The organism is Candidatus Phyllobacterium onerii, from assembly GCF_028331445.1.
Taxonomy (GTDB): domain Bacteria; phylum Pseudomonadota; class Alphaproteobacteria; order Rhizobiales; family Rhizobiaceae; genus Phyllobacterium; species Phyllobacterium onerii.
Map to the genome: position 1 here is coordinate 1 of NZ_JAQMHX010000008.1, position 57671 is coordinate 57671.

52 protein-coding genes and 1 pseudogene (1 of these 53 running past the window's edge) are annotated in these 57671 nt (G+C 56.7%); 31 read left to right on the forward strand and 22 right to left on the reverse strand.

What is annotated here, in order from left to right; translation table 11 throughout:
• Nucleotides 1-128 precede the first annotated feature (128 nt).
• The 3 genes from PHA01_RS18360 to PHA01_RS18370 all read right to left on the reverse strand — a co-directional run bounded on the left by PHA01_RS18360 (nucleotide 129) and on the right by PHA01_RS18370 (nucleotide 1925).
• Complete coding sequence (locus tag PHA01_RS18360; protein WP_271897828.1) at nucleotides 129-491, reverse strand: DUF2147 domain-containing protein; 363 nt, start codon at nucleotides 489-491, stop codon at nucleotides 129-131.
• Nucleotides 492-705: 214 nt separating this feature from the next.
• The gene (locus PHA01_RS18365; protein WP_271897829.1) at nucleotides 706-1347 is read right to left on the reverse strand and encodes an alpha/beta hydrolase family protein; all 642 of its coding nucleotides are present in this window, start codon (nucleotides 1345-1347) and stop codon (nucleotides 706-708) included.
• A gap of 77 nt (nucleotides 1348-1424) precedes the next feature.
• Complete coding sequence (locus PHA01_RS18370; protein WP_271897830.1) at nucleotides 1425-1925, reverse strand: hypothetical protein; 501 nt, start codon at nucleotides 1923-1925, stop codon at nucleotides 1425-1427.
• 197 nt (nucleotides 1926-2122) lie between these two features.
• Between PHA01_RS18370 and PHA01_RS18375 the strand changes: the two genes are divergently transcribed.
• Nucleotides 2123-2767 (forward strand): CDP-alcohol phosphatidyltransferase family protein, encoded by a 645-nt coding sequence (locus tag PHA01_RS18375; RefSeq protein ID WP_271897831.1) that lies wholly within the window; start codon nucleotides 2123-2125, stop codon nucleotides 2765-2767.
• A gap of 57 nt (nucleotides 2768-2824) precedes the next feature.
• On the opposite strand, the gene PHA01_RS18380 is transcribed toward PHA01_RS18375, so the two are convergent.
• From PHA01_RS18380 to PHA01_RS18400, 5 genes are all read right to left on the reverse strand, one after another.
• On the reverse strand, nucleotides 2825-3877 hold the full coding sequence (locus PHA01_RS18380; RefSeq protein WP_271897832.1) for an alpha/beta fold hydrolase: 1053 nt from the start codon (nucleotides 3875-3877) through the stop codon (nucleotides 2825-2827).
• Nucleotides 3878-3952: 75 nt separating this feature from the next.
• Nucleotides 3953-5251: an epoxide hydrolase family protein gene (locus PHA01_RS18385; RefSeq protein WP_271897833.1), complete on the reverse strand. Its 1299-nt coding sequence runs from the start codon at nucleotides 5249-5251 to the stop codon at nucleotides 3953-3955.
• A gap of 170 nt (nucleotides 5252-5421) precedes the next feature.
• Nucleotides 5422-5841 (reverse strand): organic hydroperoxide resistance protein, encoded by a 420-nt coding sequence (locus PHA01_RS18390; protein WP_271897834.1) that lies wholly within the window; start codon nucleotides 5839-5841, stop codon nucleotides 5422-5424.
• 170 nt (nucleotides 5842-6011) lie between these two features.
• Nucleotides 6012-7352 carry an ATP-binding protein gene (locus PHA01_RS18395; RefSeq protein WP_271897835.1) on the reverse strand — a complete coding sequence of 447 codons (1341 nt, stop codon included), beginning with the start codon at nucleotides 7350-7352 and terminating at the stop codon, nucleotides 6012-6014.
• Nucleotides 7349-8089 (reverse strand): response regulator, encoded by a 741-nt coding sequence (locus PHA01_RS18400; RefSeq protein WP_271897836.1) that lies wholly within the window; start codon nucleotides 8087-8089, stop codon nucleotides 7349-7351. The genes PHA01_RS18395 and PHA01_RS18400 overlap by 4 nt, the downstream gene beginning before the upstream one ends.
• A 239-nt stretch (nucleotides 8090-8328) precedes the next feature.
• Between PHA01_RS18400 and PHA01_RS18405 the strand changes: the two are divergent.
• The 5 genes and pseudogenes from PHA01_RS18405 to PHA01_RS18425 form a co-directional block, all read left to right on the forward strand.
• A pseudogene (locus PHA01_RS18405) lies at nucleotides 8329-9624 on the forward strand (cytochrome c biogenesis protein DipZ); the annotation flags it as partial.
• A gap of 69 nt (nucleotides 9625-9693) precedes the next feature.
• The gene (locus PHA01_RS18410; RefSeq protein WP_271897837.1) at nucleotides 9694-9879 is read left to right on the forward strand and encodes a hypothetical protein; all 186 of its coding nucleotides are present in this window, start codon (nucleotides 9694-9696) and stop codon (nucleotides 9877-9879) included.
• Nucleotides 9880-9941: 62 nt separating this feature from the next.
• Nucleotides 9942-10451 (forward strand): peptide-methionine (S)-S-oxide reductase MsrA, encoded by a 510-nt coding sequence (gene msrA / locus PHA01_RS18415; RefSeq protein WP_271897838.1) that lies wholly within the window; start codon nucleotides 9942-9944, stop codon nucleotides 10449-10451.
• Between the two features lie 170 nt (nucleotides 10452-10621).
• On the forward strand, nucleotides 10622-11509 hold the full coding sequence (locus PHA01_RS18420; RefSeq protein ID WP_271897839.1) for an alpha/beta hydrolase: 888 nt from the start codon (nucleotides 10622-10624) through the stop codon (nucleotides 11507-11509).
• A complete protein-coding gene (locus PHA01_RS18425; RefSeq protein WP_271897840.1) occupies nucleotides 11509-12273 on the forward strand; it encodes a 4'-phosphopantetheinyl transferase family protein in 765 nt (254 codons plus the stop codon). The genes PHA01_RS18420 and PHA01_RS18425 overlap by 1 nt, the downstream gene beginning before the upstream one ends.
• On the opposite strand, the gene PHA01_RS18430 is transcribed toward PHA01_RS18425, so the two are convergent.
• Genes PHA01_RS18430 through PHA01_RS18440 form a run of 3 tightly spaced genes read right to left on the reverse strand, consistent with a single transcriptional unit; the run spans nucleotide 12270 to nucleotide 17891 of the window.
• Nucleotides 12270-13616, reverse strand: a complete 1347-nt coding sequence (locus PHA01_RS18430) for a lysine N(6)-hydroxylase/L-ornithine N(5)-oxygenase family protein (protein WP_417020982.1) — start codon at nucleotides 13614-13616, stop codon at nucleotides 12270-12272. The two genes, PHA01_RS18425 and PHA01_RS18430, sit on opposite strands and share 4 nt — an antisense overlap.
• Before the next feature lie 26 nt (nucleotides 13617-13642).
• Nucleotides 13643-17638, reverse strand: coding sequence for a non-ribosomal peptide synthetase (locus tag PHA01_RS18435; protein WP_271897841.1), 3996 nt, complete (start codon nucleotides 17636-17638; stop codon nucleotides 13643-13645).
• A 37-nt stretch (nucleotides 17639-17675) separates the two neighbouring features.
• A complete protein-coding gene (locus PHA01_RS18440) occupies nucleotides 17676-17891 on the reverse strand; it encodes an MbtH family NRPS accessory protein (RefSeq protein ID WP_271897842.1) in 216 nt (71 codons plus the stop codon).
• Nucleotides 17892-18064: 173 nt separating this feature from the next.
• On the opposite strand from PHA01_RS18440, the gene PHA01_RS18445 reads away from it, so the two are divergent.
• From PHA01_RS18445 to fhuB, 7 genes are all read left to right on the forward strand, one after another.
• Nucleotides 18065-19087 carry a GNAT family N-acetyltransferase gene (locus PHA01_RS18445; RefSeq protein ID WP_271897843.1) on the forward strand — a complete coding sequence of 341 codons (1023 nt, stop codon included), beginning with the start codon at nucleotides 18065-18067 and terminating at the stop codon, nucleotides 19085-19087.
• Nucleotides 19084-20496, forward strand: a complete 1413-nt coding sequence (locus PHA01_RS18450) for an MATE family efflux transporter (RefSeq protein ID WP_271897844.1) — start codon at nucleotides 19084-19086, stop codon at nucleotides 20494-20496. Before PHA01_RS18445 ends, PHA01_RS18450 begins: the two co-directional genes overlap by 4 nt.
• Nucleotides 20493-21677 (forward strand): PLP-dependent transferase, encoded by a 1185-nt coding sequence (locus PHA01_RS18455; RefSeq protein ID WP_271897845.1) that lies wholly within the window; start codon nucleotides 20493-20495, stop codon nucleotides 21675-21677. Before PHA01_RS18450 ends, PHA01_RS18455 begins: the two co-directional genes overlap by 4 nt.
• 186 nt (nucleotides 21678-21863) lie before the next feature.
• Nucleotides 21864-24020, forward strand: coding sequence for a TonB-dependent siderophore receptor (locus PHA01_RS18460; protein ID WP_271897846.1), 2157 nt, complete (start codon nucleotides 21864-21866; stop codon nucleotides 24018-24020).
• Nucleotides 24021-24030: 10 nt separating this feature from the next.
• Entirely contained in the window at nucleotides 24031-24810 is a 780-nt protein-coding gene (locus PHA01_RS18465; protein WP_271897847.1) for an ATP-binding cassette domain-containing protein, read from the forward strand.
• Between the two features lie 4 nt (nucleotides 24811-24814).
• Nucleotides 24815-25678: an iron-siderophore ABC transporter substrate-binding protein gene (locus PHA01_RS18470; RefSeq protein ID WP_271897848.1), complete on the forward strand. Its 864-nt coding sequence runs from the start codon at nucleotides 24815-24817 to the stop codon at nucleotides 25676-25678.
• A complete protein-coding gene (fhuB, locus tag PHA01_RS18475; protein WP_271897849.1) occupies nucleotides 25675-27669 on the forward strand; it encodes a Fe(3+)-hydroxamate ABC transporter permease FhuB in 1995 nt (664 codons plus the stop codon). Before PHA01_RS18470 ends, fhuB begins: the two co-directional genes overlap by 4 nt.
• Here the strand turns inward: fhuB and PHA01_RS18480 are convergent.
• On the reverse strand, nucleotides 27656-28174 hold the full coding sequence (locus PHA01_RS18480; protein WP_271897850.1) for a sigma-70 family RNA polymerase sigma factor: 519 nt from the start codon (nucleotides 28172-28174) through the stop codon (nucleotides 27656-27658). The two genes, fhuB and PHA01_RS18480, sit on opposite strands and share 14 nt — an antisense overlap.
• A gap of 283 nt (nucleotides 28175-28457) precedes the next feature.
• Here PHA01_RS18480 and PHA01_RS18485 point away from each other — a divergent pair, with 283 nt between their 5' ends.
• Complete coding sequence (locus tag PHA01_RS18485) at nucleotides 28458-29021, forward strand: methylated-DNA--[protein]-cysteine S-methyltransferase (protein ID WP_271897851.1); 564 nt, start codon at nucleotides 28458-28460, stop codon at nucleotides 29019-29021.
• Nucleotides 29022-29074: 53 nt separating this feature from the next.
• Here PHA01_RS18485 and fae read toward each other — a convergent pair whose 3' ends face one another.
• Complete coding sequence (gene fae / locus PHA01_RS18490) at nucleotides 29075-29614, reverse strand: formaldehyde-activating enzyme (RefSeq protein ID WP_271897852.1); 540 nt, start codon at nucleotides 29612-29614, stop codon at nucleotides 29075-29077.
• A 386-nt stretch (nucleotides 29615-30000) separates the two neighbouring features.
• On the opposite strand from fae, the gene PHA01_RS18495 reads away from it, so the two are divergent.
• On the forward strand, nucleotides 30001-30654 hold the full coding sequence (locus tag PHA01_RS18495; protein ID WP_271897853.1) for a TerC family protein: 654 nt from the start codon (nucleotides 30001-30003) through the stop codon (nucleotides 30652-30654).
• A 116-nt stretch (nucleotides 30655-30770) separates the two neighbouring features.
• Nucleotides 30771-31718, forward strand: a complete 948-nt coding sequence (locus tag PHA01_RS18500) for a DUF930 domain-containing protein (protein ID WP_271897854.1) — start codon at nucleotides 30771-30773, stop codon at nucleotides 31716-31718.
• A gap of 35 nt (nucleotides 31719-31753) precedes the next feature.
• Here PHA01_RS18500 and PHA01_RS29430 read toward each other — a convergent pair whose 3' ends face one another.
• The 3 genes from PHA01_RS29430 to PHA01_RS18510 form a co-directional block, all read right to left on the reverse strand.
• On the reverse strand, nucleotides 31754-32434 hold the full coding sequence (locus PHA01_RS29430) for an adenylate/guanylate cyclase domain-containing protein (RefSeq protein ID WP_417020983.1): 681 nt from the start codon (nucleotides 32432-32434) through the stop codon (nucleotides 31754-31756).
• A gap of 115 nt (nucleotides 32435-32549) precedes the next feature.
• A complete protein-coding gene (locus PHA01_RS18505) occupies nucleotides 32550-33992 on the reverse strand; it encodes a sensor histidine kinase (protein ID WP_271897855.1) in 1443 nt (480 codons plus the stop codon).
• Nucleotides 33989-34708: a response regulator gene (locus tag PHA01_RS18510; protein ID WP_271897856.1), complete on the reverse strand. Its 720-nt coding sequence runs from the start codon at nucleotides 34706-34708 to the stop codon at nucleotides 33989-33991. The genes PHA01_RS18505 and PHA01_RS18510 overlap by 4 nt, the downstream gene beginning before the upstream one ends.
• Nucleotides 34709-34986: 278 nt before the next feature.
• Here PHA01_RS18510 and PHA01_RS18515 point away from each other — a divergent pair, with 278 nt between their 5' ends.
• From PHA01_RS18515 to PHA01_RS18535, 5 genes are all read left to right on the forward strand, one after another.
• Nucleotides 34987-35142 (forward strand): hypothetical protein, encoded by a 156-nt coding sequence (locus PHA01_RS18515; protein WP_262290408.1) that lies wholly within the window; start codon nucleotides 34987-34989, stop codon nucleotides 35140-35142.
• A 100-nt stretch (nucleotides 35143-35242) separates the two neighbouring features.
• Entirely contained in the window at nucleotides 35243-35905 is a 663-nt protein-coding gene (locus PHA01_RS18520; protein ID WP_271897857.1) for a 2Fe-2S iron-sulfur cluster-binding protein, read from the forward strand.
• Nucleotides 35906-35907: 2 nt separating this feature from the next.
• Complete coding sequence (locus PHA01_RS18525) at nucleotides 35908-36894, forward strand: FAD binding domain-containing protein (RefSeq protein WP_271897858.1); 987 nt, start codon at nucleotides 35908-35910, stop codon at nucleotides 36892-36894.
• Nucleotides 36895-36902: 8 nt separating this feature from the next.
• On the forward strand, nucleotides 36903-39191 hold the full coding sequence (locus PHA01_RS18530; RefSeq protein WP_271897859.1) for a xanthine dehydrogenase family protein molybdopterin-binding subunit: 2289 nt from the start codon (nucleotides 36903-36905) through the stop codon (nucleotides 39189-39191).
• 2 nt (nucleotides 39192-39193) lie between these two features.
• Nucleotides 39194-39463 carry a hypothetical protein gene (locus PHA01_RS18535; protein WP_271897860.1) on the forward strand — a complete coding sequence of 90 codons (270 nt, stop codon included), beginning with the start codon at nucleotides 39194-39196 and terminating at the stop codon, nucleotides 39461-39463.
• 25 nt (nucleotides 39464-39488) lie between these two features.
• Here PHA01_RS18535 and eglC read toward each other — a convergent pair whose 3' ends face one another.
• The 3 genes from eglC to PHA01_RS18550 all read right to left on the reverse strand — a co-directional run bounded on the left by eglC (nucleotide 39489) and on the right by PHA01_RS18550 (nucleotide 42867).
• A complete protein-coding gene (gene eglC, locus PHA01_RS18540) occupies nucleotides 39489-40931 on the reverse strand; it encodes an endo-1,3-1,4-beta-glycanase EglC (protein ID WP_271897861.1) in 1443 nt (480 codons plus the stop codon).
• A gap of 164 nt (nucleotides 40932-41095) precedes the next feature.
• On the reverse strand, nucleotides 41096-42010 hold the full coding sequence (kdgD, locus tag PHA01_RS18545; protein WP_271897862.1) for a 5-dehydro-4-deoxyglucarate dehydratase: 915 nt from the start codon (nucleotides 42008-42010) through the stop codon (nucleotides 41096-41098).
• 113 nt (nucleotides 42011-42123) lie between these two features.
• Entirely contained in the window at nucleotides 42124-42867 is a 744-nt protein-coding gene (locus PHA01_RS18550; RefSeq protein ID WP_334312038.1) for a FadR/GntR family transcriptional regulator, read from the reverse strand.
• Nucleotides 42868-43102: 235 nt separating this feature from the next.
• Here PHA01_RS18550 and PHA01_RS18555 point away from each other — a divergent pair, with 235 nt between their 5' ends.
• The 7 genes from PHA01_RS18555 to PHA01_RS18585 are packed head-to-tail and all read left to right on the forward strand — an operon-like array spanning nucleotide 43103 to nucleotide 50173.
• Nucleotides 43103-44707 (forward strand): ABC transporter substrate-binding protein, encoded by a 1605-nt coding sequence (locus tag PHA01_RS18555; protein WP_271897864.1) that lies wholly within the window; start codon nucleotides 43103-43105, stop codon nucleotides 44705-44707.
• Nucleotides 44708-44732: 25 nt separating this feature from the next.
• Nucleotides 44733-45794, forward strand: coding sequence for an ABC transporter permease (locus PHA01_RS18560; protein WP_271897865.1), 1062 nt, complete (start codon nucleotides 44733-44735; stop codon nucleotides 45792-45794).
• Nucleotides 45791-46699, forward strand: coding sequence for an ABC transporter permease (locus PHA01_RS18565; protein ID WP_271897866.1), 909 nt, complete (start codon nucleotides 45791-45793; stop codon nucleotides 46697-46699). Before PHA01_RS18560 ends, PHA01_RS18565 begins: the two co-directional genes overlap by 4 nt.
• 5 nt (nucleotides 46700-46704) lie before the next feature.
• Nucleotides 46705-47535, forward strand: a complete 831-nt coding sequence (locus PHA01_RS18570) for an ABC transporter ATP-binding protein (RefSeq protein WP_271897867.1) — start codon at nucleotides 46705-46707, stop codon at nucleotides 47533-47535.
• Between the two features lie 5 nt (nucleotides 47536-47540).
• Nucleotides 47541-48344, forward strand: coding sequence for an ABC transporter ATP-binding protein (locus tag PHA01_RS18575; protein WP_271897868.1), 804 nt, complete (start codon nucleotides 47541-47543; stop codon nucleotides 48342-48344).
• Between the two features lie 12 nt (nucleotides 48345-48356).
• On the forward strand, nucleotides 48357-49337 hold the full coding sequence (locus PHA01_RS18580) for a mannonate dehydratase (protein ID WP_271897869.1): 981 nt from the start codon (nucleotides 48357-48359) through the stop codon (nucleotides 49335-49337).
• 2 nt (nucleotides 49338-49339) lie between these two features.
• Complete coding sequence (locus tag PHA01_RS18585) at nucleotides 49340-50173, forward strand: 5-deoxy-glucuronate isomerase (protein WP_271897870.1); 834 nt, start codon at nucleotides 49340-49342, stop codon at nucleotides 50171-50173.
• Nucleotides 50174-50277: 104 nt separating this feature from the next.
• Here the strand turns inward: PHA01_RS18585 and PHA01_RS18590 are convergent, their stop codons facing one another.
• Nucleotides 50278-51861, reverse strand: coding sequence for a DHA2 family efflux MFS transporter permease subunit (locus PHA01_RS18590; RefSeq protein WP_271897871.1), 1584 nt, complete (start codon nucleotides 51859-51861; stop codon nucleotides 50278-50280).
• Between the two features lie 25 nt (nucleotides 51862-51886).
• A complete protein-coding gene (locus PHA01_RS18595; protein WP_271897872.1) occupies nucleotides 51887-53071 on the reverse strand; it encodes an HlyD family secretion protein in 1185 nt (394 codons plus the stop codon).
• Nucleotides 53072-53203: 132 nt separating this feature from the next.
• Between PHA01_RS18595 and PHA01_RS18600 the strand changes: the two genes are divergently transcribed.
• The 3 genes from PHA01_RS18600 (at nucleotide 53204) to PHA01_RS18610 (ending at nucleotide 56781) form a co-directional block, all read left to right on the forward strand.
• Nucleotides 53204-53851 carry a TetR/AcrR family transcriptional regulator gene (locus PHA01_RS18600; RefSeq protein ID WP_271897873.1) on the forward strand — a complete coding sequence of 216 codons (648 nt, stop codon included), beginning with the start codon at nucleotides 53204-53206 and terminating at the stop codon, nucleotides 53849-53851.
• Between the two features lie 316 nt (nucleotides 53852-54167).
• Nucleotides 54168-54977 (forward strand): DUF427 domain-containing protein, encoded by an 810-nt coding sequence (locus PHA01_RS18605; RefSeq protein WP_271897874.1) that lies wholly within the window; start codon nucleotides 54168-54170, stop codon nucleotides 54975-54977.
• Between the two features lie 40 nt (nucleotides 54978-55017).
• Entirely contained in the window at nucleotides 55018-56781 is a 1764-nt protein-coding gene (locus PHA01_RS18610; protein ID WP_271897875.1) for an MOSC and FAD-binding oxidoreductase domain-containing protein, read from the forward strand.
• Between the two features lie 91 nt (nucleotides 56782-56872).
• Here PHA01_RS18610 and PHA01_RS18615 read toward each other — a convergent pair whose 3' ends face one another.
• On the reverse strand, nucleotides 56873-57671 hold the 3' portion of the coding sequence (locus tag PHA01_RS18615; protein ID WP_271897876.1) for a M20 aminoacylase family protein. It continues 386 nt past the right edge of the window; the window shows 799 of its 1185 coding nt (coding positions 387-1185); its start codon lies beyond the right edge, outside the window; the stop codon is at nucleotides 56873-56875.

Sequence of the window (57671 nt, forward strand, 5' to 3'; positions counted from 1 at the left end):
CACCATTCATACTCCCCCACAATTTTCTAAAACACCTACCCCTCGTACCACATATAATTCACCAGGTGGGGGTGTCAAACACTCAATAAATGTGCGTAATTTATCTTTTTTTTTGCCCCCACCTGACCCTACTCGCGCCGCCAGGTCTGGGTTTTGCAGAGAAGGCCGCCAAGCACGCAACCGGAGAGTTGAACGCTCGCCTCGGAAAATTTTGCCTTGCCCGCATAAGTCTTGCCGCTCTCGGTATCGTAAAGAGAACCCGTATATGCTCCAGACCCGGTTGACTTCAAGGTGACTGCCTGAAGTCCCACCACCGGACGGTCATGTTTGGAAGCATCGGGATTGTTGACGTCATTGACCGGATTCTTCATCCATACGATCGTGCCGCAAACGCCGGCATCACACTCGCTCAGTTTGACCTTCGTGCCGCCGGACTCGTTGACATATGTTCCAACAATCTTTGGTTCTTGCGCCATTACGGCAGTTGTCATGCTGCCTGCCAAGACGAGAGAGAGAATAGCTTTCTGAGTACCGAACAAATCGTGGCTCCGTGTTAAAGTATGATGGAAAATCGATGCGCTCTTTGCGCGGATGGCTATAGTTCGCGGCCGTTAATACAGGTGGAATGGGACAGGAATAGGGACAAAGCAAGTTTCGTGACTAATGATCAAGGGTGAATCTGGAGCGCCGGTGTGACAAGCGCGGTCATAGCGCCAGGCGACCCCTCCATTCCGTGACTGCCGAGGCCAGAGTCTTCAAATGATCGGCGGCCGTGAAGCCGGATACGCTCTTGCGAGGCTTGAGATCGTGGTCACCGTCCTCTAGCCAGAGAAGTTCGATCTTGTGTGAGAGAGAATAATTTTGAACCTCCTCGCGCGTGCCGAACTCGTCGCGTGTGCCTTGGCAAATCAATGCGGGCGTCATCAACCCGGCGAGATGCTTCGTTCGAAGTTGGTCCGGCTTGCCCGGCGGATGAAACGGATAGCCAAGACAGAGGAGACCGGCAACTTTTCCGACAGAATGGAGATCGTCAGCGATCATGCTGGCGACCCGTCCACCCATCGACTTGCCGCCAATGATGAGCGGACCTGTTGCGCCAAGTTCGTCAACCGCCGCAATGTACTCCGGGTTGAGTTTTTCGGCGCGAGGCGGAGGCTTTCGCACGCCTGACGTACGACGAGATGCCATATAGCCGAACTCGAAACGCGCAACGCGAAAGCCCGCCGCGGCAAGAGCCTTGGCTACGGCTTCCATCGAAGCTGAATCCATCGGTGCTCCTGCGCCATGGGCAAGCAGAATGGTGACTGGCGTATCGTCCGGTCCGTCGAACAGAAATTTATCGTGCATTTCAGCCTGCCGTTTTTGACCTGCGATTATTGTGACACGGTACGCTGCAGTCGTGGAATGGAGAATCTTTCGCCCGGCTAATTTCGCACGAGATTTATTTCACTGGTGACAACGGACGTGCGTGATCGAGGATCCATGTCAGTTGTCGTCAGCACCATGCCGTTGTTGCCGACTTTCCGCATGGTTAACTGCGCTTTGCGGTCGCCATTGACATTTTTGGCCCAGAGAATACCGAGGTTGATCGCGTTTCCGCGCCGTGTTCCAGAAAGGCGAGCTACGCCGGTGGCTGATCCAGTGTAGGAGCCGGTGTATCTGCCGCCGTTCGATGTCAAGTTGACGGCAAGAGCGCGGGACATGGCCATCAAGCCGGTGCAACTACCCTCCAGAGCCAGCGATGAAGGCGTGGTCGACGAGTCGAAGGTACAAGAAACCGTCATCGACGGTACGTTCGTGCGGATGCGCACCGCGCCATTGCCCGCCCATTTGCCTTCGAGGGATTGGAGAAACGCCGCTTCGTCGGCACGTGCAGCTTCCGCTACCGTAAAAGCCAAAATCAGTCCCGCTAGAATCTGTATCATGGCGGCATCTTTCAAAGCTTGAGCAAAGCCAAGGTTCAACGCGCATCTCAAGGGTGAGTTCCGCTTGGGAAAACGGCCCACATCCGGATACTGGACAACTGGCAACGCATTGGCGCAGTAGAAATACCGGCATCCACTTTCAATTTCGATTGCGGAAGGGCAATCTCGGCGAGGGTGGTCGTCTGGTGGGGGAGTGAATGAGTAAACTGCAAGAGGAAGTCGCGCGCCGCCCTATTGCCAGCCGATCGTCCCCCTGGGCCATCAGGCTCAGCAAATACCTGGCGCAAGCGGGCGTCACTGCCAATAGTATTTCGCTGCTGTCGATAGTGTTTGCGGTCGTCGGGGGCGCACTCATCGCGTTCATGGTTCATCCGATCGCATGGCTTTGCGCGGCTGCCTGCGTGCAAATGAGACTGATCTGCAACCTTCTCGACGGAATGGTCGCGATCGAAGGCGGCAAGAAAACACCGAGCGGGCCTCTCTACAACGAATTTCCCGACCGGATCTGCGATACGCTGTTTCTTGTTCCGGTTGGATATGCTGTGGGCTACCCTTGGCTTGGCTGGCTATGCGCGCTGCTCGCCGCCCTGACCGCCTACATCAGGGTTTTCGGTGGATCGTTGGGATTGGCTCAGGATTTCAGCGGCATCATGGCGAAACAGCGTCGCATGGCAGTTCTCACGGCGGGTCTCGTTGTCCAGTGCGTGGAAACGTGGCTCTTCGGGAGCCACTGGTCGCTGCTTGCGGCATTGGTCATCATAACGATCGGCAGTCTTGTGACCTGTGTCACGCGAACAGTCAGCATTTCCCGCGGATTAGCAGTCCGTTCTGGCTCCGACTGACTTGGTGTCGTGGTGAAACTACTGCGGACCCGCGTCTCTGCGAGTCCGCAGTATCGCCTAAAAGGTATCGACGTCGAGGACGGCTTGAGCGAAGTCGCGCGGTGCTTCCTGTGGCAGATTGTGGCCAATACCGCCGCTGCTTGTCCGGTGCTCGTATTTTCCCGAGAACTTGTTGCGATAGGCTGCGGGATCGGGGTGCGGCGCGCCATTGGCGTCACCTTCAAGCGTTATCGTGGGGACTGCAATCACCGGGAATGTTGCCAGCGGTTTTTCCAGGTCGTCATATTGCGGCTCCCCTTCCACGAGGCTCAAGCGCCAGCGATAGTTATGGATGACGATCGCGACATGATCCGGGTTGTTGAAGGCTTCGGCCGACCGGTCAAACGTTGCGTCGTCGAAGTTCCATTTCGGCGATGCGAGCTGCCAGATGAGCTTGGAGAAATCGTGCCGGTTGCTATCGTAGCCTTGGCGGCCGCGTTCGGTGGCAAAGTAGTACTGGTACCACCAGGCGAGCTCGGCTTTCGGTGGCAATGGTTTCTTGTTCGCCTCCTGACTGCCGATCAAATAGCCGCTTACGGAGACCAGAGCTTTGCAGCGCTCTGGCCATAGGGCCGCAATGACGTTGGCCGTGCGCGCTCCCCAGTCAAAGCCGGCAATGATTGCCTTTTGTATCTTCAGTGCATCCATCAACGCGATGATGTCGACAGCAACAACGGCCTGCTGGCCATTTCGGACCGTATCGCCCGAAAGGAATTTCGTGGTGCCGTAGCCGCGCAGATACGGCATGATCACGCGGTAGCCTGCGCCGGCAAGCAAAGGAGCGACGTCGGCGAAACTATAGATATCGTACGGCCATCCGTGCAGAAGAATAACCGGGTAGCCATCGGCAGGGCCTGCTTCGGCATATCCGACGTTAAGGACGCCGGCGTCGATCTGTTTGATTGGACCCATGGAGGTATTCGTCCCCGGCTTGGTGGTAGGCAGCGCGGCCGGTTTTGCCGTGCCGGTCTGCGCGTTTGCCCTGACGGACTGGATGAGTGTTGCGGCAGCAACAGTCGCGGCCGCTATGCCGAGAAGCCCCCGGCGACGATGGTTGATTTCTTGCGACATTTTCGTATCCATTGCTGAAGTTCATTGGTTCTAACTGCTGGAAGGACTTGCCAAAAAATGGGCACGTTATTCCGTTCAGCGCAGCGATCTGAACGCGGCGCGCAGCTCGGCGCTGAAGAGTTCCGGCTCTTCCCATGCCGCGAAGTGACCGCCCTTGTCCACCTCGTTGAAGTAGATGAGTTTATGGTAGCTCTGTTCAACCCAGGTTTTCGGCGCACGATAGATCTCTCCTGGAAATACAGTTACCGCAGCAGGAATGGATATGTCGACCGCATTGAAATTGTTGGCGTTGTTTTCCCAGTAGAGTTGTGCGGACGAGATCGCACTGTTCGTGAGCCAATAGAGCGTGATGTCGTCGAGCATCTCATCCTTGGTAAGCGAACGTTCTGCGTCGCCACCACTGTATGTCCATTGGTTGAACTTGTCGTACATCCAGGCCGCGAGGCCGACAGGTGAGTCAGACAATCCATAGCCCACCGTTTGTGGGCGGGTCGTCATCATGCTGCCATAGGCACCATTCTTGGCAAAGAACGTGCTGAGTGAATCGTATGCTGCCTTCTCTACATTGGTAAGTCCGGCCGGTGCAGGAGCGCCAGCGCTCATGGCGCTCGCTACGTCGGCGGGTACCGTCGCCGGCATGTTCACATGGATGCCGAGCAGACCCTCGGGCGCCTGACGGGCCATCTTGTCGGAAACGACGGAACCCCAGTCACCGCCTTGCGAAACGTATTCCTTGTATACGAGACGCTTCATCAAAACATCCCAGGCAAGCCCGATGCGATCGGCATTCCAACCGGGCTCGGTCGGCTGATCGGAGAAGCCATAGCCGGGCATCGACGGGATAACGACATCGAATGCGTCTTCCGCGGTACCGCCGTGGGCGGTTGGATCGGTGAGAGGGTCGATGACTTTCAGGAGTTCAAGCACCGAGCCGGGCCAGCCATGGGTGATGATTATTGGCAGTGCATTCGGGTGCTTCGAACGGACGTGTATGAACTGAATGTTGAGGCCATCAATCTTCGTCACAAACATCGGCAGGGCGTTCAGCTGCTTTTCCACCTTGCGCCAGTCATAGTCCGTGCCCCAATAGGAAACGAGATCCTTGAGCTTGGCCAATTGTACGCCTTGGGATTGATCGGCGACGGTTTCCTTGGCTGGCCAGCGTGTCGCCAGAACGCGCCGACGTAAATCATCGAGGTCCGCTTGCGGTACATTGACTTTGAAAGGACGAATTTCGCTGTCCTCGGCGGCCGCAGCCAATTGCGTACCAAGTAGGCTGAAAGCGCCCGTTGCAGCCGCCGATGTCACAAGAAGCGCGGTGGCGGATGTCGTTAGAAAACTGCGCCGTGTAGGCGCGGACAGGATGTTGGACATGGTCGTTCTCCGTTGTTGATATGAGCTTGGAAAAGGCAAAAAGCTTCACAACCGGCCGTGACAGGCGACGAGGCACCTGGTCCCGGTACGTCATTGACGCAGGAATATGATTTCCCTGGAAATATCCTGCCCGGGAATAACGGGCAGGTCGGGTTCAGGACCGGCGCGATCTAGACGACGTTGAGCACTACATCGACGTTGCCGCGTGTTGCCTTGGAGTAGGGCCATGTCTGGTGTGCACCGTCGACTATCGCCTGCGCAACATCGCGCTCAAGACCTGGGAGGCTGACGTTGAGTCGGGCCTGAAGGAAATAGGCGCCATCGACATTGCACAAGTCCACTTCGGCATCGACGGCCGTGTCTGCCGGCAAGGTCACCTTCATCTTGCGTGCAGCAAGGCCCATGGCACCGATGAAACATGCCGACCAGCCGGCAGCAAACATCTGTTCCGGATTGGTGCCGCTACCAGCGCTGCCGGGGGTCGAGAATTTGACGTCGAGATGGCCATCATCACTTTTGCCCGAGCCACCATCCCGGCCGCCGGTGGTGTGGGTCTTGGCTGTGTAGAGCACTTTTTCGACTTGGGTCATTGTACTTTTCCTTTGAACGGTTGATTTGCTTCAAGCAATGACTGCAGCCAGTCATTGCCCGCATAAGGCGCTAGAGACGTATCCCGCATGTGTCAGGGTTGGCGGGAATTGAAACGAATTGTGTAAGGAAGCAAGGCCGGTACATTGAGATACAAATGGGCGGTCTGCCTCTAGTGCGGCTTGAACGGTTGAGCCAATATTATCTCGGCGGAAAGACCTCCACCGGGTCTGTTTGCCAGGTTAAGCATCCCGTCAATGGCGAGCGCCAGTTCCTGCGCGATTGCCAATCCCAGCCCTGTGCCGCCGGTTCCCCTATTCCGCGACTGTTCCAGCCTGAAAAATGGCTGGAGGACTGCCTGAAGTTGATCTTCCGGAATGCCTGGGCCACGATCGAGCACCTTTATGATGACTGTCCCTTGAGGGTCTTTCTCAAGGGTAACCTCGGCGCTTCCGCCGAATTTCAAGGCATTGTCGATCAGGTTGGTGAAGATGCGGCGCAGGGCGTGCGGCCGGGTGACGATCGCAGTTTCGATCTTTCCGCTCAGGGTCACAGCCTTGCCGGTATCCTGATAGTCATAGACGAGGCTTTCCATGAAAGAGTCCATGTCCAGACGGGAGGCTTTTTCTGTATTTCCATGAGCGCTGCGCGCATAGGCAACGCCTTCGTGGACCAGGCGCTCGATCTCCGCCAAATCCTGAACGAGCTTGTCCTTTTCAATGGACTCTTCGGCAAACTCCGCACGAAGCTTCATGCGGGTTATCGGCGTTTGAAGATCGTGCGAGATTGCTGCAAGGATTTGTACGCGCTCTTCAAGGTAGTGTGCGATACGATCTCGCATGGCGTTGAATGCCGTTGCGGCATAGGCGACCTCGCTCGGTCCAGTCTCGCTCAACCGCGGCGTTTTCTTGTTCGGATCGAGCGCGTCAGCTGCATTTGCAAGATTTACGAGAGGGCGGATCGCCAGCCGAACGGCAAGCCATGCGCAAAGAATGAGGAGAAGCAGCTGCGCGATGAGAACATATGGCAGCCACTGTGCCAGCGGCATGATTGGTGCCGGGTTCACATCGATTGTCAGCGGATTCCCATCGCTCAGGGTCAGATGAGCCTGCAGGCGTTTGCCACCGCCCGGGATCGACTGAAATGTTATCGGGAAGCGCGGATCGACGGCTTGCCTGATCTTCGCCGCGATACCAGCACCCTGTTCGGTCAGGGTGTCGATGCCGGGAAGTCCGGTGCCCAACTCAAATCGATAGGTTCCCCGGTTGAGGCGCTGAAGCCAATCCGCTCGCTCGGACGCCGGCAAGCGATCGAAAATAGCGACCGACGTCGCGACATCGTTCTCGAGCGTATTGAGCATCACCGCCTTGGCGGCCATGTAACGTTCGATAAACTGGACACTGAAGGTGAGCCCTTGCGCGAGCAGCAGACCAGCAAGCAGGATAAGGAAAAGCCTCGATCCCAGAGTGCGGGGCCATAGCCGCAATGGGCGAAGCACGGCACCGATGCTCATTGGCGAAGCTCGGAAATCTCGACCGGCATTGCCAGAACGTAGCCCTCGCTGCGAACGGTCTTGATGTAGGCAGGTTCGCGCGCATCATCACCAAGGCGCTGGCGAAGCCGGCTTACCAGAAGGTCGATGGACCGGTCGAACAATTCGGCCTCGCGCCCTTGGGTGAGGTTCAACAGTTGATCCCGATTGAGCACGCGCTGCGGATGGTCGACGAACACGCGAAGCAGGCGGTATTCGGCACCGCTAAGTGCTATAGCCGTTCCCTCGCGGTCGAGCAGATGCCGGCCGGTAGTGTCGAGTTGCCAATCACCAAAGGTCAACAACTGGCCGACCTCGGTAATCTGGAGATTGGGCGGGAGCATGCGCGTGCGACGCAAAATCGCCTTGATGCGGGCAAGCAACTCCCGCGCGGCAAAGGGTTTTGCGAGATAGTCATCTGCGCCCATCTCCAGGCCGACGATGCGGTCGGTTTCGTCGGTCCGGGCGGTCAGCATCAGAATTGGTGTTGCCTTGTGCTTACCCGCGCGAAGTTCGCGGCACAGGACCAGACCATCATCGCCAGGCATCATTATATCGAGAACGATAAGATCGACGGAGTCTGTCTCAAGAAATGACCGCATATGCCGTCCGTCTGCCGCCACGGTGACGCGCAGGCCATTCTTCTTGAGATAACCCGAAACAAGTTCGCTTATTTCGCGATCGTCATCGACGATCAGAATGTGGTCGATGTGATCCATCGCGCAATGCCTTCCATTGATATCGTGGCGGTACTTTAGCAGGCATTTTTCGCGCGCGGGCGAGGGCGTTGCGGAAAAATTGTAAGCCAATGTATCCGCGTTGCACCTGGATACATTGGCCGACAATTTTGGCTGGTTGAGACACATGCGCGATACTTCGCCGGCGCCTTGTCTCCGGCAACGGCTGAACTTCGGCCGCTGCGCTTCGGCGCTCCTTTAACTATCCAAAGGATACGATGATGACCCTTCCGGTTATTGCTTACCTTGCTGGTGTGCTGACGATCCTCAGCCCATGCATCCTGCCCGTCCTGCCATTCGTTTTTGCGCGTGCCGAACAGCCATTCGTCAAGAGTACGCTGCCGATGCTCGCAGGCATGGCGATCACTTTCGCTCTCGTCGCAACACTGGCGGCGGTCGGCGGCAGCTGGGCGGTTCATGCCAATGAATATGGCCGCTACGCTGCAATCGGGCTGCTTGCGATCTTCGGATTGACGCTTGTCTCGCCGCAGCTAGCAACAATTCTGACACGGCCCGTCGTTGCGTTGGCCAACAGGCTATTGAACGCGACGGGTGGACCACGCTCGGTGCCGACGGCTGGCAGTTCGCTGGTTCTGGGTGTTGCCACGGGTCTGCTGTGGGCGCCCTGCGCGGGACCGATCCTTGGTCTGGTTCTGACGGGAGCCGCGCTCCAGGGTGCGAATGTCCAGACAACCTTGCTTCTGCTTGCCTATTCGACGGGTGCAGCAACTTCACTGGGCTTGGCACTGCTCATCGGTGGCCGCGTGTTCACGGCCATGAAACAATCGCTGGGTGCCGGTGAGTGGGTGCGCCGCGGACTCGGCGTTGCCGTACTTGCAGGTGTAGTCGCCATTGGTCTTGGCGCCGATACGGGTTTGCTTGCGCGGCTTTCAACCGTCGGAACAAGCAAGATAGAACAGGCGCTGCTCGACGGATTGCATAGCAAGAAGCAGGCATCAACTAGTGCAGCGATCACAGCTGACGGTCCTCAGCTTGCGCTCAACGCCAGCGAAAAATTCCGAAGCGATCTGCCAGTTGAGGGCCAGTTTCCTTCGCTCGATGGAGCCGTCGAGTGGCTGAACTCGCCGCCGCTCACGACAGAGCAGCTTCGCGGCAAGGTCGTGCTGGTCGATTTCTGGACGTTCGCTTGTATCAACTGCATTCACACCGTTCCCTATGTTCGGGCTTGGGCTGAAAAGTACAAGGATCAGGGCTTGGTGGTGATTGGCGTGCACGCGCCGGAATTTGCCTTCGAACGCAAGATTGAAAACGTCAAAAAAGCCATAGACGAATTCAAGATCGGCTATCCGGTTGCGATCGACAACAATTTTGCCATCTGGAAGGCATTCGACAACAGCTATTGGCCAGCCCACTACTTCATCGATGGAAAGGGCCAGATCAGGTATCACCATTTCGGTGAAGGCGACTATGAGGAATCCGAGAAGGTCATCCAGGATCTGCTCGCCGAGGCGAAAGGCCAACAGACGGCCAAGACTGTGCCGGCTCCGATTGCAAAGCAGGGCTGACCGAAGATGGAAATGCCTCGGGCGCCAGGCCCGAGGCCAAAACCTTTAAGGAGACATATCATGCGATTTGCCATTTTATCCCTGATCGGCATGGCAGTGCTGATTTCGCCATGCGTCTACGACACCGACCCTCGAGAACCGTCGCCTCTGGCCGCATTGATTACGCAGGGCGATCCCCAACTTGCGGCTGCCGGGATTGACTTCTCGAGCCGCAATCCCGACATCTCTACCGAAACAATGCAGTGACAGAGTGTGCCCCAAAGGCATAAGGTGCTGCAAATTCCATCACAACGAATGGAGGACATCCAATGACACAAGAACGGGCAGTGTTGGCCGGCGGTTGTTTCTGGGGGATGCAAGACCTCTTCCGGCGCTACGACGGTGTGATCTCGACACGTGTCGGCTACTCGGGCGGCGACGTGCCGAATGCGACCTACCGCAACCACGGAACACACGCGGAGGCCATCGAGATCGTCTTTGATCCCGACCGGATCAGCTACCGGCAAATTCTCGAGTTCTTTTTTCAGATCCACGATCCAAGCACGCGTAACCGCCAAGGTAACGACGTTGGAGTGAGCTATCGTTCGGCGATCTTCTATACGTCCGAAGAGCAGGAGCGGATTGCAAAAGACACCATTGAGGATGTCGACGCTTCCGGCCTGTGGCCTGCCAAGGTGGTGACGGAAGTTGCGCCTGCCGGAGATTTCTGGGAAGCCGAGCCCGAGCATCAGGATTATCTCGAGCGCATTCCAAACGGCTATACGTGCCACTTCATCCGGCCTGGCTGGAAACTTCCGGTTCGAGAAAAGATAGCCTGAACCATTGCGAGCAACAAACAAAGGCCGGTGTTCGCACCGGCCTTTTTCATGAGCCGACGCTTCGACGACGAAATTAAATATTGACTGAGTTAGTCATGTTTTATAACTCACACGGTGAGGGCTGCAAGTACCAGAGCAGACCTGCACCGAAATCCCACAGCGATGGATCTATGCAAGCATTTCCGAATTCATCGCCCGCCCTGGTCGGGCACACAACATTTCACGATGTGATTTCCGATCGAAATGGCGCGGTCTACCGGATATTTGTCTATCGCCCGCCCGGCGATGCACCTGAGCAGGGCTGGCCGGTGCTTTACATGACGGACGGCAATGCGGTGATCGGCACGGCAGTCGACGTCATGCGGGCGCAGGCGAGCTATCCGAGCGGTACCAATGTCGGATATGGGGTCGTCGTGACCATCGGTTACCCCCTCGACGCTGCATATGATCCCCTGCGTCGCTCCTGGGATCTGAGCCCGCCACCCGGTCAGACCTATCCGCCATTCTACGAAAACAGCCCGGTGGTGAAAACCGGCGGCGCCGATGGATTCCTGGAGTTTATCGAGGAACAGATAAAGCCGGTCGTCGAGGCAACGCATCCGATTGACCGGAGCCGTCAAGCGCTATTCGGCCATTCCTTTGGCGGCCTCTTCGTGCTCTACAGCCTGTTCACCCGGCCTTCGGCCTTTACGACCTGGATCGCCGCCAGTCCGTCGATCTATTGGGAAGGTCGTGCCATCGATCAATTTTATCCATCGTTTGCCGCCGCTCCGAAGACGAGGGAGAACGCAAGGCTCTTCCTCTCCTGCGGCGAGTATGAAACCGACAAACTGGCGCCGTTTCAGCTTGGTGCGGCCGACGAGGCGGAGAGGCTTGAGCAGAAGAAAGTCACGCTGAACGATGTGAGTGCCATGGAACTGATGGAGCGGCTGAACAGCCTGCCAGGTCGGCCAATACGGGCGCAATTTGAAATCCATCCCGGTGAGAATCACATGTCGCTGCTGCCGGTTGCCGTCAATCGTGCGATCCAGAATGCATTCACCGTCAGAACACTGTGATGATGACGCTGCCGTGCGATCCGCTGTCGGACTTGCCAGGTGTTCCAATCCCGCAGGTCGACCAAGGGGGATCCGGCGTCGATATCTGGTGGTGGTCCTACGGACCCGGCACGGACTGGAATACAATAAGTCTTGCATTGGTCACCGACGAACGGGCGCGAGCTGCGAACTTCCATTTTGAAAAAGATGCGCGAGCGTTTATGGCGGGGCGCTACTTGCAGCGGTCGGTCCTCTCGTTTTATACGGCCGTGCCAATTGCCGATCTGGACATCGTCGCCGGACTGCACGGCAAGCCAGCTCTCGCCGGACAGTCCGACGGAATTGCCTTCAATCTGTCCAACACGGAAGGGTTCGCGGCCTTCGCGATTAGCCGGGACGCTAAGGTTCTGGGTATCGACGTCGAAGCCCTCACCACGGCGATTGAACCCGAGACAGCTTCATTGTTCTGCTCGGCGGCAGAGTCCGAGATGCTCTCGGTGCTGCGCGGCCCGGCGCGTCAAGCGCGCCTTCTGAGCTATTGGACCTTGAAAGAGAGTTACCTCAAGGCGACGGGCACCGGCCTGACTGCAACGCCGGTACGACTGAACATCCGGCTGGATCGCAGGATGAACGCTATTCGCATGGATAAGGTGCCGAGCGGCGATGACGTCTTGTGGCATCACCGCCTTTTTCTCGCACCTTCCGGTCATTTGATTGCTGTTTCAGCACAGTCGGGGGGAGAGGAATTGCTCTTTCGTCAACGGGAATTGGCCAATCTTGTCTAATAGTCAACGGCGATGTTCTGATCCAAAGCGCCGTGTGCGCTGGACAGCCAGTTCACCTGCGAGTCGTGCGGTTCCAGATCGAAGTGCGACCGGCCCAAAAGCGAGTTTATGATGTGCGCGCTGCGCCATGCCATGAGGCTCAACTGCGAGTCGGCAATCCCGTGACTGTACCGCCCGGCATTCTGAGCAAAAATCCGGCTCTGTTTCGGGCCGTTCCAGTTGAGACAGTATTTGTCGTCCAAAACGGGGCGATTGTGACGGTCGAACTGAATGCGATCCAACAAACCGGCAAACGCGTCGGAAAGCCTGAATTGATATCCCGTTGCCAGGACAATGGCGTCGGCATGGGCAACCTCTACGCCACCATCGAAACGATTGCGCACGATCAAGCGATAGCCATCCTTGTCGCTTTCCGCCTGGATGACATCGCGGTTGGGCGAAAGTCTTGCCTCGACGTTCCGATTTTCCAAATAACGCATGCTGTAAAGTCGCCGGTAAATGGCGTTGATCGTCGAAATGGACAGCCCGTCACTCGTCAGGATCGAAGCTTTCAGTGCGTCCAGTTTCTGGTCGCTGTTGAGATTGAGATAGGCGTAGACATATTCCGGCGAGAAGACCTGATTGGAAAACGCCGTATCGTTGATCGGCTCGAAGTTGTGGCGGCGGCTGAACCAGTTGAGTTCCTTCAGCGTCGACTTCGAGTTCAGCAACGCTTCCACGACTTCCCCGCCGCTCTGCCCACCCCCAATGACTGCGATGCGCGATGCATTGAGGCCAGGCAGGCGGTGCCTTGCCTCCGAATTGTGGAAGCATCTTTCACCGAGGAACGGCGTCGCCCAGGACGGTACGGATGGTGTAGTACCTGTACCGAGCACGAGATTTCTGGCGGTTACTGCACCGCTATCCAACCGGACGAGAAATTTGTCGTTGTCGAATTTAACTTCGCGTACGGTGGAGTTAAAACTGAGGCTCTTTAGCTGGCTAGCTACCCACTCGAGATACCGGGCAAACTCGCGACGCGGCACCGCATCGTAGTGGGCGTTGAGGAAGGCATAGAGCCGCTTATGCGCGACAAGGTAGGAAATGAACGACCATGGGCTGGTCGGCATGACTGGCGTGACGAGGTCTTTCAGATAGGAAGATTGCAGTTCGACATCCGGCAGCATCATGCCCGGATGCCAATCGAAGCTTGCCCGGCTTTCGTAAAAATGCGCCCTGACATTCCCGACGCCATCGAGCAGCGATGCCAGGCTGAGATTCGAAGGTCCGATACCGATACCGGCCACATCCAGGGTATCGCTTGCGGGACTGGTCCGATCATTGTTTGCAAACATCGCAGTCATCAGAATTCCTTTCGGTGACGCGTTGGTCAAAGAGCTTCATTCAGCCGGTGTGCCAGCCGGCTGTGAAACGCCTGCGAGCCGATCACGTGCAGATGGTTGGTGCCGGAGATGATTTCCGCGGGGTTGGCTCGAGGGGAATAGCGGCGCCAGTCGATGAGGTTGAGGCCCCGGTTCAGACTGTCGTCGGCCGCCCAGGAGTGGATGGGTACATTGTAAGGCTGCAAATGATGACGCCGGAAAATCAGTGCGTTGTCGATCAGGATCCAGAACGTGTGCTCCCGACTGCTGATATCGGGACCATCGGTTGGCAGTTCATCCTTTTCGTCGCCGACAAAACGCAGGAACTGGTCATAGGTATCGGCGTCCATGACACCAAGGAGCCGGTCCCATTCCGCGCGCATCGCGGTCTGTGCTAGCCACGCCTGCACCATCTGGTGCAACTGGTCGCGCTCACCCGGCTTGAATCGGGGCGTCGAGCCAATGGCGAATTCAGTTCCAAGGTCGCAAACGTCAACCATGGTGATCAGACGCAGATCGATCTCGTCGCCGAGCCTGCGCGCCGCCTCATAGGCCAGCAATCCGCCCCACGACCAGCCGAGGAAATAGCAGGGCTGGCCTTTGCTGTGGGTCCTGATGTAGTCGACATAGCTCTCGATGATCTCATCGACCGAGGCACCGATCTGCTTCTGCTCGGAGAGCGAATAGCAGATGAAGCCGGTCGCCGGCTGGTCCGCTCCGAGATAGTCGACCAGCTTGACATATTCGCGCGTGCTGACCAGCAGACCGGGGAAGCAATAGAGCATGGGCTTTGTGCCCGAGGCTCGCAGCACAATCACCTCGCTTCCGGCCTGATCGTTGCCCGCTTCAATAACTTTGGCGAAGGAGCGGATTGTCGGATTGTTGAAGAGATCGGCTATTGTGGTGCGGTTCTGCGGCTTGCGCTGACGCAACGCGGAAAGAATCCGGATGGCGCCCAGCGAATTGCCACCGATGGCAAAGAAATTGTCCTCGACGCTGATTGGGCTGATATTCAGGATCTGTTGCCAGATATCGAGAACTTCTGCTTCCACTGCGTTTTGAGGCTCGATGATCGTTCGCTTTAGGGGTGTCGGCGCGGGCAGTGCGAAGCGATCGAGTTTGCTGTTCGGATTGATCGGCATGCTCGTGAGCGGAACGATCGCAGAGGGAACCATATAGGCGGGAAGGGCACGCTCGAGCGCCGAATGAATATCGGCGATATTCAGTTCGCGACCCTGTTTTGGCACCACATAGGCGACGAGCATCTTCTGCTTGGTCGCATCGTCATCGCGCAGAACGACGAGCGCTTCGCCAACGCCATCCTGTTGTAGCAGTGCAGCTTCGATCTCGCCGAGTTCGATGCGATAGCCCCGCAATTTCACCTGATGATCGACGCGGCCAACAAATTCCACCGTACCATCCTCACGCCAGCGAGTAAGATCGCCGGAACGATAAAGGCGCCCGCCTTCCTTCGAAAACGGGTCGGGAATGAAGCGGTCGGCGGTAATGTCGGGCTTGCCGATGTAACCACGGGCCATGCCTTCGCCCGCGATATAAAGTTCACCGGTCACTCCGATAGGGCAGGGGTTCAAATCGGGATCAAGCACATAGACGCGGCGATTGCCAACCGCGCGACCAATCGGCGCGTAAGTCCCTTCGAACTTCTGACCAGCCCGCACTTTCCAGACCATCGGCGTCATGATGGTTTCGGTGGGGCCATAGCCGTTGATCAGCCATTCCGACTTCAACGCTTTCGACAAAAGATCGAAAGTCTGCTGGGCGAGACCCTCGCCGCCGAATGAATAGAGCCGCATCGGGGGCGCGCTGTCGGTGAGATCAGCCCATTCGGCCAGCTGCTGGAGGTAGGTCGTCGGAATGCTGGCATTGTTGGCGCCGTGCTTGCGCATAGCTGTCAACGTTTCTTCCGGTGTCCAGAGTGGCTGATCGGGAAGGATAATACTGCCGCCCTCCATAAGCGGATTCATCCATCGTTCGTGCCCGCCATCGGAACTGAAGGGCAGAAATGGCAATTCGCGCGATACCTCGCTCATGCCATAAACACGGGACGTATTCTGCATGTGGTGGGTCAGGGGACCGTGTTCGACGGCCACTCCCTTTGGAAGTCCGGTCGAACCGGACGTATACATGATATAGGCGAGCTGGTTCTTGTGAACATGCACATCAGGGGCTGTGTCGGGTTCCTGGCCGAGGTCAAGTTTGTCCAGCTCCAGAATGATGGCATCAAGTCCATCAGGAATGCGATCGATCAGCCAGCTATTGGTCAGGATTACCTTTACCCTACCATCGTGCAGGATATGGTGATTGCGTGTTGTCGGGTGATCAGGTTCGACCGGAATATACGCACCGCCTGCCTTCAGTGTCGCGAGTATGCCGACAATGGCCTCCGGCGAGCGCTTTACGGCGATCGCAACGCTTATGTCAGCACCAACACCGAGCTTGATCAAACGATGTGCAAGTCGATTTGCGCTCTGGTCTAATCTGGCGTGACTCCAGACTTCGTGGGCATAGATGATGGCTGTCTTGTCCGGCGTGCGTGCCGCATGCGCGGAGATGTGTTCATGCACGGGGCGATCGTCATTGACGCCCTCATCCTCAGAGGGAGCGGACAGAATGTCGAGTTCGTCCTCGCCGATGAACTGGATATCCTTGATCCGGAGGTCCGTCCCACCGATGGCTTGGGCCAGGATTCGGCCGAAATGGGCAGAGGCCCGCTCGATCAAGCCCGGTTCGTAGATATCCTCCGCATAGTCGAACAGCGCATCCAGCCCACCTGATTCATTAGGTGAAATGAGGAGCGCAAGCTCGATGTCGGAACGAGGGGCGAGGGTGGCCGATGTCCCCGGCGCGAGATCGGAGCGTATGCGGGGTTCACGGAACTCGAACAGCGATTTGACTATCGCATCCTGCTCCCGCTCCTCGTGTGTCTGGATTTCCTGCACCAACCGCTCAAACGGAATTAGATTGCGCGTGCCAGTTAAAATGGCGGAATCCACCGCACGGCAAACATCAAGCACGCGTGCCCTGGAAGTGAGTTCGAGCTTGAGCGGCAAAATCTGTTCAACGCGGCAGACGATTGGCCCGCGTCCATCTGCGTCACGGTTCGATAAAAGGACGCCGTGCTGCAAGCTGTAGTTGCCGCTGTAGCGGGCGAGGAGAATTGCAAATGCAGCGGATAGCACGATATCTGCCTTCAACTTGTGCTGCTTCGCGTAAAGCTTGACGCTGGTCCATAGCGTTGAATCGAGTTGGAACGGGCGGTGGTGGCGCTTGGCACCCGCGTAGCCGATCGCGTTGAAACGTGTCGGCAAAGTCGTCGCGGTGTATTCCTCGCCGATCAGATTGCGCCAATGCGCGAGCGCGGTGGTGAAATCGGTCGTCTCAAGCCACTCTTCTTCGCGGGCACCGCGCAACAGGTTGTCGTCAATAACCGGTGCCAGTGCCTCGTTATTGATGAGCGCAATCAGATCCCGTTGCAGGATCGAAAGAGCGGCATCGTCGCAGACAATCGGATGCAGGACGATGGTCGATTTGAGCATGCCTTGCGCCGTCACGATCAACTGGCAGCGGGATGACACGCCGTTGAGCAAATCGAAGGGACGGGAGATAAACTCGGCCTCGTGTTCTTCGGCTTCAACTTCTGTCAGAGGATTACTGTCGCTTCCGAGGGTCTCTACAGGAGGAACCTCACGCGGGTCTGAAAATTGTTCGATACGCCCGCCGGCGAAACGGCAGAAACGTGTGCGCAGGGCGCTCTGAAGTTTTGCCAGCTTCGCAAGGGCGTGCTGCAGCTGATCCAGTGTAACGGTGGAATGCCAGCGCAGGGTGAGAACCTGCAAAGGGAAAACAGTGCTGTTGCCGATCTGCTCAAGCGACCAGATGCGCTTTTGCGCAAGGCTTAAAGGAAAGCTGTCAGAGACACTGCGAGAAACGTCGTCCAACACGACGGTATCGTTCGCCTGATCTGGTGCGAATAGCTTGTTCATGTTTTCACCGGTCCATTATCTGAATTGAGAGCGAAGCTCAGGCCATGGCCTGCCGCAGGCCGAGCGGCCTTGGATCAATCCAGATTTGCTTGATCTTTTGCAGGCACTCGTCACGTGTGCCGCTGATCGGTTCCTTGCTCCAACCGACAGGCAGCGCCTTGTCGTCAGCCCAGACGGAATAGCGATCTTCCTGGTCGCGGACGACACTCCAGGTCTCGGGCAAGGTCTCTGGCAATAGCTCTCCTGCAGACATCGTGCAGACTCCTAAACAGATAAACATGATCAAGAGACGGACGAGGTCGCCTGCAATTTAAGCGAGAATGGAGAAAAATTTTTCAAAGATTGGGCTAAATCGATGCCGGCTCGTTACGTCTCTGTAGCAAAAGCCGCGGGTAACAGCCGCGGCGTGATGCTGCGGAGTGTGCCATGACCCTCATATCCAACCTTGCCAAAGAAACACGCGTTGAGCGGGTTCCCTTCTCATTCCGCTTCCTGAAAACGGCCGCACAGCCAATGCCGGAGACGTTGCGGGTTTCTACAGCCAGTGGCGCTTATACCATCTCGGTCCAGACGACGCCGGACGGCTTGAAACTTGGTTTGCCGGATCTCAAGGAGTGCGACGCAATCCCGGTCGTGTCGTCCGCCATCGAATTCATGACCGCGCAGTCACGCGACATCGGGATGATCGAGATCGGCAATATGCCGGCATCCGACTTCCCGCTTGGTACATTTGACGGCGATCGCTTGTTGATCGATCCGAGAGCGTTCTGGCAATGGCCGGCGCCATGGATTGCAAAGCCGGCTTATCCAAACCCGCAAGTGCATGTCTTGAGCAATCGACAATATCATCCGAAACGGCCGCGAAAGCCGGCAGGCGTTGTCTATGACCGTTATATTCCATGGCTCGACCAGAGCCTGTCTTTTCGGGTTGCGGACCCCAAGGCCGATCTCGAGCATTTCCATCGGTGGATGAATGACGAACAGGTCAATGTGATCTGGGAGGATGGCGGTGACAGGCAGAAGCACGCGGCTATCCTCGAAGAGCGCTTGAGCGATCCGCATATGCTGGCGCTGACTGGCTGTTTCGACGGTGTGCCATTCGGTTATTTTGAGGTCTACTGGGCCAAGGAAAACCGCCTCGGGCCCTATTATGATGCGCAGGACTATGATCGCGGCTGGCATGTCGCTATTGGCGAACCGGCTTATCGCGGCAAGCAGTGGATCGCGGCCTGGCTCCCGTCATTGATGCATTTCATCTTTCTCGATGATCCGCGTACGCAGCGCATTGTCGGCGAGCCGCGCGCCAGCCACGAGCAGCAGATCCGCAATCTTGACCGCTCGGGATTTGCCAAGATCAAGCACTTTGACTTCCCGCACAAGCGGGCATTGCTGGTGATGTTGACGCGGGAACGTTTCTTCGGCGATCGTTTCTGGGTTCCGGCACCATGACCTTGAAGCCGAAGCGGGCCTATTTTGCCCCTGATGATCTGAACGATCCGGCACTCACTCGTCTGATCTTTCGGCTTGGCATGCCTGCGGTTGCAGGCCTGTCGATCAATGCCGTCCATCACACGATCAATATGGTTTTCGTCGGCATGATCGGTAGCCATGAGATCGCGGCGATCACCGTTGTCCTGCCAATCCTGATGATGGTCGGAGCGATCGGCGAGGGGCTTGGCGTTGGCGTTGCTACAGCCGTCGGTCGGGCCCTCGGTGCGGGCGATCCGCAGCGGGCCAGCATCACGGCGTCAACGCTCGTCATGCTGGCGATACCACTCGGGCTCGCGCTGACGGGTGCAATTCTCCTCTTCAAGCGTGAGTTGCTTGTCCTCTTTGGCGCCAGCGAAGCCATCCTGCCATTGGCCGAACACTATCTTGCGATCGTCGCCTTTTCGGTGACGCTGACCATGCTTCAGATCCTTTCGGATTTTATCGCCATTTCAGAGGGCAACACGCGTTTCAGCATGTGGACGCTGATGGGCTGTTTCGCCCTCAACATCGTCCTCGATCCAGTCATGATCTTCTGGTTCGATTTTGGATTGGCGGGAGCAGCAGTCGCCACCATCATATCGCAGATTGCGGCGCTTGGTGCCTATTTCATCTACTTCCGCAGGCGGATCGGGACCTTGCACGTAGCTGCGAGGTTCATGGCACGGCGCATCGATGTTCTCAAGCCGGTCCTTCTCATCGGATTGCCGGTAACGCTCACAAGCATGTTGAGCAGCATCAGCTTCGCTGTGCTGTTCACTTTCGCCGGATTCTATCGCGGGGACGACGGCGTTGCCGGGGTCGGCATTGCAATGCGCGTCCTGACCCTCGGCATGCTGCCGATTGTTGGCCTCTCGCTCGGCGGGCAGGCGGTGTTGAGCTTCGCCAGCGGATCGAAAAACCCCTCTCGGTTGCTCGCGGCATCGAGAACGCTGCTGGTGCTAACGTCCATGTTTGCCGTCATATACAGTCTAGGTGCCATTCTGCAGCGCTATCCCGTCGCCGCGATTTTCACGAATGACGTCGAAATCGCAAATATTGCGGCACAAACGCTGGTCGTCACACACATTCCGTTCGTCTTCTTCGGTGCAAGGCAGATCCTGCTGGTACTCCTGCAGGCGCAGGGCCGGGCGCGTCTGGCGGGATTTATCAGCGTTGCGCAGAACGGCTATTTCCTGCTGCCGCTGCTCTTCATCCTGCCACACTGGTTTGAATTCGAGGGAGTCCTGGCCAGCCTCTTTCTTGCACCCGCTCTAACTGCGCTCATGTCATTGGGTATCCTTGTCATGATCCTGCGCCAGCTCCGTGACCATTCGTCATCCAATCCAATCACCAGTTTCAACAGCATCGTGTCTGAGAGGGCCTCATGAACAAAGCCATGCCACCGCAAGAATTCAATGCCGAAATGCCGGACGATCTGTTTTCGCCAGTCGACAATGCTGCTTTCAATGCGGTTTCGCCGCCGATATTTCAGACGTCGCTTTTCACCTATGACACCTATGAGGCCATGGAGGATGTCTTTGCCGGGCGGTCCCGCAACTATATCTATTCGCGCGGGGATAATCCTACGGTGCGAGAGTTCGAATTGCTGACGGCCCGGCTGGAGGGTGCCGAGGACGGACGTGGTTTCTCGAGTGGCACCGCGGCGATAACAGCAACGATCTTGAGCCTTGTCGAAGCTGGCGACCGGGTTGTCGCGGTGCAACATCTCTACAACGATATCTACCGGCTTTTCGTCAAGCTGCTCGCCCGTTTTGGCGTCACGGTAGACTTTGTCGATCCGTCCAATCATGACGAGGTCCGTGCTGCCTTGCCCGGCGCGAAGCTACTCTACCTCGAAAACCCGACATCCATGGTTTTCGAATTGCAGGACATCGAAGCCTTGACGACAATGGCGAAGGAATATGGCGTTACGACTGTGATCGACAATTCCTGGGCGACCCCGCTGTTCCAAAAGCCGATCCAGCATGGCGTCGATATCGTCATTCATGCTGCGTCGAAATATCTTGGTGGCCACAGCGATACGGTTGCCGGCGTGGTTGTGGGTCCGCGTGATTTGATCGCCAAGATCAACAGCTCGACCTACCCGTACATCGGCGCAAAGCTCTCACCCTTCGAAGCCTGGCTGCTCCTGCGCGGTATGCGGACATTGAAGGTGCGGCTGAAGGAACATATGCATAACGGGCTTGTGCTCGCCAAGCATCTTCAGCAACATCCGGACATTGCGCTCGTCCGTCATCCCGCCTTTTCCGATCATCCGGGCAAGAAGACGCTGACCGGCTTTTCCGGCCTGTTCGCCTTCGATCTAAGTCCCGATATTGATGTTGCACGTTTTGTAAACGCGCTGCGCCATATCCGGCTTGGTGTCAGCTGGGGCGGGCCGGAAACGCTTGTGGTTCCTGCGAAGGCTGCTCTGCAAATTCCCGATCGCATGACCTCGTTCGTTCGTTTCGGCGTCAATCCGCAAACCATACGTTTTGCGGTTGGTCTCGAGGAGCCGGAAGTGATCTGGAGCGATATCCAGCAAGCGCTGCATGGTGCGCATCTGTAGCATCGAGGCCACAGCCTCTTGCCGATTGGGCGGGGCGCGTCAAAAAAGTCGGCATTTTACCGATCGCGCCTTGACTCACATAAGATGACAAATGTAGTCATCTTTAAACATGAGTACAAAACTCATGTAAATTATCAAGCAGAGTCAAGCTTTTACAAGGGGTGTGTCATGCGGGGATGCAGGGCAGTGATTTGGACCGAAGCCAATTCATCAAGGCGGCAGCGTCGTGCCCGATTGCTGGTGACGACGTCGATCGCCGGGTTGATGATGGCAAATATCGCGGTTGCCCAGGAAGCGCCCTCAATCCAGCTGAACACTATCGTCATCGATGGCGATACCAACCCTGTTGGACCTGACAAAGGTTATATCGCCAAGAATACGCTGACCGGCGCCAAGACTGACACGCCGATCCGTGAAATCCCCCAATCCATTTCCGTAGTTACCCGCGAGCAGATGGATGACCGGTTTTCAGATCAAATCGAGGATACGATTGCCTACACTTCCGGCGTGACGGCCTCACCTTGGGGCGTTGATGATCGCTTCGATCAGTTCCTGATCCGCGGCTTCGACATTGGCCCCTATGCCGTTTATCGCGACGGCCTGCCGCAAAAGGCCATCGACTTCTCTGGTTTCAAAGCCGAGCCATACGGCCTGGAACGGGTAGAGGTGCTCAAGGGGCCGGCATCCGTACTTTACGGCTCGAACGAGGTTGGCGGCATTGTCAACCTCGTGACCAAGCGGCCGACCCAGGACCCGCTTTACAGCGCATACGCCAGCTACGGATCTTTCAACACCTATGAGACGGGGATTGATTTGGGCGGTCCGCTCGACAAGGAAGGCGTTTGGACCTATCGCCTGACGGGTCTTTTCCGCGATGGGCAGACGCAAACGGATTTTTCCAAGAACAACCGGGTGTTCATCGCACCCGCAATCACCTGGTCACCCAGCGACGACACGTCGCTGACAATTCTCGCCAACTACCAGTGGGATGAACTGACGCCAAACACGTTCCTGCCTGTCGCCAATCCGGCCTTCCCGAACATTCCAAAATTCTCGCGCAGTTTCACCGCATCCGATCCGAATTTCGATCGGTTCGATGCAGACCATGGGTCCATCGGCTATGAATTCGAGCACAGCTTTAACGACGAGTGGAAAGTCTGGCAGAACCTCCGCTACTCGCAGCAGAAAACCGATTACAGGCATCTTTATTATTCCAGCATGATCGACGACGAAACGATGAACCGCACGGCGTTCACGGTTGACGAAACGGCAACGCTTTTCAGCGTCGATACCGGTGTTCAGTACGACTATGAGGGCAAACGCATCAAGAATACCCTGTTAATGGGCCTTTCATACGACCGCCAGACTGTTGATGGGCAGAATGGCTTCGATACCGGACCGAGCCTCGATATCACTGACCCCGTCTACGGCATCGATGTTCCCTCTCCTCCAATTTATCTTGATCGACGGGAGACCGTCGATCAGGTCGGACTCTACGCACAGACGCAGACCAAATTCGACGATCACTGGTTGCTTACTCTAGGTGGACGCCAGTCCTGGGTCGAAGACAAGACCTTTGACCGCTTGAGCAATTCAACCAGCGAGCAATCGGACAGTGCCTTCTCTGGAAAGGTAGGTCTCGGCTACTTGTTCGATAATGGCCTGACGCCTTACATCAGCTATTCCGAATCCTTCACGCCAACCATCGGTCAAAGCTTTGACGGACAGGCATTCTCGCCTTCCGAGGGCCAGCAATATGAAGCAGGCGTGAAATATGAACCGGATTATTTCCCGGGAACGGTTACCGGCTCGGTTTTCGAGATCACCAAATCCAATGTGCTGACGCCGGATCCGGACGATCCCAACTTCCAGGTCCAGACCGGGGAAGTCCGGCACCGCGGTTTCGAGCTCGAAACCGTCGTGAACCTCTTCCACGGCGTCAGCGTGACGGGCAGCTACACCTATCTTGATACCGAAATCACCTCGAGCAACGTCGAAGGTGAACTGGGTAACCGGCCGGCACTCGTACCGGAGCATCAGGCATCAATCTGGGCCAAATACACCTTCGAGAGCGGGACCCTCGAAGGCCTGAATATCGGTTCCGGTGTCCGCTACGTTGGCAGTTCCTTCGGTGACAACGCCAATCAGATCGAGGTCGGGTCCTATACTCTGGTGGATGCAGCTATCAGCTACGAGAAGAATGGCTGGAAGGGTTCACTCAAGGCGAGCAACGTTTTCGACAAGGAGTACTACGCGACGTGCGCTGGTGACGACAATGGCTCACCCATGTGCATCTACGGCGAGGGACGCGCCGTCAAAGCCATCCTTTCGGCCAAGTTCTAGCGAGTATGTGATGAACGGATCCGCCTTTTCGCTGAATGGTATCGGTTACGACGTTGATGGACGGACACTGCTCCATCCATTGACGCTGGACATTCCACGGGGCGAGGTGGTCGGTATCCTTGGCCACAACGGGTCCGGAAAATCCACGCTGCTGAAGATATTGGCGCGTTTTCAGTCGCCAACGCACGGCCGCGTCGAATGTCTGGGGCAGGCGCTGGGATCGTTCCGGTCCAAGGAATACGCCAGGAAGGTTGCCTATCTGCCGCAACAGACTCCCGACACCGACGGCATGACCGTAAGGGAAGTCGTTGCTCTTGGCCGCTATCCCTGGCACGGAGCGCTTGGACGTTTCTCCAGTAACGACAGGGCCAAGGTTGGCGAAGCACTGGAGCTGACATCCATGACAGCGATGGCCGATCGCATTGTCGATACTCTGTCCGGCGGTGAACGCCAACGTGCCTTCCTGGCGATGCTGGTTGCCCAGGACACCGAGTGCCTGCTTCTTGACGAGCCGATCTCGGCTCTCGACATCAATCATCAGATCGAAGTTATGCGCCTCATCCAGAAGCTGGCGCACGATCACGGTCGCTCCGTGCTTATCGTTCTGCATGACATCAACATGGCAGCGCGCTATTGCGACCGGTTGATTGCGCTTTCCAGCGGCAAGCTCGTGGCGCACGACGAGACCGAGACGCTGATCACTGTGGACAGGCTCGATGCGATCTATGGCGTGCGCATGGGGATATTCCGGCATCCGGAAACGCAAGCGCCCATCAGTTACGTCCTCTAAGCCAATGTCCTCAATACGCAGACGCGACTTTCTGTTTGGTGTGGCAGCAACTCTTGGTTGTTTGCCGGCAAAGGCACAGGGTGGAAGTGCTGCTCCGAGAGTCGTTTCGCTGGACTATGGTCTTGCGCAGACATTGATTGAACTTGGCGTGCCACCGATCGGGCTGATTGATACGACGGGATGGGCGAACTGGACAGTGGAACCAGCTTTGCCGCCAAACGTCGCCAATCTCGGTTCCTCTCATGAGATCAACATGGAGCTGCTACAGCTGTTGAGACCCGATGTGATTGTGTCGACACCGTATCTCGAATGGGTCAGGCCACAGCTGGAGCAGATCGCGCCGGTCAAATCGTTCCCCGTTCATGCACTCGGGACATCACCGTTTCCCCACATCATTGACGCGACCCAGGAACTCGGCCGTGTGCTCGGACGCGCGACAGAGGCGCAAGCGCTGATTGAGCGCTCGGAGATGGAATTGCGTGCAGCACGGGCGGCGACGAGCTATCTCGGCAAGGTCGCAGTGATTACCTTCATCGACGAACGCAATATCCGGATATACGGGCCCGGCGGCATTTTTCAGGATGTGTTCGACCGTCTTGGACTGGAAAATGCCTGGACGCGGCCAACCAACGAATGGGGATTCGGCGATATCGGTATGGCCGATCTGTTTGATATTGGCGACGCGCGGCTCTTTTACATGGATCCGGTACCACCGGATGTGCTCGCAAACTTGCCGGGTAGTCCCCTTTGGCAAAGCATGCCGTTCGTTCAGTCGGGACATGCCCAGCACATGGCAAGCGTGCTGATGTTTGGCACACTGCCTGCGGCAACCCGTTTTGCCCGATTGCTCGTCGAAGGCACCGCATGAGACATATTGCTGCCCGTCCATGGCTCACCACCGGCTTATTGTGGTGCATCGCCGCCGCCATCGCTGCGTTCAACCTCGGTCCTTTGATCAGCAGCACCGGAGTACGTGCTGTCTTTTCGCTGCCGTCAGCCGGTGACAGCCAGGCAGTCCTTCTGCACTATAGTGTTTTGCCACGGCTGGTGATGTCTTGCGTCTGCGGCTTGGCACTAGGATTATCCGGTGTTCTTTTCCAGCATGTGCTGCGCAATCCGCTCGCTTCACCTTCGACGTTGGGCGTGGAAGCAGGGGCCCAACTCGCGCTCGGCGTCGCGATGCTTTGGTTTCCGGCACTTCTCGGCTGGAGCCGGGATACGGCAACGGCTTTCGGTGGCTTTGCCGCGATGGCCGTCGTCTTTGCCGTCGCATGGCGATTCAAGTTCCAGCCGATTGCTGTCATCCTGACGGGCCTGGTTACCGGCCTCTACTGTACGGCAATCGTTACGCTGCTGACGTTGATGAACGACCACTATCTGTCAGGTCTATTCGTCTGGGGTGGCGGATCGTTGAACCAGAACGACTGGCGCTCCGTTGGGGAACTTTTCCCGAAAGTTGTCGGCTGTACTGTACTCGCGCTGCTGCTCATTCGGCAGCTGAGTGTCCTGACGCTTGGTGAGGCAGCGCAAGGACTTGGAGTCAAACTGCAATTTGTCAGGGCCGCTGCGCTGTTTGTCGCCGTGGCCCTGACGACGTTCACGGTCAGCGCTGTAGGTGTGATCGGCTTTCTCGGCCTTGCTGCGCCAGCGATCGCGAGGGCTATTGGCGCCCGGCGGATCAATACAAGGCTCATTGTTGCTCCGCTCATCGGCGCTGCGTTGCTGATCATCGTTGATCAGATCATGCAAATCTATACCGCAAAAACAGGAAGCTATGTTCCGACCGGTGCGGCGACTGCGCTGATCGGAGTGCCGGTACTTCTGTTCGTGATGTTGAAGCGTGGCGGTTCGCTGCAAACGGCGGTTCAAAGCGGATCGTCCCCCGCCGCGAGCAGCCGGGCCCTGGTCCTGATAGCGACGCTTGCGGGTCTCGTCTTGGCCGTAGCAATGGCCGCGATATTTGTCGGCAGGGGCGTCGACGGATCGTGGATAAGCAGCACAGGCGCGACACTGAAATCCCTGCTGCCATGGCGGCTGCCTCGACTCGTAGCTGCAACTTCCGCGGGCATCATGCTGGCGCTTGCCGGCAGCCTGTTGCAGCGACTGACTGGCAATGCCATGGCGAGTCCGGAGGTTCTGGGCGTCAGCGCCGGAACAGCGTTCGGATTGCTTTGTATCTTGTTTGTCGTATCAGAACCGACCATTAGCCATCGACTTGCCGGCGGGTTTTTGGGTGCCGGGACAGTTCTCGCTATCCTCTTCGCGATGAGCCGCGCGGCGCATTCCGGTAACCAGTTCCTTATGTTCGGTGTATCGCTGGGAGCATTTCTGACGGCGCTGATCTCTGTTGTGCTCGCCTCCGGCGACCCGCGAGCCCTGTCACTGATCAGCTGGATGGCCGGCTCTACCTATGGGGTCAGTAGTGCCATGTCATTGATAATATTGGCACTGGCCGTAGTCGGTGTCATCACGGTTATGCTCCTCGTTCGTCCGCTACAGCAATTCGCTTTGGGTGATCTATCGGCGCATTCACACGGCGTTGATGTGAAGAAGCTGCAGGTCCTGATCCTTGCCGTAGCCGCGCTGCTGACAGCCATGGCCACATTGATCGTGGGTCCGTTGAGCTTCGTCGGCCTGATGGCTCCGCATCTCGCCCAGCGGCTTGGGCTGACGCGCGGCCTGCCGCATTTGATGGGCTCGGCACTGTGCGGAGCCCTGCTCATGGCAACAGCCGACTTCATCGGTCGCACTGCCTATTTCCCGTGGCAACTGCCGACAGGGCTTGTCGCTACGCTGCTGGGCGGACCGGTGTTTGCGTTGCTACTTGTCCGCGGTCGCCCCTTGTCTAAGCTGCCCTAAGGGTCCGCTGACAGGCGCGGTGCGCGTCTTTGATCATGAAGTTGACGAGCGTTCTGGACACCCCCAGTTCTTCCGCAATATCCTTCTGTGGAATACCGTCTACGCGATGACGGACAAATGCGTCCTGGGTGCGCTTCGGCAGAGTGTTCAATGAGTTCAGTACTTCCCACAGAGTTTCAGTGCTCACCAGACAGTCGAGCGCGCTGACACTCGGGGCAGGGATGGAATCCATACCGTCGACGGGTGTCATGTTGAGCTTTTCATAGGACCGTTTGCGGGCTTCGTCCAAAGCCAGATTATAAACCATGCGGCAAGCATAGCCGACCGGACAACGGACGCAGCTTGACTGCATAGTGCATGCCTTAAGAACAGCATCATGAAATATATCTTCAGATTGCGTGGGGGAATGCAGAACGCCTTCGGCAATTTTCAGGAGCTTTGGCCTATATCGTATCAATATATCGACAAGGATATTGTCGTCATGTAGATTTATTTCTTTTCTCATTTTGGTATCTTCTTGATAGACGATTGCAATGAGGGATAAAATGGCTTTTGTCCGCGCATTTTAATTTAAAATGCTCGAGTAAAATTGCCAGCGATGTCGCGGGACAGCTATAAAATAATATGATAAAACGAGTCAAGTTATTAAGTCAAAATAGTTACATGCTGCTCCTACGCATCTTCTCGACGACCTCCAACAACCGGGCGCTCGCATGAAGCAAGAATCGGGTTGAATTCGCGCGCCGATTGCACGATTTTTATGGCAGTTGAAACGCGAGGGCCGTGCGATGGGCCATACAGTGCAGCATTATCTTATCTTCGAAACCGCGGGTGGCTTCTGCGGTATCGCCTGGAGCGATATCGGGATCACACGCTTTCAGTTACCGACAAAAAGCGCTGATGCAGCAGAACGGTTGCTGCTCCGCCGGATACCTGGCGCTGAACCTGGCCAGCCCTCTGAGCAGGTACTTCAAGCTGTGGCCGCGGCAAAACGCTATTTCGAGGGCGAAGAGATTGATTTTTTTGGGTTCAAGCTCGATTTGGGCGAGCAGGATGTTTTCTTCGAGCAGATATACGCTGCGGCACGGCAGTTGAGTTGGGGCCATACGACCACCTACGGTGCCTTGGCCAAGCAGCTTGGCGCAGGACCGGAAGCTGCACGTGATGTTGGTCAGGCCATGGCCAAGAACCCGGTGCCGTTGATTATTCCCTGCCATCGCGTATTGGCAGCCGGGGGCAAAGTCGGTGGTTTTTCCGCGCCTGGAGGCTCTGTCGCCAAAGCGCGCATGCTCGAGCTGGAAGGTGTTCATTTCGAATCACCGCAACCAGCGCAAAAGTCGTTTGGGTTCTAAATAGCGGGACGGGGCAGTCAGGCCCGACAGGGCGCTTGTCACATCCCTGCCGTTCAATAATCGATGATGCCTTCCAGCGCGTAATGTTTGACCGTCTTGCGGTTGGCGATGAGTTCTTCGACCGTGGGCCTGCCGGTCATTGCCCGGGAAATTGCGAGCTTTGTCGCTTCGTAATTGGTACGGTAAAGATCCTTGTGGTCAAGATTTTCGTCGTCGACGCAGCGGGGATCGAGCCAGACGGTAATGATCATGCAGAGTTCATCGGCTTGATCGCGGGGAAGAATATCTTCGATCAGACAGTCGACGATCGCATCGCCCATCGCCGCCTGTACGACCCCGCCAAGCAGTTCCGCATATGCCATGTTCTTGATTGTGACCTTGGTGGTCATCATCGTGGCAGGACGCACTGCCTGGTTGAGATCCCGCACCACGAACATACGGGTGTGACCCTTGACCTGTCCCATCATCGACGCAAACGCCTGTCCGACCGGACCCCTGACCGAGCCGATGACAACCTCGGGCATGGCGTCGGTCACCTGACCCTCCGCAGCCAAAACCGTTGCTTCACCCGTACGAAACCAAATACCAGTCATGTGCTTCCCTCTCGATTGCAGGCAGAACCTATCGGCATCGCCCATGCCGGTCCAGCGGACGAAAAGTCGCTCTTCGCGCCACGACAATACTGCGTGTGAATTGGATCAAACCACAGCCTCATTTCGAATCCACATATTGCCCCCTTGAGTTCGCGGCGCGATTCGAATAGGAATGACGCATCAGGCCGGGCCCCTCTGGCAGTTCTTGGAACTGCGATGTCGGACTGAGTGTTCAACTGGATGGCCTGGTTTCCTGGAATACAATCGACCGTAATTTTTTCACAGTTCAGTCCGCATTCCAAACGAAAGTGCAGATTGCCGTTGCTTTGTGATTTCGGATATTTCATGGAATTTGGGCGCCCCCAATTATGGAAAACGGGTACCACATGAGCGAACTTCTCAGTGCCAGCGCACTTTCAGCCCTACTCCAGGTCATCATGATGGATCTGGTCCTGGCCGGCGACAATGCAATCGTCATCGGCCTGGCCGCCGCTGGCCTGCCAAAGGATCAGCGCGCCAAAGCCATTCTTCTCGGTATTATCGCAGCCACGGTGCTGCGCATCATTTTTGCGATCGCCACCACCCAACTGTTGCAGATCATTGGTCTGTTGCTTGCGGGCGGTATCCTCCTGCTTTGGGTTTGCTGGAAAATGTGGCGGGAGCTTCGCACCAGCCATGCTGAAGAGACCGAAGCCAATGAGGCGCTTTTACGGGGGGATATCGATGGTGATGGGCAAATTGCTGCGGGTGCTCCGCGCAAGACTTTCGCGCAAGCTGCATGGCAGATCGTCATCGCGGATGTTTCGATGTCACTCGACAATGTGCTGGCTGTAGCCGGCGCTGCGCGTGATCATATTGAAATACTTGTCTTTGGCTTGATCCTGTCGATCGCCCTTATGGGTATTGCCGCAAGCTTCATTGCGCGCTTGCTTCAGCGTCACCGCTGGATCGCCTATGTTGGTCTTCTGATCATTCTCTACGTGTCGCTGGAAATGATTTATCGCGGAGCCAATGAGGTCTTCGCATACGCCAGTGTCTGATTGATTTGCCGGCGGGGCATTGCGCCGCCGGCAATTCGACTATCGGATTACGGCCCTTGTTGCCGACCCTGCTAAAGCCTAGGTTTCAAGGATGCGGGTCCGGTATCGTCTGAACAATGCAACACTATAAAAAGCCGTGGAGTGGATGGGGCGCACTAGCGTCTGTTGCCCTGCATCTATCGGTGGCATTTCTGTTGCTGTTCCGCTTGACCGAGGCGCTGCCAAAGCCACCGGAAGAAGCTATCAAGGTAGAGGTCGTGCCTCCGGCGCCGCCCAAGCCGCCGGAGAAGACGCAAAACAAGCCAGCCGAGAGCAAGCCACAACCGGCGGCACCACTATCTCCGCCGCCGCCACAGGCGTTCGAGTCCGCCCTGGCCAAAACCGACGAGAAGGTGATCGAACCGCAGCTGCCTCCCGAAGAGCAAGAGGCGCCTCAAAGTGCCGATTCAACACCGCAGGATGCGTCTCCGGCAAAGCCAGAGACGGAGACGGAACCGCTCGCAGAAAAGGCGCCGTCCGCCACCAAGCCTGACTTGCCAAAGCTTGATCTTCCCGTGACGGACAGAGGCGACGTACCGCGCAAGGACGAAGCTCCGACGGCGGAACAGGTAGCGGATGCAAAAGCACTCGCGCAAAGTGAGAAGGCACTTGCACCGAAGAAGCCGGCGGAGGCGAAAAGCGGCAAGCAGAAGCCACTCAAACTTACCCGAGCGAAGAAACTGTTTTCACCCGACGCATTGTCCGATCCGAGGGTGAGACAGGCCATAGGCAACCTCCCGATAAACCGGAGGATCACGCAGTTGTGCGGGATTGAAGCAATGGAACAGGTCCGCAACCAAAGGCCTGATGCCGACTTGCTGGCATATAGCCCGTCCGGCCGAACCATCGCGAGCGGTACATTGAGTTCCCGGGAGGGGGCATTTCGAAACAGGTCCAACTGGTACAATCTGGACTTCAAATGCCAGGTCGATGCGGCAGCGATGAAAGTCGTTTCCTTCAGTTTCGGGATCGGCAACCCGGTACCAAGAAACGATTGGCCAGCGCGCAAGCTGCCAGTAGACTAGGTTCCGGCGACTGTGGCGTGAGGCGACTTGGAACCTCACGCAGAGATGCGGATTGAAAGCAATCCAGCCCGATCACGGACCTTTGCGGTTATCGCTGAATGAAGCCGATTGGATCCCCTTTCCGCTGTTGTGATTGCGGATGCCATCCGCACCAATTCGTCGGAAGCGATCAGATCAGTTGAATATGCTCTCGTCATCTGCTCAAGGCGGCTGGCAGTATTTACCGTATCGCCGAACACGCTCATTCGACTTTCGGACAAACCGGGGATCTGACCCAGAACAACTGGTCCGGCATGAAGGCCCACACCAATATTCAAACCCGGTCTCCTGGAACTATCTTCGCGGTTCCAGGCTTCCACTGACTCAAGCATTGCAAACCCGCATCGGAGCGCTTTCGACGCTACAGCGGACGGAGTGCCGCACCACGCCGCCATGACCTCGTCGCCGGTGTTCGTGATCACAGTCGCAGAGAATCCTGAGACGACCTGTGCCATCCGCCGGTGAAATGTTGAAAGAGCGTGGAATGCCGAGGGTAAATCTACGGCCTGGCAAAAACGTGTGAAGCCTTTGATATCCGCAAAAAGCGCAGAGGCGAAAACCAATTTCGCATCGCGGCTATCCATTTCGAAAGGGGTAGGACAATGGCTGCGGCCAGCGTGATTTTCAACGCGTAACATTTTGACATCCTCATTTGTGAATCTGCAAGAGATCTGCATATCCAGTTATGAGGGTATATTGCTCGCGAGATGTCGCAGAGGTTTGTCGGAAGACACGCGTTTTTGACCCCACCCGTAACGATTGGGTACCTTGCTACATTTCGATACATATATTTCAGGAAATTCGTTGAGCAGCGGGAAGCGCAACAACCACCTTTAATCCGCTACCGCTGTTGTGAAGAGCGATCTCCCCTCCGTGATGATGAATGATTGCCCGCGCAATTGACAGGCCGAGGCCGACCCCGCCGGTTTCCCGGTTGCGGGATTGCTCCAGCCGGAAAAACGGAGCGAATACGTCCTCGAATGCGGTTTCCGGTATGCCTGGTCCATCATCCTCGACAATGATGTCGATGCCCTCGTGCCGCTTCCCGACGCTGACGCGCGCCCTTTCGCCATAGCGGACAGCATTTTCGATTAGATTGCGGAAGGCACGTCGCAAAGCATCGGGTCGGCATCGGTAGACTATCTTTTCGCCTTCAAGAAACTTGACGTCCTGACCGAGCTCCGCCATGTCGTCGCAAATGCTCTCGACTAGCGCAGAGATATTCATGGCACGTGTGTTCTCAACCGTGCCTTCCTCGCGCGCAAACGCCAAGGCCGCTTCCGTCATCGTCTGTATCTCGTCTATGGTCGCGAGCATTCGCTGTTGCACGTCCGGTTCTGTGACAAATTCCGCCCTCAGGCGAAGCGATGTAAGTGGCGTTCGCAGATCATGACCAATGGCGGCCAGCATCCGGGTTCGGTCCTCGACAAAACGATGCAAACGACATTGCATGCGATTGAATGCTTCGGCAGTCTGGCGGATATCGTCAGGTCCTCCTTCCGGAAGCGGTTGTACACTTTCACCGCGCCCCAAGGCTTCAGCTGCCATGGCGAGGCGACGCATCGGACTTGCGATCTGCCTGGCCACGATGACACCGATCAGCGAAAGAATTGCAGCTGTTATACCAAGGGACGACAGAGACTGGACGTTCCAAATGGAATTTGGAACCGATTTGGCATAGGCCGTGTTCAACCAGGTACCATCGCTTAGTTCAACGGCCAGCCCCATTCCGTTTGAATGGCCGAGATAGAGAAATTTTGCTGGCTGCGGTATCGTCCAGACATGCGGACCAAGTGTAGTCCATGAATCAAATTGTGCAGCCAGCGCCTGGAAGGGCGAAGGTTCAGGCCGCGCAGTTTCTGCGGCGGTTGATGTAGCTGCTCCAGGCATCTTGAACTTCAAGGCTTTTAGATTTGGCATGGGTTTTGACAATTGCGCCCATGCCTCGCGACGCCACGCGTCCGCGTCCGCCGGAGCTTGAGAGGATAGCCAGAACCGGCTGTAGGCGGTGCCAGTTGCATCCAGGACATCGTTGCGAAACGCCGTTGGTATGGTTTCGAGCAGCGTTGCAAGGGAAGCCGTTCGGCTGAAAAACTCTGCCTTCGCGGCCGCCTGCAGTGCTTTACCCCGCTCATCCCACGAGACGAAGAAACTGAGTGCCTGGGAGAGCGCGAGCGCGAGCAGCATCAAGCCTATGAATTGTGCGGCCAGACTGCGCTTCCACCACCGTTTCATGCCCGCTCCACCTCTGCGCAAAGACTGTAGCCACCGCCCCAGTGTGTCTTGATAATTGAAGGATTCTTGGGATCGACCTCGACTTTTTTACGTAACCGGCTGACCTGGTTGTCTATGCTCCGGTCGAATGAATCGGCGCTGCGACCAACGGTCAGATCCATAAGCTGATCGCGGCTGAGCACCATTCCGGGATGTTCGAGAAAGGCCTTGAGTAACCGAAATTCTGCCGTACTGAGCGGGACGCCAACGCCGTCCCCCCCAAGTAGTTCCCGGCGTCCGACATCCAGACTCCAGCGCTCGAAACTGATCGTCTTTGCCTTGGGCATTTCGCGCTGTGGCGGCAGGCTATTGACCCGCCGTAAGACGGCCCTGATCCGTGCGAGCAGCTCACGTGGATTAAAGGGTTTGATAAGATAGTCGTCGGCTCCAAGCTCCAGACCAATAATGCGGTCCGTATCATCGGCCATGGCAGTCAGGAAAATGATCGGCAACTCCGTCGAACGCCGCAAGTGCCGGCAAACGGACAAGCCGTCTTCCCCCGGCATCATGATATCAAGAATGATAAGGTCCAGAGCGTTGCGTTCGAGCAGTCGTCTCAGTGCAGACCCGCTTTCAGCCACGCTGATGCGATATCCCTGCTGAGTGAGATATTTGCCAACAAGGTCGCGGATATCCCGGTGATCGTCGACTACTGCGATATGGGGTACGGATTCCATCGGCCACGTCCCTGACTTTGATGCACACGCGTGAAATATCACCCGAAGTAGTTTTCCGGTATCCGGAAAATTGTATCAAAGTTTGTCAAGCAATATCGAGTTGGCTACCTGGCCGTCGCGTTGATGCTGCTAATTTGTAGCGAAATGTCCCGTCACGCAATCCTGCGATACTTTGCGACAACTCTGCCCTTGGTACGGCACAACTCTGCGACAAACCGCAAATACGCTGTCTGATGTCAATGAAACAGTCCATCGACTAATCAGAAAGCGAGATCGTCATGAACAAATATCTGATCGCCGCCATCGCAACAGTGGGTATTGCGTTCTCAGCCGGAACTGCGCTTGCGTGCCAGAAGCTCAACTCCGCCAATACGCAAACAGAGCAGGCTCCGCAAACACCATCAAGCTCCGATACGAAGCAGCAGCCAGGCTGATGATTTAGTCCTGAACTCCCATATCGAAAAGCTCGTGCCGGCGGGGCATCGGTCTGCCGGTACGTCCCTTGATCGTTGGCATCTCCCAGGAGTGGAAGCAATGAATGAAGAGTCTCAAAAAACGGGTCCGACACGCCGAACCGTTCTGGAATCCGGTGCCGCGGCTGGATTCTTCCTCGCAACTGGATTGCCAGCGACGGGCCAAAAAATACCTACCACTGGGGATGACGATGCCGGCATAAGGGTCGTTGATCCGGTGGAATTGACGCTGAACATCAATTTGCGCAACTATTCTGTTGGCGTCGATCCCCGTACGACAATACTCGATGTGCTGCGAAATCATCTTGGTCTGACCGGTTCCAAGAAAGGTTGCGATCATGGACAGTGTGGAGCGTGCACCGTGCTGGTCAACGGCCAACGGATCAATTCCTGCCTCACGCTGGCAGTAATGCATGACGGTGACGTTATCACGACCATCGAGGGCCTTGCGAAGGGCACTGATCTCCATCCCATGCAGGCTGCATTCATTGCACATGATGGATTTCAATGCGGATACTGCACGCCCGGCCAGATTTGCTCGGCCGTCGGCATGCTGCAAGAAGCGGCAGCTGGCTGGCCAAGCCATGTCAGCGAAACGCTTTCCAAACCGAACGTCTCCTTGACTGATGCGGAGATACGCGAGCGCATGAGTGGAAATATCTGTCGGTGCTCCGCATACCCCAATATTGTCGCTGCGATCCGCGACGTAGCCGGAGAGGTTTGAACATGAAACCTTTCACCTATCAAAGGGCAGGCGAACTGCGCGACGCATTGGCAGGTGCCGCTGGTACAGCAAACGCCAAATTCATCAGTGGCGGCACAAATTTGCTCGATCTCATGAAGCTGGAAATCGAACGGCCAGCCCATCTCGTCGACATCAACCATCTGCCCTTTAATGGAATTGAAGAGACGGCAGAGGGTGGCCTACGTATCGGTGCACAAGTGCGTAACAGCACGCTCGCCGCCGATTCACGCATAAGATCGGATTACCCGGTCCTGGCACAAGCACTGCTCGCGGGTGCTTCCGCGCAAATCCGCAACAAGGCGTCGACAGGTGGCAACCTGCTGCAGAGGACGCGTTGTTACTACTTCTATGATCGCAATATGCCTTGCAACAAGCGCAAGCCTGGTTCCGGGTGTGCGGCACTCCATGGCTTCAACCGTATGCACGCGGTGCTTGGATCAAGCGACACCTGTATTGCCGTGCATCCGTCGGATATGGCGGTTGCCATGACGCTGCTCGATGCATCTGTGGAGACCATGGACACCGAAGGCGTTACACGACAAATCCCTATCGGCGATCTACACCGACTGCCCGGAACAACGCCCGATATCGAAACACAGCTCAAGCCTGGGGAAATGATAACGGCGGTTATCCTGCCGCCGGTCCAGCCCGGGAGGCATATCTACCGCAAGGTTCGTGACCGGGCATCCTATGCCTTCGCACTCGTATCGGTCGCAGCAATTGTCGACGTTGCAGGCGAGACAATTACAGGCGCGCGGTTTGCACTGGGCGGCGTTGCCGCCAAACCATGGCGCACTCCCGAAGCCGAGGCAATCCTGCTCGGCGAGAAGGTTTCGACCGAAGTTTTTCAACGGGCGGCAGAGATCGCTTTGGCAAATGCCATCGGTCGTGGCGGGAACGACTTCAAAATCCCCTTGGCAAAGCGGACGGTACAACACGCGCTTGCTGCTGCTTCACAACGTGGATGAGGAAGACCATGTCCAATTCAACACCAATGGCGAACACCGGAAAAACCTGGATTGGCCAGCCGATCGATCGTGTCGATGGCGCGCTGAAGGTGACGGGGGAAGCCGTCTACGCTTATGAGCATAGGGCAGATGATCCGGTTACTTATGGTTATATTCTTGGGGCCGGCATCGCGCGCGGACGCATCTCTGCGATCGATACTGCGCAGGCCGAGGCAATGCCGGGTGTCCTCTGTGTGATGACGCATAAGAACGCACCGGCACAACCTGCATTTGGTCCGGCTGTCACGCCCGCGGTGCGTGAAGTCTTTGCCCGTCCGCGACCCGTCCTCTCGACAGATCGCGTTCGCTACTATGACGAGCCTGTTGCCTTGGTCGTGGCAGAAACGTTTGAGGCGGCACGAGGTGCTGCCGGACTTATTGCGATCGAATACGAAGACGAGCGCGGTGCGTATGATCTCAGCAGGCACCTTGCGGATGCCTATGCGCCGCAGCGCACCAATGCCGGTTTTCAAACGGATTCACTTGTCGGCGACTTTGAGGCAGCGTTTGCTGATAGCGACGTCAAGGTCGATGCAATCTATACGACACCCTATGAACATCACAATCCGATGGAACCGCACGCCACACTCGCAGCCTGGTCTGGCGATGAAGTGACAATTTACACGAGTGCCCAGACCCTTGCGAATTTCCAGGCCGGTATTGCCAATACGTTGCAAATCCCGCCTGACAAAGTGCATCTCGTCAGTCGCTTTATCGGAGGCGGATTTGGCTCGAAATTGATCGTGCATGCCGATACCATTCTTGCCGCGCTCGCCGCTAGGGAACTCCAACGCCCGGTCAAGATTGCGCTGACGCGGCAACAGATGTTTGCAAATGCGGGTCACCGCGCAAAAATGATCCAGTCGGTCCGGCTGAGCGCCGACCGTGATGGCAAGCTGACCGGCATCGCCCATGATGTCTGTTCGGCGACCTCCCGGTTCGAAGAATTCTGCGAACAGACGGCCGTGTTTGCGCGATCCCTCTATGCGGCTCCAAATCGGATCACGAGGCATCGTTTGGTTGGTCTGGACACAAACCGCGGCGAGTGGATGCGGTCGCCGGGCGAAGCGCCAGGCATGCTCGCATTTGAATGTGCCATGGACGAGTTGGCTGATCAGATCGGTATTGATCCGATCGAATTGCGTATCCTCAATGAGCCTGAGGTAGATCCAGAGCGGAACGTTCCGTTTTCCACACGCAACCTCGTCGCCTGTATGCAAGAGGGCGCGCGTCGCTTTGGATGGGAGCAAAGACAGGCGGGGCCGGGTACGGTTCGGGACGGACGCAAGCTGATCGGCCTTGGCATGGCGGCTGCGATCCGGCCCAACTACCTTGGCGCATCGGCGGCCCGGATAGGCATCGACGGGAACGGACGGGTGAAAGTTGAGCTCGATATGACCGATATCGGCACGGGCACCTACACCATTCTGGCACAGATCGCTGCCACCAGCCTCGGTCTTCCCCTTTCTGCAATTGACGTCCAACTCGGCGACAGCCATTTTCCGCGTACTGCGGGATCCGGCGGGTCGTGGGGAGCGGCAAGTGCGGGCTCCGCCGTCCACAATGCTTGTGAAGCGTTGAAGCAAAAAATAGCAAAGGTTGCAAAAGAGGTGCCGGGATCACCGTTTTATGGTTCGAATCTCGATCGAACCGAGTTCGCGAACGGAGAAATCAGAATAGGAGATCGTTCGGCGAATCTTGCGACCCTCATCAAACGTGTGGCGCCGCAAGGACTGGACGCTCAAGGGGCCGTAGAGGCAGCCGGTGAGAACTACCGAAACTATTCCCAGCACGCCTATGGCGCACATTTCGTCGAGATAGAAGTCGATCTGGATACAGCCGAGATGCGGGTCAGCCGTATGCTCAGTGTCATTGGTGCAGGTCGCATCCTCAATCCCAAAACCGCGCGCTCGCAAATTATCGGAGGCATGGTTTGGGGGATCGGTGCTGCGCTCATGGAAGAGAGTGTTCTTGACCCGAGATACGGTCACTTCGTCAATCACGATCTCGCCGAGTACCATGTTCCGGTAAATGCGGATGTCCCGGACCTTGATGTCTTTTTTCTGGAGGAGCCCGATAACAATGCAAATGTCTTTGGAAGCAAGGGAATAGGAGAATTGGGCGTTTGCGGCGCAGGCGCTGCTGTTGCCAACGCGGTCTTCAATGCGACCGGAGTGCGCGTTCGCGAGTTTCCGATCACCTTGGACAAAATATTGCCCGGCATGCCAGTTGAGACATCCAGAGCAAACAGGAGTTGACCATGCGAGAGGTTGATGGTGTTCCTGAATATGTCCACGACCGAATTGAGAGGACGAACAATCTCGGGCTTAAATATTTGGTCAGTGTCGGGCTTTGCGCCGTCCTCATTGCAACGATACAAGGAGGTTATGGCAATTCCGATTTGTTTGCAGAATCGGTGTCAGCTTCACGTCACGCGGTCACCGAAACATCATCACAACTAACGGACGCCACGATGTGCAGCACCGAGAATCACGAACGACATCCGCTGAAGTATGAAATCGATGCATAAAGCCTAGAGCGGATCAACACATCTCTTAAGTATGCCAGTCGGAAGTTTGCGAGGACAGCACGTCGGTGCCCGCGTCAACACCCAGGTCGTCGAGAGAATAGGCCCTGATGTAGTCGATCTTCATTTCAGAACCATCCCCCAGGCCGTCCGTTGGCGTGCCTGCTATACCGCCGACGGCGAGGTTGACGAGCATGTACATCGGGTCATGCATGTCCGACGGGGTATCCGCATGCGCGACGGCAACATCGTCAAAATACCAGACAACCTCATCTTCCTGCCATAACACGCCGTAGCTGTGAAATCCGTCGGTATCGCCGACGTGGACGGCGGTTGTCTCCGAGGTCTGCTGTCCAGTCTCGTTCGAATGGACGGTGACGTTGACTGTGTTCGGATTCTGTCCGGTCATTTCCACGACGTCGAGTTCAGGCGGCCAGGAACCGTCTTCGGGAAGCAGCCAGAAAGCAGGCCATGCACCTGCATCGTCCGGCATGTCGGCGCGAATTTCGAAATAGCCGTAGGTCTGGGCAAAGGAGGGATGAGTCGTTAGCATGCCAGATGTATAGTCGTAATCTTCGACTTCGGATTTGATCGCGTCCGGCGTCTGTTCCGCGGTGATAGTCAAGACACCATCGTTTACGGAAAATGGATTGACCGTGGCTGTAGGCTGGTAGGCAGGGTTGACATACCATTGAAGCTCACCATTGCCTGACAAGGTTCCTCCCTTTTCGGGCGCCCACCAATATTTAGCCTCCCATGTACCGATATCGCCGTCATGAAGCTGGAGCGAATTGAAATCGTCGGAAAAGGTCCGGGTCAAAGTGGAGCGGTCAAGGCTCAGTTCGAACTGGTCAGCCCGGAGTTCGTCTGCGGTCGTATCGGTAAAGACCAGACTTTCGCCTGTTCCGAGAGAGAGCCTGAGATCGGTCCCTTCCTGGGTAAGATTACTGCGAACTTGCTCGAAAGAGGCCAGCCCGTAACCATCCAGGCGCACCACATCGTCGGAGCCGAAATCGGTGAGGAGATCGCTCCCGTTGCCCCTCGTTATGATGAAAGTATCGGCACCACCGGCGCCGGTCAGAACGTCGTTTCCCTCGCCGCCATCGATGGTTTGACTGCCGGAACCACCTGTAATGATGTTATCGGCATTGTTGCCAAAGGCGTAACGCCCATCGCCTGTGACGGTCAGGTTTTCGAAATTTTCCCGCAGGGTGGAACTCATCCATGTATTTACGGTATCAACGCCTTGATCCGCTGCCTCATAGACGCGATTGATGCTTGAATAGCGATAGTAGATGTCGTTGCCCATCCCGCCGCGCATGGTGACTTCGACGGCGGTGTCTCCCCACAGGGAATCATTGCCATTCGTCCCCTGAAGTTCGGTACCGGATCCGGGTGCGGAAAACCATGCCGTCGAGCTCCCGCTATAATACAACGGTACACCCACGGCGTTCAGGACAGTTCTGCTCATCGAATTCTCTCCAACTTGCGTATCCGACCTCCTCATCGGATGCGGACTGTCCTCCCACGACGAAACGTAACATTCAGATTTCTAACGGTCCACCGCCTTGCAAAGGAATAATATTCTAAAACGCCATCGCCATAGTCTCTGTTAGAAAGTCATAAGTTGGCTAATCAACCCTGAGAACCTAACCTTTCGATAAGCTCCCCAAGGTCCTTCATAACGCCGGCAGTGCAGTCGACCAGCGGCGCGCGGACTGGCCCGGCAGAACGACCGACGATCGTTGCACCCGCCTTGACGATACCTACCGCATAGCCGGCAACACGGTTGCGAATGGCGATATAAGGCAGGAAGAATTCGTTCAAAAGCCTTGCCGTCGTGTCGTGGTCATTTTCGGAGACGGCTCTGTAAAAGGTGAGGGCGGTACGAGGAATGAAGTTAAACACGGCCGACGAGTAGACAGCGACGCCCATCGCCTTATAGGCCTCCGCATACACTTCTGCCGTTGGTAAACCACCAAGGTAAGCGAAGCGATCGCCGAGCCGGCGGCGAATTGAAACCATATTCTCGATTTCACCAACGCCGTCCTTGAACCCGATCAGGTTCGGACATCTATCGGCGAGGCGCTCCAGTGCATCTGCGTTCAGCTTGCAGACATTGCGATTGTAAACGATAACGCCAAGGCTCGTTGCAGCGCAGACAGCTTCGACGTGACGGCAGATTCCTTCAACGCTTGTCTCCGTGAGATAGTGGGGGAGCAGAAGCAGACCGGCAGCACCATTCTTCTCGGCATTGCGCGCCATCTCCGCGGCAATACGCGTCCCATAGGCGGCTGCCGCCAGGATCGGCACCTCCCTGCCGCAAGCCCCTACTGCGGTGCGCACGACATTCTCATGCTCGGCTGGTGTCAGTGAGAAACCTTCGCCAGTGCCCCCGCCGACAAACAGCGCCGACGCGCCGTAGGGAGCAAGCCACTCCAGGCGTTTTGCATAATTCACCGGGGCGAAATCGCCGTTCTCGTTGAAATCTGTCACCGGGAAAGACAGGAGACCGGAGCTTATCGTTTGCTTGAGTGTCTGCGGATGCATGGGAGCCTCGTATGAAATCGGAATTCACCCACGACTAGCATCATGTATGTCATCATACAACTCAATTAATCATGGCACTGAATTTCTATGCCAGATATGCGGCAAACGAGAGTTTAGTCCGAGTTGTTGTTTGCCTGCGGCGTGTTGTTTCGCAAGCGATCACGGCTGCTCCCGAGATGAAGGCGCATGGCAGCCCGGGCACCTTCGACATCCTGCATTTTTATGGATTGGTAAATCTGGTTGTGCTCGCGGTTAACTCGCTCCAGATATTCACGCTGCGGAAGGCCGCCGATCTTGTGGGTCTGCAAGCGTGTCCTGGGAATCAACACTTCACCCAAGTAGTTGAACATGCTGAGAAAATGGCGGTTCTTTGTCGCGGCTGCGATCGCGCGGTGAAACTCGAGATCTGCTTGAATAGAGTTTTCTCCCCGTTCGATCGCTTCATTCATCATGTCCAGTGCGTGCTTGATTCTGGCAAGTTCGCTCTCGTCCCGCCGCACCGCCGCGAGCGCTGCAGCTTCAAGTTCAATGCTGATTCGCAACTCCATGACACTGAGGATTTCTTCGACGATTTCGAGATTGTCCTCCTCGATTCGGAAGGGAGCTGAGGGGATATCTTTTAGAACAAAGGCGCCAATACCCTGTTGCGTGTGGACCAAGCCTTTTGCTTTCAGATTGGCAATTGCCTCTCGTACGACAGTGCGGCTTACATTGAACTCGCCGATCATATCCTGTTCCGTTGGCAGCCGCTCGCCCCGCTTGTATTGCCCCGACGTTATACGGTCTGCAACAGCCTTAACCAGTTGACCTGTAAGCGTTTCTCGTTTGCCAATGCTCGACATGATATCCTTTCGCATCGAATTCAGATCGCCGTAAGCCAGCGGTTAAGCGTAGAATGAACAGTAGGATATCATATATTTTGTTGCGGAAAACCGTTATTCCCAGGAATCGATTTTTGATTGTTTCCTATTGAATCGGATGATTTCTGCTTTGAGTTTGGGGTCTCGATCAAATTTGCCCTTGCTTGCAACGAGGATCAATACTACGATGTCATACAACATAAGAATAAATCGGCTCGTAGGGAGGAAATCTATGACGCATTTTCGTGCTTTTCTAGCGGGGACGACAGCCATCGTTGCTGCCATGACAATGAATGTGGCCGAGGCAAAGACACCGCAGGACCAGCTGGTCATCGGCATGAATATGGTGAATCTCACCAGCCTTGATCCGCACAACGTCAATTCCTACGAATCCTATCATGTTATCGCCAATCTCTATGACACGCTTGTTCGCACCGATCCGCAGACGCCTGGCAAGGTTCTGCCCATGCTGGCAAAATCCTGGAACGTATTGCCGGACGGCACGATCGAATTCACATTAGATGACAGGGCGACTTTCCAGAGCGGTCGCAAGATCACAGCTGCAGACGTTGCTTATTCCTTACAGCGTGCTGTCAAGCTTGGCCTGCTCGCCAAGGCCTACTATGCAAATTGGGGCTATACGGCGGACAATGTAGACCAGAAATTCCATGCGAAAGACGACAATACCTTCGTCATGGAAGTTGCTACCCCCGTTGCGCCGTCACTCAAGCTTAACGCACTCACCCGCGCTTATGGTGTCGTTCTCGACAAGGAAGTTCTCGCCAAGCACGAGAAAGATGGCGATATGGGCAGAGGCTGGCTCGCATCGAATGCTGCTGGGTCCGGTCCGTTCACCCTCAATCGTTGGAACCCCAATGACATTGTCGTGCTCAATCGCGTCGACGACTACTGGGGCGGCGAACCGAAGATGAAACGCGTACTTGTGCGCCATCTTCCGGAATCGCAGACAGAGCGTCTTCAGCTGGAGAAGGGCGATCTCGATGTCGGCTTCCAGCTCGTCTCTGCCGACATCGATGGCCTCGCCAAAAATCCAGACATCGTCATTGACCGGCTTGTCGGGTCCGGTTTTTACTACATGATCATGAGCACGAAAGATCCGGAATTTGCCAAGCCGGAAGTACGCAAAGCATTGCGCTACTGCATCAATTACAAGGACATCAACGATGTCGTGATGAAGAATTACGGCAAGAGCGCAACCACATTCATTCCGTCCGACATTCCCGGCTACATCCCGGACATTGGCAACCAATATGATCCGGAAAAGTGCAAACAGGATCTGGCCGCTGCCGGTTATCCTGAGGGTTTCAACAAACAGCTGCTCTCGCTCAACTCGACGCCCTATGCAGACCTCGCAACGGCCATTCAGCAAAATCTCGCTGTTGCCGGCGTCAAAGTCGACATCCAGACCGGCAACGGCGATCAGACTTATGGACCCATGCGTGACCGCAAATTCGAACTTGGTGTAGGCCGCACGGCTTCTTCCGCACAGACCGACGCGGACGGCTGGATCCGCACCCACGCCTATAATCCCGATAACACTGATGGCGCCAATCTCGCCAATCTGCAAGCATGGCGCGCATCGTTCCAGTTGCCTGAGGTCAACAAACTGATCGACGAAGCCGCGGCCATCACCGACAATGAAGAAAAACGTGTCGAACTTTACAAGCAGGCGTTGAAGCTGTTTGAAGAGTCCGGCCCACCCGTGATCCCGATTTCGCAGCGTGTCGATCCCTATGCTAAAAGCGCCCGGCTGAAAAATTATGTCGGTGATATCGGCTGGATGACCCGCTGGGATCAGGTCGAGAAGCAGGACTAGAAAAGCAAAGTCAGGTCACCAGCGCATGGTCAATCAGGTTGAAACGGTGGCCCGGACACCAAGGCGGCGTTCGGGTCTGCGAAAATATCGCCGTTTCGGCGGCTCTCTGCTCAGTGTCCTGACGACACTTTTCCTGCTGGTGCTCCTGACCTTCGTTATCGGGCGACTGATGCCAGTCGATCCAGTTATTGCCGTCGTCGGTCCCGATGCCGACCGCGCCACCTATCTCAAGGTCAAGCAGGAGCTCGGCCTTGACCTGCCGGTGCTGCAGCAGTTCTGGATATTCTTCAAGAATCTACTTCACGGTGATTTCGGCACCACGTTGTTGACCGGTCGTCCGGTGATGGAAGATATTGCCCGTGTCTTGCCGGCGACGGTGGAGCTTGCAACGGTAACGATCATTCTCGGCGCAGGCATCGGAATTCCCCTCGGCGTCTATGCGGCCGTCAATCGCGGGCGTTTCGCCGATCATGCGGTGCGGCTCATCGCGCTGCTCGGTCATTCAACCCCTATCTTCTGGATAGGCATGGTCGGCCTGATGTTGTTCTATGCCAAGCTCGGCTGGGTTGGCGGATCTGGTCGGATCGATCTCTTTTACGAGGACATTGTCCCGAACGTCACCGGTTTCCTGCTGATCGATGCACTGCTTGCCTGGGACACGGATGTTTTCTGGAGTGCAGTATCGCACATTATCCTGCCGGCGTCGGTGCTGGCCTATGCCTCGATCGCCTATATCAGCCGGATCACCCGCAGCTTCATGCTGGAACAGCTAAGCCAGGAATATGTGATCACAGCACGCGCCAAGGGCGTGCCCCGAAACAGCGTCATCTGGCATCATGCCTTCAAGAATATTCGCGTTCAGCTGGTTACGGTCGTTGCGCTGTCCTATGGCGGCATGCTGGAAGGCGCAGTGCTGATCGAGACGGTGTTCGGCTGGCCGGGCTTCGGCCAGTACCTGACTAACGCTCTGGTGATTGGCGATATGAATGTGGTGGTTGCCTGCACGCTCATCATCGGCTGTGTCTTTATCGCGCTTAACGTGATCTCGGACCTGCTCTACAAGTTTTTCGACCCGAGGATTCAATGAACAGCGATAGCAAGCGGCTGACAGCCTGGCTTACCACGCAAGAGCCGACGAGTGCTACTCACGCGGCATTCCAGAATGTTTGGCATGTCTGGAGCCGGTTTGCTTCCAATCCGCTCGGTATCGCCGGTCTTGTGATTATCCTGGTGCTGGTTTTCGTCGCGATCTTCGTGCCATGGCTTGCTCCATATTCGCCCTTCGAGCAGAACCTGCGCGAAACTTTGCTCGCGCCAAATGCCCAGCACCTCTTCGGCACCGACGAACTTGGCCGGGATATCCTGAGCCGCATCCTGTGGGGTAGCCGTATCACGCTCTCCATCGTCTTGATCGTCAGTGTCATCGTTGCGCCAATCGGCCTCATCGTCGGCTGTCTCGCCGGTTATTTTGGCGGGTGGCTCGATACAATCCTGATGCGCGTTACGGAATTGTTCCTGTCCTTTCCGAGCCTTATTCTGGCGTTGGCTTTCGTGGCGGCGCTTGGCCCGAGCTTGAACAACGCCATCATCGCGATTGCCCTGACGCAGTGGCCGCCCATAGCCCGTCTGGCGCGAGCCGAATCTCTGAGCCTGCGTGGCAGGGATCATATTTCTGCGGTCCGGCTCATGGGCGCGTCTAGCCTGCGCATCGTGCTCGGCCACATCGCGCCCCTGTGCATTCCGTCGGTGATCGTGCGCATCACTCTCAACATGGCGGGCATCATCCTGACGGCAGCCGGTCTCGGTTTCCTCGGTCTTGGCGCACAGCCGCCAAGCCCGGAATGGGGTGCGATGGTTTCCACCGGACGGCGGTTCATGCTGGACAGCTGGTGGGTAGGTACGATGCCCGGCCTTTCGATTCTTGTCGTCAGCCTGGCTTTCAATCTGGTTGGCGACGCATTGCGCGATGCGCTTGATCCGAGGCAGGAATGAACGAGATGGACAACCCTTTACTTTCTGTCCGCGATCTCCGGATCAGCTTCCACGGCGCTTCGGGCATTTTTGATGCAGTACGTGGTGTGTCTTTCGACCTTGGGCGGGAGAAACTCGGCATCGTCGGCGAATCCGGCTCGGGCAAGAGCATGACCGGCCGCGCCATCATGCGTCTGTCTCCGCCGGCAGCACTTGTCAAAGCCGAGCGCTTACAGCTCGGCGAAATCGATCTTCTCCTAGCATCGGAGAAGACCATGAACAGCATTCGTGGCCGCCGGATCGGGCTGATCATGCAGGACCCGAAATATTCGCTCAATCCCGTCGTCACCGTTGGCGAGCAGGTCGCAGAGGCCTATCGCATCCATACGCGCTCTTCGTCATTGGAGGCGCGTCAGAAGGCTGTTGCAATGCTTGGTGCCGTGCAGATGCGCGATCCAGAGCGTGTCTACCGCATGTATCCGCATGAGATGTCCGGGGGCATGGGACAACGCATCATGATTGCCATGATGCTGGTTTCAGAACCGGAAATCCTCATCGCTGACGAAGCAACGTCGGCTCTGGACGTGACGGTGCGTCTTGAAATTCTCAGCCTCCTCAATGATCTCGTGCTGAAACGCGGGCTCGGACTGATTTTCATCAGCCACGATCTCAATCTTGTCCGCCGCTTCTGTGACCGCGTGCTGATTATGTACCAAGGAAGGGTGGTCGAAGCCTTGAAGGCGAATGAACTGGACGAGGCCACACATCCCTATACGAGAGGCTTGCTCGGTGCGATGCCACGCATCCATGCGCCGCGCAAACGATTGCCGGTCCTGAAGCGTGACGCAGCATGGTAGGTATTATGAGGAGTACACCGCCGATCATCGAAGTAGAGAACCTTTCCGTCACGTTCGGTGAAGGTGCCGACGAAAGGCGGGCCGTCGATGGTGTCAGCTTCTCGGTCGATCGCGGCGAGACCTTTGGCCTCGTCGGCGAATCCGGTTCGGGCAAGTCGACAATCCTGCGGGCGATTACAGGTCTCGTAGGAAATGAAGCCACTGTCCTGTGCGTTGCCGGTGAAGATATACGCAACAAGCGTGGCAAAAACTTTTACCGCAAGGTGCAGATGGTTTTTCAGGATCCCTATGAAGCCCTGCACCCGCGACACACGGTTTGGCGCCATTTGATGGAACCCGCACGCATCCAGAATATTCCCGATGCGGAGGCTCGGGGTAATGCTGCGCTCGATTCCGTTGGACTTCCCCGAGCACTGCTGTGGCGCTACCCGCACCAGCTCTCGGGTGGTCAGCGGCAGCGCGTGGCGATCGCCCGGGCGCTGATGTCCGAGCCGGACATATTGCTGCTTGATGAGCCCACGTCTGCACTCGATGTTTCGGTGCAGGCCGAAATTCTCAATCTTCTGTCTGACCTGCAGGACGAGCGAGGCCTGACCTACGTCATGGTCAGCCATGATCTCGGAGTCGTCGCCCATATGTGTAAGCGCACCGCTGTTATGCAGGCCGGGGTGATCGTCGAGACGCTGGATGTTGATGCGCTCGTTAATGGCGGCGCGAGAGAAAATTACACGAAACAATTGATCGCAGCGAGCGAAGCATACGGAGAAGATCCGCGCGACATCGTTCAACCGCGAGCTTCCAGCAAATAACAGGAGTTGGACATGTTTCTAGGCACTCAATTTCGAGCGCGCGACGATGATGACTATCGCGTGATGGCACAACTGGGGATCGAGCATGTTTGCGCCGACCCCGCTGGCAATCCGCACGATTGGTCGTTGGACATTCTGGAGAAGCATCGCGACCACCTGGCAGGTTTCGGACTATCTCTGGACATGATCCAGCTGCCCTTGAGTTCACGTGTCATTGAACACCAATACAGCCCTGACATTCTATCTGCGGGCCCGGAACGTGACCGCCAGATCGATTCCATCTGCCGTCTGATCGAGCGCGCCGCTACGGCTGGCATTCCTGCCATGAAATACAATCTCAACATTATCGGTATCCCGCGCACGGAACTCGAAACGGGCAGGGGGGGATCACGCAACGATGCCTTCCGCTGGGACAAGGCTGATCACGAAGCGCTGCCAACGATCGCCGGGGTCGTTGATGAAGACGAGAATTGGGAGCGGATCGACTACTTTCTCGAGCGTGTCATCCCGGTGGCGGAAGCGAACAAGGTAAGGCTCGCCTGTCATCCACACGACCCCTATACGCCACCCGGCTATCGCGGTGTGACACGTGTTCTCGGCACAGTCGAGGGTCTGAAGAAATTCGTGCTCCTGCGCGAAAACCCCTATCACGGCCTGAACTTTTGTCAGGGAACAGTCGGTGAAATGCTCGACAACCCAGCCGAGGAGATCTTCGATGTCATCCGCTGGTTCGGAGAGCGTGGCAAATTGTTCAACGTGCATTTCCGCAATATTCGTGGCGGCAAGCTTTCCTTTATGGAGACATTTCCGGAGGAGGGCGACATGGACATGTGGCGCTCGCTGAAAACCTATGAGGAGGTCGGCTATCGATATATGATTATGCCGGATCACGTGCCGCAAATCTCCGGACGCGATCCGCAGAACACCGCTTTCGCCTTCAGTTATGGATACATTGTCGCGTTGCTACAGGTAATGAAAAGCGAGGCGAATTAGCAATGTCCGCGAAGATGATCCGCAGGTTTGAGAATGGTAACAAGCCCATTCTCGATGGTGGCGAGCCGACAAAGCTCATTCATTTCAATCTGGTAAAACTTGCCGCAGGGGAGGCGCACAGCTACCGTCTGCCCGACTTTGAAACGGCAATCGTTCCGCTCTCCGGCATGTGTCACGTTTCTGTCGATGACCTATCCTTCGACAAGGTCGGTGGACGCGTGAGCGTTTGGGCTGGACAACCAGATTCCATCTATGCTGGTCCGGATGCGGCCGTTACGATCACAGCGCTCGAGCGTTGTGAAATCGCAATTGCCGGAGGCTTTTGGGACGCGCCGATGGGTCCGTTTCGCATCACGCCGGAAGAAGTCGATATGGTTGACGTTGGTTCCAATGAAACGAAATCACGCCGGCGCATCTTCCATATCCTCGGCAACAGGCAGGCAGATCGCGTTGGACGTCTGCTCGTCAGCGAACTTTATGCCGATGAAGGTTGCTGGTCCGGCTACCCGCCGCACAAGCATGATACGGATCAAGCGGGCGAAACCGCACATGAGGAATTATATCATTGGCGGTTCGATCCGCCAACCGGCTTTGGTACACAATTATGGTATGAAGAGGGATGTGAGCCCCATGCTCACGCAACGCGCAATGGTGACACCTTCGCGTTCTCAACCGGATATCATCCCACCGCGACGTCGCCCGGCCATGCATCTTATATTTTCACCATTCTCGTCGGCAAAACGCAGCGTTCGCTTGTACAGAATTTCGAAGAAGTGCATCGTCCCTTGATGGCGAAAATACCGGGGATCGACGCCATGCGGGCGAAATTCCGATGACAATTGCGACTCCCCATGATCAGCTCAAAGGCCGATCGATCCAATCTATCGAAACATGAACTCCAGAACGGTGTGTTGCTCGTCCGTCGCGACCTCTGTAGTCGCTAATGAGCGCCGGCTCCTCCTGCGCCCTTGGGTTTTTCGGCGAACAACAAAGCGATTGCTGCAATAGCAAGCAGTATGCCAATGACGGCAAAGGTATCACCGAATCCAAGGATAAGTGCCTGGCGTTTGACGAGCCGGCCAAGCGTGACGACGGCCTGCTGGGCGGCGAGGGTGTGATCGGAAACGCCATGGGCGATGAAATAGCCGGTCAGCTGGTCGAGGCGCTGGTGAACCTCATCGCGCGCCAGCGTGACAGATTGGCCGATGATGTTCGAGTGGAACTGTTCGCGCTTGGTCAGAACTGTTCCAAGCGTTGCCGTGCCGACCGCACCGCCGAGATTGCGCAGCATGTTCGTCAAACCCGATGCGGCAGCAGCGTCGGCGGCGGCGATGCCGGCCGTCGTGATTGCGGTGATCGGCGTCAATACGAGCGCTTGTCCGATCGCACGCACGATGTTCGGGATCCAGAACTGATCGCCGGCATTGTCGGGTGAAAGCATGACGTTCATGAAACAGCTGGCGGCAAAGATGCTGATGCCAAGGAAGCCGATATAGCGGGCGTCAAAACGCTTCATCAGCATCGGGACTAGCGGGATCAGGAGCAATTGCGGCAGGCCGGTCCAAGCCAATACATTGCCGATCTGCTCGGCATTGTAGCGCTGCACCTGTCCCAGATATTGCGGCAAGATGTAGACGGTACCGAACAACGCAACACCAACGAGGACATTGACCACGACGCCAATAGCGAAGTTCCGCTGCTTCAAAAGACTGAGCTTGACCAAGGGCTTTTCGACGGTTAGCTCGATCCAGATGAAGGTTGCGAGGAAGACGACGGCGACGGCGCTGAGCTTCAGGATGAACGGCGATGAGAACCAATCGTCCTTGTTGCCTTCTTCAAGCACGGTCTGAAGAGCCGAGAGTCCGACTGCCATGGTGAATATGCCGGCCCAGTCGCCCTCTTTGAGGAGATGGAGTTGCATAGGCGTCTTATCCAGCGTTGCGGCTAGTGCTACGGCCATGACGGCGCTTGGGACGGCATTGATGAAGAAGATCGTCTGCCATCCATAGTTCTCGGTAAGATAGCCGCCGATCGTAGGGCCGATCGCCGGAGCGAACGTAACGGAGAGGGCGAAGAGGGCGAGGCCGGCCGGCTGTTGTGATTTTGGCAGCTTCGTCAAGACCATGGTGAAGGCCATGGGGATCAGAACGCCGCCGGCAAAGCCCTGCAGGCCACGCATGACAATCATCGAACCGAGATCGTGGGTGAAGGCACAGGCTATGGAGAACAGCGGGAAAAGGATCGTATTCACCAGTATGTAGCGGCGAAATGAGAACACGCTGCTGAAATAGGCGGTGAGGGGGATAACGACGATTTCACCAATGAGGTAGGATGTCGAGATCCAGGCGCCGTTGTCTACGCCGGTGCCGATGCCGCCTTCAATATCGAGCAGCGACGCATTGGTGATCTGGATGTTGAGGATTGCCATGAACGCGCCGATCATGCCGGCGAGAACGGCAATCCATTCCTTCGTGCTGGCGCGTGGTTGTGGCACCGACGCGACATTGAACGTGGTTGCAGACATGACACGGTGCTCCTTTACCCGGCCGTCAATGGCTCTGGCGCTGGACAGCGTCGGCGTTGGTGTCGATGCTCGGTTGGACGGACATGCCGGGACGCAAGTCGCCAGCAGACACGCTATCGGCATCAAGGATTATCTTCACAGGAATACGCTGGACGACCTTGGTGAAGTTGCCCGTCGCGTTGTCGGGCGGCAGCAGGGCAAATTCCTGGCCGCTCGCGGGAGCAAGGCTGTCAACATGGCCATGATAGACCCGGTCTGGAAACATATCGACGTCGATATCGACCGGTTGGCCGGCATGAACGTCCGTAAGCTGCGTCTCTTTATAATTGGCAATCACGTAAACCGAAGCGGTTGGCACGACCGTCATCAGCTGTGTTCCCGCCTGAACGTACTGGCCGACGCGCAGCGTGCGGTTGCCGACAACGCCATCAACGGGCGCCATGATTGTCGCATAGGACAGGTTGAGTTCAGCCTGGTGCTGGACCGCGAGATCGTGCTCCAGAGCCGCATTTGCCTGCGCAAGCTCGGCCTTCAATAAATCGACCTGCTTTGTTGCGGCGGCCAGCGCAGCGTTGTCGCGCACAACGGTGGCTTTTGCCGCAGCGATTTGGGAGGCAGCCTGCTGGGCATTCTGGATGTTGCCATAGCCACTGGTAGCGAGAGTTGCATAACGCTTGTTGTTTTGTTCGGCAAAAATCGCATTGGCCTGGTCGACATCGACTGTGGCACGCGCTGCCGCGATCGTGGATTCCTGGATCACGAGGGAGGCCTGCTTGGCTTCAATCGTTGCCTCTGCGGCCGCGACATCACCCTTCGCCTGCTCGAGCGCCGTCTTGAAGTCCCGATCGTCGATGCGGGCGAGGGGCTGCCCTGACTTCACCGTTTCATTGTCCTTGACGAGGACTTCGGCGATGTATCCCGAGATTTTTGGCGCGACCGAACTATTGTCCGCCTTTACATAGGCGTCGTCTGTCTCCACGTGGAAACGACCTACCGTCCAGTAATCGTGGCCATAATAGGCACCGGCTGCAAGCGAGATGATCGCGGCTGTACCGAAAAGCAAGCGACGTCCACGCTTCCGGACCGGCTTCTCATCGGAGGCCGACGGCCGGGGCGCTTCCGCGATGCGGACAGGCGAACCCGCTTCCGCTGTGGGGACAATTTCAACGGGTTGAACAACGTTGTTGTTTAAGGCTTGCAGCTTGCTCATTGTGGTCTCCGAATTTCCGGGTCGCCGTCACTTGGGCTGCGGCCTTCAATTGATAACTTCATTTACGAAACTTGACGTTTTCCAAAATACGCCGTATAAACGAACTGTCAATAATTATTTTGGAAAATTGATATGGTCGTAATTCACAAGATCGAGAAACGCCCGCGGGGCCGACCACAAGTTCGCTGCGACGATGATACGAAAAGCGTTATCGTCGAAGCCGCCAATGCGCAGTTTCACGAAAGCGGTTATGCCGCGGCGAGCATCAGCACCATTGCCCGGAATGCCGGCGTTTCAACCAAAACCCTGTATCGGCTGTTTCCCACCAAGGCAGACCTGTTCGCCTGCATGGTATCCGTTCGAATTGGCCGCTTTCTGCTGGCAGTCGATCCTGCCGGGCATGCCAACGATGACTTAGGGGTCGGCCTTGAACACGTGCTGACGGCCTATGGCATGCTTACGCTCTCCGACGACACGATTGGGATCATGCGCCTCGTCATTGGCGAATCCGATAGATTCCCGGAACTTGCAGCATCGTTCTATGAACGAGCAATAGTAAGGACCAATGCGTTGATGGAGGCGTGGCTTCGCGAACAGGTCGAGCTTGGACGTATCAAGCTAGACGATCCGCATGCTGCAAGCGGCATGTTGCGGGGAATGATGGCCATGGAACCGCAGCGTGCAGCCATGTTGCGGCAAATGCCAGCGCCGAACGTCGAAGAGATTGTAGCTCGAGCGAAAATGTGCGCCAATTTGTTTCTGAAGGGATGCGCAATTTAGTGGATTTTTCAAGGGGTGAGCCAACCTGCAGAGAGCGCATACTAGCTCGTTGGGAACGTAATCGCGCACCGTAGATCACGAGGCTTATCGCAAATAGGCATTGAGGGAGTGAATGGATTGATGAGGACTACGAGGCGCGCTAGACTATTGCTAAGCCACACCTGATCGCCTGCTTTGACAGAAGTTTCGCGCGTAGTCGGACCGAAGTGCGACAGATCACAACACATGTATCCTGCTGATGTAACCCGTCGGAGGTAAAATGGGACTATCCTGGCAACAAGGTCCGCTCTCACCGGGATCGAACGGACGATTTCTCGTGTCGGAACCGCTCCCTGAACGTTTATTATACGCTGAACCGTTGCGCAGACGCATGCGGGTGCGTTTCGGAGGTGCCTGGATAGCTGACAGTGAAGACGTCGTCGTGTTGTTCGAACCCGGGCGTTATCCAGTCGCCTATTTCCGGGAGGCCGACATTTCGCCGGATGCCTTGGAGCGGACCGAACACACCACCCGGCATCGCGACCTGGGGGCTACCGCCTGGTATACCGTCAAGGGAGGCGGGCAGGGCGCCCAGCGAGGAGCGTGGCAGCACATCGATCTGGCTGATCACGCGAAGATGCTGCAAGGACGAGTGGCCTTTGCATGGCGAGCTATGGATGCCTTCTACGAGGAAGATGAACGCATCGTCGGCCATGCAGCCGACAGCTATCATCGTATCGAGATCCGCCAGGCGTCGCGTAACCTGGTGGTCCGCCATGGCGACCGCGTCATAGCCGATACCGCTCGGCCGCTTGTCCTTTTCGAGTCAGGTTTCGCGCCGCGCTGGTACGTCGATCGCGCCGATGTGGATCAGTCCGCGTTGACTTCTGTCGAACTCCAGACATTCTGCCCCTACAAGGGGCTGTGCAGCTACTACGATATCGGCGATGTCACAAAGGCAGCATGGTCGTATCGGGAGGCCTATACGGAAGTCAGCCGAATTTCGGGCTTTGTGTCGTTTGAGCCGGATATTGTCTCGGTCCAGCTTGACGGCACAACGCTCCACCTCGAACCGGGTCAGTCGGTCATTCCACACGGCCCCGACCGTGATCTCACCGTCGATGAGGCGCTCCCTCCTCAGCCATGAGAGAGTGGTCCAAAACCGCAGTCCAAAGGAGTGGAGCATAGTGGCGCGACTCCTGTCGGTGAATGTTGGCCTGCCGCGCGACATCGAGTGGAGGGGCCGGGTTGTCCATACAGGAATCTGGAAGAATTCCGTGGCTGGCCGCTGCCGGGTCCGCCGACTGAACATCGATGGAGACGGTCAAGGCGATCTCGGCGGGCATGGGGGAGAGCAGCGCGCAGTCTTCGTCTATCAAATTGAATCATATCGCTATTGGCAGGAACAACTGAAGAGAACCGACTTTGTTCATGGGCAGTTCGGTGAGAACTTTACGGTCGAAGGCTTGCCGGACGATGCTGTGTGCATTGGCGACCGCTACCAGATCGGCGGTGCGGTGTTTGAGGTCACGCAGCCCCGGGTCACCTGCTATCGTGTCGGTATTCGCATGAACGAACCCAGGATGCCGGCGTTGCTGACGGCGAGCGGCCGACCCGGCTTCTATTTCCGCGTTTTGCAAGAGGGCCTGGTGGAAGCGGGAGACGAAATAGCGAAGGTGGGCGAGGCAGAAGTACGGATGACGGTTGAGGAGATCAACGGTCTCCTCTACCTGCCCGATCATTCCCGCGAAAAGCTGACAAGCGCACTGGAGATCCGAGCGCTTTCGCCGGGATGGCGTTTTTCGTTCGAGGCGTTGCTGGCGAACAAGTCCGCACCCGGCGGGGGTGGCAATGCAGGGTTGATCCCGGCGGCGGCCGCTCGTCCGATTGCGCCGGGATTTCGGTCGCTCGTGGTGACAACGATCGATCGCGAGTCGGAGGATGTGCTTTCGCTGACGATGAAAAGCCAGGATGGCCAGCCGCTACTGGAAGCCCAGCCCGGTCAGTACATAGTCCTGCGCCTTCATCGGCCAGACGACGACCCACCGCTTTTTCGCAGCTATTCGCTTTCCGGGCCCGGTTCGACCGAGCGCTACAGGATCAGCGTTAAGATAGAGCCCCATGGCGCTGCTGGCACCTACCTGCACGAGAAGGTCCGAGCAGGCGACATTCTTGAGGTGAGCTCGCCACGCGGAAGCTTCGTCCTGCAGTCCGGAGACAGTCCGATCGTCCTGTTGAGTGCGGGTATTGGAGTAACGCCTGTTCTGGCGATGCTGCATGCGCTCACTGTTTCCGGATCCACCCGAAAGGTCCTGTGGCTTCATGGCGCGCGCGATCGGCAACACCACGCGTTCGCCAGCGAGATTCGCCGGCTCATCCCGACGCTCGGCCATGGCCAAAGCGTCGTCTGCTACAGCAAACCGGCGTCGAATGACAAAATCGGTGAGGATTTTGACATCAGGGGTCACCTGTCACAACACATCCTTGCAGAGGCCGGCGTCACATCGGATGCGGATGTCTATCTGTGCGGGCCGACTCAATTCATGGTGGAGATGCGGAAGGTCCTCGCAGCCATGGGCCTCCCCTCGGATCACATCCATTTCGAAATCTTCGCGGGAAGTGAGTCACTGACCCCTGGCGTCGTAGGAGCAGCACCGCGGCCTCCGCATATGCCGAAAGGCGATGCCGCTACAGGTCCGTTGATATCGTTCGCGCGCAGTGGCATCGCCGCCCACTGGGACGCCGCCACCTACCAAAGCATTCTGGAACTAGCCGAGGCCTGTGATGTACCCGTGCGATGGTCCTGCCGGACCGGCGTCTGCCACAACTGCGAGAGCGGACTGATCTCCGGCTCCGTCACCTACGACCCTGATCCGCTTGATCGACCCGCCGAAGGCAATCTTCTGATCTGCTGCTCCCGGCCACAGAAAGACGTGGTGATCGACATTTGAGGGGACTTCCCGACGTTCCTCGGTAGGTGGGGCAACTCCCAGCCATTAGCGGCTAACGCCACGCAATACGAGTGAGGGGAGTTTCCTTATGCTACAACGATAAAAATCGCTCGGTGAGCCGGGCCCACATGGCGGCACCCGTGGTCAGGCTGTCGTCGTTGAAGTCGTATTTCGAGCTGTGCAGGATCGGCGAGTTCTCGCCATTGCCGAGGCGCAGGAAGCAGCCTGGCTTGTGTTCCAGGAAATAGGCGAAATCCTCGCTGCCCGGGATCATGGGGCACACGCCCACCTTGTCGTCGCCCACCAGTTCCTTGAGGACATCGGTGGCAAAGGCAGTTTCCTTCTCCGAGTTGATGACGACGGGGTACCCGCGCTGATAGTCGATCGAAACGCTGGCGCCATGCGCTTCGGCGATCGACGTCGCGATGCCACGTACGCGCCGTTCGAGCATGTCACGGACCTCCGGCGAGAAGGACCGAATGCTGGCTACGATCTCGGCCGTTTCGGGAATCACATTCGACGCCGTGCCGCCATGGATGGTTCCGACCGTCACGACCGCGGTCTCGATAGGATTTACGTTCCGGGATACGACCGTCTGCAGCGCCATGACCATGTTGGCCGCGACGACGATCGGGTCGACTGTCAAATGCGGGCGGGAGGCATGACCGCCCTTTCCGATAATGGTGATCGTCGCAGTGTCGGACGCGGCCATCAACGGACCCGGCCGCATCAGGAAGGTGCCGGCAGGTGCGCCGGGATGATTATGCAAGCCGAAGATCGCGTCGCAGGGGAACCGCTCGAAAAGCCCGTCTTCGATCATCGCCTGGGCGCCGCTGCCCTTTCCGGCTTCCTCGGCAGGCTGGAAGATCAGATTGACCGTACCATTGAAA

Bases quoted from the DNA above. Each gene is read 5' to 3' on its own strand.
- PHA01_RS18360 (WP_271897828.1), bottom strand. From the start codon at position 491: ATGACAACTGCCGTAATGGCGCAAGAACCAAAGATTGTTGGAACATAT.
- PHA01_RS18365 (WP_271897829.1), bottom strand. From the start codon at position 1,347: ATGCACGATAAATTTCTGTTCGACGGACCGGACGATACGCCAGTCACC.
- PHA01_RS18370 (WP_271897830.1), bottom strand. From the start codon at position 1,925: ATGATACAGATTCTAGCGGGACTGATTTTGGCTTTTACGGTAGCGGAA.
- PHA01_RS18375 (WP_271897831.1), top strand. From the start codon at position 2,123: ATGAGTAAACTGCAAGAGGAAGTCGCGCGCCGCCCTATTGCCAGCCGA.
- PHA01_RS18380 (WP_271897832.1), bottom strand. From the start codon at position 3,877: ATGTCGCAAGAAATCAACCATCGTCGCCGGGGGCTTCTCGGCATAGCG.
- PHA01_RS18385 (WP_271897833.1), bottom strand. From the start codon at position 5,251: ATGTCCAACATCCTGTCCGCGCCTACACGGCGCAGTTTTCTAACGACA.
- PHA01_RS18390 (WP_271897834.1), bottom strand. From the start codon at position 5,841: ATGACCCAAGTCGAAAAAGTGCTCTACACAGCCAAGACCCACACCACC.
- PHA01_RS18395 (WP_271897835.1), bottom strand. From the start codon at position 7,352: ATGAGCATCGGTGCCGTGCTTCGCCCATTGCGGCTATGGCCCCGCACT.
- PHA01_RS18400 (WP_271897836.1), bottom strand. From the start codon at position 8,089: ATGGATCACATCGACCACATTCTGATCGTCGATGACGATCGCGAAATA.
- PHA01_RS18410 (WP_271897837.1), top strand. From the start codon at position 9,694: ATGCGATTTGCCATTTTATCCCTGATCGGCATGGCAGTGCTGATTTCG.
- msrA (WP_271897838.1), top strand. From the start codon at position 9,942: ATGACACAAGAACGGGCAGTGTTGGCCGGCGGTTGTTTCTGGGGGATG.
- PHA01_RS18420 (WP_271897839.1), top strand. From the start codon at position 10,622: ATGCAAGCATTTCCGAATTCATCGCCCGCCCTGGTCGGGCACACAACA.
- PHA01_RS18425 (WP_271897840.1), top strand. From the start codon at position 11,509: ATGATGACGCTGCCGTGCGATCCGCTGTCGGACTTGCCAGGTGTTCCA.
- PHA01_RS18430 (WP_417020982.1), bottom strand. From the start codon at position 13,616: ATGACTGCGATGTTTGCAAACAATGATCGGACCAGTCCCGCAAGCGAT.
- PHA01_RS18435 (WP_271897841.1), bottom strand. From the start codon at position 17,638: ATGAACAAGCTATTCGCACCAGATCAGGCGAACGATACCGTCGTGTTG.
- PHA01_RS18440 (WP_271897842.1), bottom strand. From the start codon at position 17,891: ATGTCTGCAGGAGAGCTATTGCCAGAGACCTTGCCCGAGACCTGGAGT.
- PHA01_RS18445 (WP_271897843.1), top strand. From the start codon at position 18,065: ATGACCCTCATATCCAACCTTGCCAAAGAAACACGCGTTGAGCGGGTT.
- PHA01_RS18450 (WP_271897844.1), top strand. From the start codon at position 19,084: ATGACCTTGAAGCCGAAGCGGGCCTATTTTGCCCCTGATGATCTGAAC.
- PHA01_RS18455 (WP_271897845.1), top strand. From the start codon at position 20,493: ATGAACAAAGCCATGCCACCGCAAGAATTCAATGCCGAAATGCCGGAC.
- PHA01_RS18465 (WP_271897847.1), top strand. From the start codon at position 24,031: ATGAACGGATCCGCCTTTTCGCTGAATGGTATCGGTTACGACGTTGAT.
- PHA01_RS18470 (WP_271897848.1), top strand. From the start codon at position 24,815: ATGTCCTCAATACGCAGACGCGACTTTCTGTTTGGTGTGGCAGCAACT.
- fhuB (WP_271897849.1), top strand. From the start codon at position 25,675: ATGAGACATATTGCTGCCCGTCCATGGCTCACCACCGGCTTATTGTGG.
- PHA01_RS18480 (WP_271897850.1), bottom strand. From the start codon at position 28,174: ATGAGAAAAGAAATAAATCTACATGACGACAATATCCTTGTCGATATA.
- PHA01_RS18485 (WP_271897851.1), top strand. From the start codon at position 28,458: ATGGGCCATACAGTGCAGCATTATCTTATCTTCGAAACCGCGGGTGGC.
- fae (WP_271897852.1), bottom strand. From the start codon at position 29,614: ATGACTGGTATTTGGTTTCGTACGGGTGAAGCAACGGTTTTGGCTGCG.
- PHA01_RS18495 (WP_271897853.1), top strand. From the start codon at position 30,001: ATGAGCGAACTTCTCAGTGCCAGCGCACTTTCAGCCCTACTCCAGGTC.
- PHA01_RS18500 (WP_271897854.1), top strand. From the start codon at position 30,771: ATGCAACACTATAAAAAGCCGTGGAGTGGATGGGGCGCACTAGCGTCT.
- PHA01_RS29430 (WP_417020983.1), bottom strand. From the start codon at position 32,434: ATGCAGATCTCTTGCAGATTCACAAATGAGGATGTCAAAATGTTACGC.
- PHA01_RS18505 (WP_271897855.1), bottom strand. From the start codon at position 33,992: ATGAAACGGTGGTGGAAGCGCAGTCTGGCCGCACAATTCATAGGCTTG.
- PHA01_RS18510 (WP_271897856.1), bottom strand. From the start codon at position 34,708: ATGGAATCCGTACCCCATATCGCAGTAGTCGACGATCACCGGGATATC.
- PHA01_RS18515 (WP_262290408.1), top strand. From the start codon at position 34,987: ATGAACAAATATCTGATCGCCGCCATCGCAACAGTGGGTATTGCGTTC.
- PHA01_RS18520 (WP_271897857.1), top strand. From the start codon at position 35,243: ATGAATGAAGAGTCTCAAAAAACGGGTCCGACACGCCGAACCGTTCTG.
- PHA01_RS18525 (WP_271897858.1), top strand. From the start codon at position 35,908: ATGAAACCTTTCACCTATCAAAGGGCAGGCGAACTGCGCGACGCATTG.
- PHA01_RS18530 (WP_271897859.1), top strand. From the start codon at position 36,903: ATGTCCAATTCAACACCAATGGCGAACACCGGAAAAACCTGGATTGGC.
- PHA01_RS18535 (WP_271897860.1), top strand. From the start codon at position 39,194: ATGCGAGAGGTTGATGGTGTTCCTGAATATGTCCACGACCGAATTGAG.
- eglC (WP_271897861.1), bottom strand. From the start codon at position 40,931: ATGAGCAGAACTGTCCTGAACGCCGTGGGTGTACCGTTGTATTATAGC.
- kdgD (WP_271897862.1), bottom strand. From the start codon at position 42,010: ATGCATCCGCAGACACTCAAGCAAACGATAAGCTCCGGTCTCCTGTCT.
- PHA01_RS18550 (WP_334312038.1), bottom strand. From the start codon at position 42,867: ATGCGAAAGGATATCATGTCGAGCATTGGCAAACGAGAAACGCTTACA.
- PHA01_RS18555 (WP_271897864.1), top strand. From the start codon at position 43,103: ATGACGCATTTTCGTGCTTTTCTAGCGGGGACGACAGCCATCGTTGCT.
- PHA01_RS18560 (WP_271897865.1), top strand. From the start codon at position 44,733: ATGGTCAATCAGGTTGAAACGGTGGCCCGGACACCAAGGCGGCGTTCG.
- PHA01_RS18565 (WP_271897866.1), top strand. From the start codon at position 45,791: ATGAACAGCGATAGCAAGCGGCTGACAGCCTGGCTTACCACGCAAGAG.
- PHA01_RS18570 (WP_271897867.1), top strand. From the start codon at position 46,705: ATGGACAACCCTTTACTTTCTGTCCGCGATCTCCGGATCAGCTTCCAC.
- PHA01_RS18575 (WP_271897868.1), top strand. From the start codon at position 47,541: ATGAGGAGTACACCGCCGATCATCGAAGTAGAGAACCTTTCCGTCACG.
- PHA01_RS18580 (WP_271897869.1), top strand. From the start codon at position 48,357: ATGTTTCTAGGCACTCAATTTCGAGCGCGCGACGATGATGACTATCGC.
- PHA01_RS18585 (WP_271897870.1), top strand. From the start codon at position 49,340: ATGTCCGCGAAGATGATCCGCAGGTTTGAGAATGGTAACAAGCCCATT.
- PHA01_RS18590 (WP_271897871.1), bottom strand. From the start codon at position 51,861: ATGTCTGCAACCACGTTCAATGTCGCGTCGGTGCCACAACCACGCGCC.
- PHA01_RS18595 (WP_271897872.1), bottom strand. From the start codon at position 53,071: ATGAGCAAGCTGCAAGCCTTAAACAACAACGTTGTTCAACCCGTTGAA.
- PHA01_RS18600 (WP_271897873.1), top strand. From the start codon at position 53,204: ATGGTCGTAATTCACAAGATCGAGAAACGCCCGCGGGGCCGACCACAA.